This window comes from Kitasatospora sp. NPDC057965, assembly GCF_042887135.1.
In the GTDB taxonomy this organism is placed as follows: Bacteria; Actinomycetota; Actinomycetes; order Streptomycetales; family Streptomycetaceae; genus Kitasatospora.
In genome coordinates this window covers 53,859-110,499 of the sequence record NZ_JBHVPZ010000027.1, presented here as the reverse complement: position 1 = coordinate 110,499, position 56,641 = coordinate 53,859, and the positions used below count along the sequence as shown (strand labels likewise).

The 56,641-nt window shown below is 74.3% G+C and carries 47 protein-coding genes and 3 tRNA genes (1 of these 50 running past the window's edge); 26 read left to right on the top strand and 24 right to left on the bottom strand.

What is annotated here, in order from left to right; all coding sequences use genetic code 11:
• Positions 1-635, bottom strand: partial view of an MFS transporter gene (locus ACFVVU_RS29735; RefSeq protein WP_380715493.1) — the 5' portion only. 970 nt of this gene lie to the left of the window's left edge; only the first 635 of its 1,605 coding nucleotides appear in the window; the start codon lies at positions 633-635; its stop codon lies off the left edge, out of view.
• Positions 636-851: 216 nt separating this feature from the next.
• On the opposite strand from ACFVVU_RS29735, the gene ACFVVU_RS29730 reads away from it, so the two are divergent.
• The 8 genes from ACFVVU_RS29730 to ACFVVU_RS29695 all read left to right on the top strand — a co-directional run bounded on the left by ACFVVU_RS29730 (position 852) and on the right by ACFVVU_RS29695 (position 12,280).
• The gene (locus ACFVVU_RS29730; protein WP_380687240.1) at positions 852-1,517 is read left to right on the top strand and encodes a TetR family transcriptional regulator; all 666 of its coding nucleotides are present in this window, start codon (positions 852-854) and stop codon (positions 1,515-1,517) included.
• 77 nt (positions 1,518-1,594) lie between these two features.
• Positions 1,595-3,001 carry a sensor histidine kinase gene (locus ACFVVU_RS29725; protein WP_387793347.1) on the top strand — a complete coding sequence of 469 codons (1,407 nt, stop codon included), beginning with the start codon at positions 1,595-1,597 and terminating at the stop codon, positions 2,999-3,001.
• A complete protein-coding gene (locus tag ACFVVU_RS29720; RefSeq protein ID WP_355371213.1) occupies positions 2,998-3,672 on the top strand; it encodes a response regulator transcription factor in 675 nt (224 codons plus the stop codon). The genes ACFVVU_RS29725 and ACFVVU_RS29720 overlap by 4 nt, the downstream gene beginning before the upstream one ends.
• 156 nt (positions 3,673-3,828) lie before the next feature.
• Entirely contained in the window at positions 3,829-4,965 is a 1,137-nt protein-coding gene (locus ACFVVU_RS29715; RefSeq protein WP_387793345.1) for an alpha/beta hydrolase, read from the top strand.
• A gap of 51 nt (positions 4,966-5,016) precedes the next feature.
• Positions 5,017-6,255, top strand: coding sequence for an acyltransferase (locus tag ACFVVU_RS29710; RefSeq protein WP_387793343.1), 1,239 nt, complete (start codon positions 5,017-5,019; stop codon positions 6,253-6,255).
• Positions 6,256-6,520: 265 nt separating this feature from the next.
• Positions 6,521-8,452 (top strand): galactose oxidase-like domain-containing protein, encoded by a 1,932-nt coding sequence (locus tag ACFVVU_RS29705; RefSeq protein ID WP_380684294.1) that lies wholly within the window; start codon positions 6,521-6,523, stop codon positions 8,450-8,452.
• A 28-nt stretch (positions 8,453-8,480) separates the two neighbouring features.
• Entirely contained in the window at positions 8,481-10,829 is a 2,349-nt protein-coding gene (locus ACFVVU_RS29700) for a Dyp-type peroxidase (protein ID WP_387793340.1), read from the top strand.
• A 239-nt stretch (positions 10,830-11,068) separates the two neighbouring features.
• Positions 11,069-12,280 carry an alpha/beta hydrolase gene (locus tag ACFVVU_RS29695; protein ID WP_380684292.1) on the top strand — a complete coding sequence of 404 codons (1,212 nt, stop codon included), beginning with the start codon at positions 11,069-11,071 and terminating at the stop codon, positions 12,278-12,280.
• Between the two features lie 57 nt (positions 12,281-12,337).
• Here ACFVVU_RS29695 and ACFVVU_RS29690 read toward each other — a convergent pair whose 3' ends face one another.
• A complete protein-coding gene (locus ACFVVU_RS29690; RefSeq protein ID WP_380684291.1) occupies positions 12,338-13,315 on the bottom strand; it encodes a helix-turn-helix transcriptional regulator in 978 nt (325 codons plus the stop codon).
• 101 nt (positions 13,316-13,416) lie between these two features.
• Between ACFVVU_RS29690 and ACFVVU_RS29685 the strand changes: the two genes are divergently transcribed.
• Positions 13,417-13,995, top strand: coding sequence for a TIGR03086 family metal-binding protein (locus ACFVVU_RS29685; protein ID WP_380684290.1), 579 nt, complete (start codon positions 13,417-13,419; stop codon positions 13,993-13,995).
• A 10-nt stretch (positions 13,996-14,005) separates the two neighbouring features.
• Here the strand turns inward: ACFVVU_RS29685 and ACFVVU_RS29680 are convergent, their stop codons facing one another.
• Positions 14,006-14,467: a MerR family transcriptional regulator gene (locus tag ACFVVU_RS29680; RefSeq protein WP_380684289.1), complete on the bottom strand. Its 462-nt coding sequence runs from the start codon at positions 14,465-14,467 to the stop codon at positions 14,006-14,008.
• Between the two features lie 123 nt (positions 14,468-14,590).
• On the opposite strand from ACFVVU_RS29680, the gene ACFVVU_RS29675 reads away from it, so the two are divergent.
• Positions 14,591-15,418 carry a serine hydrolase domain-containing protein gene (locus ACFVVU_RS29675; protein WP_387793337.1) on the top strand — a complete coding sequence of 276 codons (828 nt, stop codon included), beginning with the start codon at positions 14,591-14,593 and terminating at the stop codon, positions 15,416-15,418.
• Between the two features lie 13 nt (positions 15,419-15,431).
• Here ACFVVU_RS29675 and ACFVVU_RS29670 read toward each other — a convergent pair whose 3' ends face one another.
• Positions 15,432-16,208: a pirin family protein gene (locus ACFVVU_RS29670; RefSeq protein ID WP_387793335.1), complete on the bottom strand. Its 777-nt coding sequence runs from the start codon at positions 16,206-16,208 to the stop codon at positions 15,432-15,434.
• A gap of 218 nt (positions 16,209-16,426) precedes the next feature.
• Between ACFVVU_RS29670 and ACFVVU_RS29665 the strand changes: the two genes are divergently transcribed.
• From ACFVVU_RS29665 to fabF, 5 genes are all read left to right on the top strand, one after another.
• Positions 16,427-17,623 carry a PucR family transcriptional regulator gene (locus tag ACFVVU_RS29665; RefSeq protein WP_380684295.1) on the top strand — a complete coding sequence of 399 codons (1,197 nt, stop codon included), beginning with the start codon at positions 16,427-16,429 and terminating at the stop codon, positions 17,621-17,623.
• 90 nt (positions 17,624-17,713) lie between these two features.
• On the top strand, positions 17,714-18,664 hold the full coding sequence (locus ACFVVU_RS29660) for an ACP S-malonyltransferase (protein WP_380684286.1): 951 nt from the start codon (positions 17,714-17,716) through the stop codon (positions 18,662-18,664).
• A complete protein-coding gene (locus ACFVVU_RS29655) occupies positions 18,661-19,695 on the top strand; it encodes a beta-ketoacyl-ACP synthase III (protein WP_380684285.1) in 1,035 nt (344 codons plus the stop codon). The genes ACFVVU_RS29660 and ACFVVU_RS29655 overlap by 4 nt, the downstream gene beginning before the upstream one ends.
• A 79-nt stretch (positions 19,696-19,774) precedes the next feature.
• Positions 19,775-20,017: an acyl carrier protein gene (locus ACFVVU_RS29650; RefSeq protein ID WP_344325330.1), complete on the top strand. Its 243-nt coding sequence runs from the start codon at positions 19,775-19,777 to the stop codon at positions 20,015-20,017.
• A gap of 150 nt (positions 20,018-20,167) precedes the next feature.
• Positions 20,168-21,433 (top strand): beta-ketoacyl-ACP synthase II, encoded by a 1,266-nt coding sequence (gene fabF / locus ACFVVU_RS29645; protein WP_380690334.1) that lies wholly within the window; start codon positions 20,168-20,170, stop codon positions 21,431-21,433.
• 104 nt (positions 21,434-21,537) lie between these two features.
• Here the strand turns inward: fabF and ACFVVU_RS29640 are convergent, their stop codons facing one another.
• Positions 21,538-22,032, bottom strand: coding sequence for a DUF3145 domain-containing protein (locus ACFVVU_RS29640; RefSeq protein WP_350566458.1), 495 nt, complete (start codon positions 22,030-22,032; stop codon positions 21,538-21,540).
• Positions 22,033-22,394: 362 nt separating this feature from the next.
• Positions 22,395-23,450, bottom strand: coding sequence for an NADP-dependent oxidoreductase (locus tag ACFVVU_RS29635; RefSeq protein WP_380685702.1), 1,056 nt, complete (start codon positions 23,448-23,450; stop codon positions 22,395-22,397).
• Positions 23,451-23,524: 74 nt separating this feature from the next.
• Here ACFVVU_RS29635 and ACFVVU_RS29630 point away from each other — a divergent pair, with 74 nt between their 5' ends.
• Together ACFVVU_RS29630 and ACFVVU_RS29625 are read left to right on the top strand one after the other, a co-directional pair.
• A complete protein-coding gene (locus ACFVVU_RS29630; RefSeq protein ID WP_380685704.1) occupies positions 23,525-23,989 on the top strand; it encodes a MarR family winged helix-turn-helix transcriptional regulator in 465 nt (154 codons plus the stop codon).
• Positions 23,990-24,139: 150 nt separating this feature from the next.
• Positions 24,140-25,669, top strand: coding sequence for an LCP family protein (locus ACFVVU_RS29625; protein WP_380685706.1), 1,530 nt, complete (start codon positions 24,140-24,142; stop codon positions 25,667-25,669).
• 20 nt (positions 25,670-25,689) lie between these two features.
• Here ACFVVU_RS29625 and ACFVVU_RS29620 read toward each other — a convergent pair whose 3' ends face one another.
• Complete coding sequence (locus ACFVVU_RS29620; RefSeq protein ID WP_387793331.1) at positions 25,690-26,559, bottom strand: 1-aminocyclopropane-1-carboxylate deaminase/D-cysteine desulfhydrase; 870 nt, start codon at positions 26,557-26,559, stop codon at positions 25,690-25,692.
• Positions 26,560-26,786: 227 nt separating this feature from the next.
• Positions 26,787-26,860: transfer RNA gene (locus ACFVVU_RS29615), tRNA-Ile, on the bottom strand.
• A 231-nt stretch (positions 26,861-27,091) separates the two neighbouring features.
• Here ACFVVU_RS29615 and ACFVVU_RS29610 point away from each other — a divergent pair.
• On the top strand, positions 27,092-27,841 hold the full coding sequence (locus tag ACFVVU_RS29610) for a trypsin-like serine peptidase (protein ID WP_387793329.1): 750 nt from the start codon (positions 27,092-27,094) through the stop codon (positions 27,839-27,841).
• 138 nt (positions 27,842-27,979) lie between these two features.
• On the opposite strand, the gene ACFVVU_RS29605 is transcribed toward ACFVVU_RS29610, so the two are convergent.
• Positions 27,980-28,052: transfer RNA gene (locus ACFVVU_RS29605), tRNA-Asn, on the bottom strand.
• Between the two features lie 60 nt (positions 28,053-28,112).
• Positions 28,113-28,185, bottom strand: a tRNA-Asn gene (locus ACFVVU_RS29600).
• Between the two features lie 248 nt (positions 28,186-28,433).
• On the opposite strand from ACFVVU_RS29600, the gene ACFVVU_RS29595 reads away from it, so the two are divergent.
• The 4 genes from ACFVVU_RS29595 (at position 28,434) to ACFVVU_RS29580 (ending at position 33,420) form a co-directional block, all read left to right on the top strand.
• Entirely contained in the window at positions 28,434-28,727 is a 294-nt protein-coding gene (locus ACFVVU_RS29595) for a hypothetical protein (protein WP_380685712.1), read from the top strand.
• A gap of 166 nt (positions 28,728-28,893) precedes the next feature.
• Positions 28,894-30,327 (top strand): FGGY family carbohydrate kinase, encoded by a 1,434-nt coding sequence (locus tag ACFVVU_RS29590; protein WP_380685714.1) that lies wholly within the window; start codon positions 28,894-28,896, stop codon positions 30,325-30,327.
• 134 nt (positions 30,328-30,461) lie between these two features.
• Positions 30,462-31,868 carry a glutamate decarboxylase gene (locus tag ACFVVU_RS29585; RefSeq protein WP_380685716.1) on the top strand — a complete coding sequence of 469 codons (1,407 nt, stop codon included), beginning with the start codon at positions 30,462-30,464 and terminating at the stop codon, positions 31,866-31,868.
• Between the two features lie 463 nt (positions 31,869-32,331).
• On the top strand, positions 32,332-33,420 hold the full coding sequence (locus tag ACFVVU_RS29580; RefSeq protein WP_387793326.1) for a DUF2690 domain-containing protein: 1,089 nt from the start codon (positions 32,332-32,334) through the stop codon (positions 33,418-33,420).
• Positions 33,421-33,433: 13 nt separating this feature from the next.
• Here the strand turns inward: ACFVVU_RS29580 and ACFVVU_RS29575 are convergent, their stop codons facing one another.
• The 5 genes from ACFVVU_RS29575 to ACFVVU_RS29555 form a co-directional block, all read right to left on the bottom strand.
• On the bottom strand, positions 33,434-34,603 hold the full coding sequence (locus ACFVVU_RS29575; protein WP_387793323.1) for an RNA polymerase sigma factor: 1,170 nt from the start codon (positions 34,601-34,603) through the stop codon (positions 33,434-33,436).
• 139 nt (positions 34,604-34,742) lie between these two features.
• Positions 34,743-36,650: a DNA primase gene (gene dnaG / locus ACFVVU_RS29570; RefSeq protein ID WP_387793321.1), complete on the bottom strand. Its 1,908-nt coding sequence runs from the start codon at positions 36,648-36,650 to the stop codon at positions 34,743-34,745.
• Between the two features lie 52 nt (positions 36,651-36,702).
• The gene (locus ACFVVU_RS29565) at positions 36,703-38,019 is read right to left on the bottom strand and encodes a deoxyguanosinetriphosphate triphosphohydrolase (RefSeq protein WP_380682428.1); all 1,317 of its coding nucleotides are present in this window, start codon (positions 38,017-38,019) and stop codon (positions 36,703-36,705) included.
• A 141-nt stretch (positions 38,020-38,160) separates the two neighbouring features.
• A complete protein-coding gene (locus ACFVVU_RS29560; RefSeq protein WP_380682429.1) occupies positions 38,161-39,198 on the bottom strand; it encodes an SGNH/GDSL hydrolase family protein in 1,038 nt (345 codons plus the stop codon).
• A gap of 164 nt (positions 39,199-39,362) precedes the next feature.
• Positions 39,363-40,307, bottom strand: a complete 945-nt coding sequence (locus ACFVVU_RS29555; RefSeq protein ID WP_387793319.1) for a PAC2 family protein — start codon at positions 40,305-40,307, stop codon at positions 39,363-39,365.
• A gap of 739 nt (positions 40,308-41,046) precedes the next feature.
• Between ACFVVU_RS29555 and ACFVVU_RS29550 the strand changes: the two genes are divergently transcribed.
• Complete coding sequence (locus ACFVVU_RS29550) at positions 41,047-41,775, top strand: GNAT family protein (RefSeq protein WP_344325279.1); 729 nt, start codon at positions 41,047-41,049, stop codon at positions 41,773-41,775.
• An 81-nt stretch (positions 41,776-41,856) separates the two neighbouring features.
• Here ACFVVU_RS29550 and ACFVVU_RS29545 read toward each other — a convergent pair whose 3' ends face one another.
• Positions 41,857-43,110, bottom strand: a complete 1,254-nt coding sequence (locus tag ACFVVU_RS29545) for an ADP-ribosylglycohydrolase family protein (protein WP_387793317.1) — start codon at positions 43,108-43,110, stop codon at positions 41,857-41,859.
• A gap of 109 nt (positions 43,111-43,219) precedes the next feature.
• Here ACFVVU_RS29545 and ACFVVU_RS29540 point away from each other — a divergent pair, with 109 nt between their 5' ends.
• Entirely contained in the window at positions 43,220-44,221 is a 1,002-nt protein-coding gene (locus tag ACFVVU_RS29540) for a hypothetical protein (RefSeq protein ID WP_387793315.1), read from the top strand.
• Positions 44,222-44,237: 16 nt separating this feature from the next.
• On the opposite strand, the gene ACFVVU_RS29535 is transcribed toward ACFVVU_RS29540, so the two are convergent.
• From ACFVVU_RS29535 to ACFVVU_RS29505, 7 genes are all read right to left on the bottom strand, one after another.
• Positions 44,238-44,405, bottom strand: a complete 168-nt coding sequence (locus ACFVVU_RS29535) for a hypothetical protein (protein WP_387793313.1) — start codon at positions 44,403-44,405, stop codon at positions 44,238-44,240.
• A gap of 43 nt (positions 44,406-44,448) precedes the next feature.
• Positions 44,449-44,991 carry a ribonuclease domain-containing protein gene (locus ACFVVU_RS29530; RefSeq protein WP_387793312.1) on the bottom strand — a complete coding sequence of 181 codons (543 nt, stop codon included), beginning with the start codon at positions 44,989-44,991 and terminating at the stop codon, positions 44,449-44,451.
• 244 nt (positions 44,992-45,235) lie between these two features.
• Positions 45,236-47,944 (bottom strand): pyruvate, phosphate dikinase, encoded by a 2,709-nt coding sequence (ppdK, locus tag ACFVVU_RS29525; RefSeq protein ID WP_387793310.1) that lies wholly within the window; start codon positions 47,942-47,944, stop codon positions 45,236-45,238.
• A 564-nt stretch (positions 47,945-48,508) separates the two neighbouring features.
• Positions 48,509-49,774: a tRNA dihydrouridine synthase DusB gene (dusB, locus tag ACFVVU_RS29520; RefSeq protein WP_387793308.1), complete on the bottom strand. Its 1,266-nt coding sequence runs from the start codon at positions 49,772-49,774 to the stop codon at positions 48,509-48,511.
• 191 nt (positions 49,775-49,965) lie between these two features.
• Entirely contained in the window at positions 49,966-50,904 is a 939-nt protein-coding gene (locus ACFVVU_RS29515; protein ID WP_387793306.1) for a DUF4097 family beta strand repeat-containing protein, read from the bottom strand.
• Complete coding sequence (locus ACFVVU_RS29510; protein ID WP_380682437.1) at positions 50,901-51,545, bottom strand: response regulator; 645 nt, start codon at positions 51,543-51,545, stop codon at positions 50,901-50,903. The genes ACFVVU_RS29515 and ACFVVU_RS29510 overlap by 4 nt, the downstream gene beginning before the upstream one ends.
• The gene (locus tag ACFVVU_RS29505; RefSeq protein WP_387793304.1) at positions 51,533-52,762 is read right to left on the bottom strand and encodes a histidine kinase; all 1,230 of its coding nucleotides are present in this window, start codon (positions 52,760-52,762) and stop codon (positions 51,533-51,535) included. Before ACFVVU_RS29505 ends, ACFVVU_RS29510 begins: the two co-directional genes overlap by 13 nt.
• Before the next feature lie 134 nt (positions 52,763-52,896).
• On the opposite strand from ACFVVU_RS29505, the gene ACFVVU_RS29500 reads away from it, so the two are divergent.
• On the top strand, positions 52,897-53,613 hold the full coding sequence (locus ACFVVU_RS29500) for a hypothetical protein (RefSeq protein ID WP_387793303.1): 717 nt from the start codon (positions 52,897-52,899) through the stop codon (positions 53,611-53,613).
• A 377-nt stretch (positions 53,614-53,990) separates the two neighbouring features.
• Here the strand turns inward: ACFVVU_RS29500 and ACFVVU_RS29495 are convergent, their stop codons facing one another.
• Positions 53,991-54,974 (bottom strand): helix-turn-helix transcriptional regulator, encoded by a 984-nt coding sequence (locus tag ACFVVU_RS29495; protein WP_387793301.1) that lies wholly within the window; start codon positions 54,972-54,974, stop codon positions 53,991-53,993.
• 100 nt (positions 54,975-55,074) lie between these two features.
• Between ACFVVU_RS29495 and ACFVVU_RS29490 the strand changes: the two genes are divergently transcribed.
• Complete coding sequence (locus tag ACFVVU_RS29490) at positions 55,075-56,532, top strand: MFS transporter (protein ID WP_387793299.1); 1,458 nt, start codon at positions 55,075-55,077, stop codon at positions 56,530-56,532.
• Positions 56,533-56,641: the final 109 nt, after the last annotated feature.

The window sequence follows — 56,641 nt, the reverse complement described above, 5'->3', positions numbered from 1 at the left end:
TCGGAGCGCACGTCCCGCAGGATCCACAGGCCGAGGGCCAGCGCGATCAGGCCGACCGGGATGTTGATGTAGAACACCGACTCCCAGTTGACGTGCTCGACCAGCAGGCCGCCGACGATCGGGCCGGCCGCGGTGGAGGCGCCGATCACGCCGCCCCAGATGCCGATCGCCATGTTGAGCTTCTCGGCCGGGAAGGCCCCGCGCAGCAGGCCGAGCGCGGCCGGCTGGAGCAGCGCGCCGAACAGGCCCTGCAGGACGCGGAAGAAGATCACCGTCTGGATGTTCCCGGCGAAGCCGATCGCCGCCGAGGTCGCGGCGAAGCCGACCGCGCCGACCAGGAAGGTGGTCTTGTGGCCGAACCGGTCACCGATCTTGCCGGCGGTGATCAGGAAGACCGCCAGGGCCAGCAGGTAGCCGCTGGTCACCCACTGGATCTCGGAGGGCGCGGCCTTGAGGTCGGCCTGGATGACCGGGTTGGCGATCGCGACGATCGTGCCGTCCAGGGCGACCATCATCACACCGACGGCGACGGTGAGCAGGGTCAGCCAGGGGTGTCCCTGGAGGCTCCTCCCGCCCGGTGGCGTGCCCGGCGGCGATGCGTCCGCCGTGGCGCTCTTGGTCAGGGACTGGCTCATCTGGGCCCTCCGGGGGGCTGGCTGCGAGCGGACGTGGAAGTGGCGCCCCGGCCCACCCGTCCCCACGAGTTGCCCGGCCTGAGGGCGCCACCCAGGGACATTATGTCAGTCACTGACATTCGGCAAACGCTGACTTCTGCATGCTTCTGCCATTTGTCAGATCGCTACAGTAGCCTCCACAGCACCCACCCGATCACCGTCCGGAAGGCCCCCGCCATGGCCGCTCAGCCCGCTCCCCCCGCCCCCGTCCAGGAGCCCGGTCTGCGCGCCCGGAAGAAGCAGCGCACCCGCGACGCCCTCATCGAGGCGGCCCACCGGCTCTTCCTCGGCCAGGGCTTCGCCCGCACCACCGTCGACGAGATCGCCGCCGCCGTCGACGTCTCGCAGCGCACCTTCTTCCGCTACTTCGCCAACAAGGACGAGGTCGCCCTCGCCGTCCTCGCCGAGGCCGAGGACCACTTCATCGAGCAACTGCGGGCCCGCCCCGCCGAGGAGACCCCGCTTCAGGCGCTGCGCGCCGCGATCGTCGGCTCCTGGCGCGAGCTCGGCGCCGACCGGGACACCGGGCCCTCCTCGGTGACGGCCGCGCTGGAGCTGATCCGGATGATCGAGAACACCCCCACTCTGTTCGCCGCCCATCTGCGCCGGTCCGCCGAGCAGGAGCGGCTGGTGGTCGGGATCATCGCCGAGCGCGAGGGCCTCGACCCGGCCGAGGACCTGCGCCCCGCCGTGCTCGCGGCGGCCTTCGGCGGCGTGCTGCGCGCCGCGCACCTGTCCTGGAGCGCCGACCAGGACGACACCGGGCCGGAGGGCATGATCACGCTGATCAACCGCCATCTGGACCTGCTCGCCCCGGCCCTCGCCGGCGGCTGGAGAGCCTGACCTCATACCCGGGTACTACACCGGGACCGGGACCCGAGGGGGACGCCGGCCGCACCGCACCTCCCTAGGCTGGCCGGATGCCCAAGCCACCCCCCGGGCCGGCCCCGGACGGTCCGGTGCGCGCGCTGCTCGCCCCGCTCACCCGCCCGTCCGCCGACCACACCCCGCTGCTCGCCCAGGCCACCCGCCGCTGGGTCCGCCTGCTGCCGTACGTCCTCGCCGCGGTCGCGGCCGTCGCGCTGCTGCCGACCGGCATCAACGTGCTGGTCAACGACTACGGGGTCGACGCGGGCCTGGCCGCCGCCCTCGCGATCACCCAGACCGCGCCGCTGCTGCTCGCCGTCACCCGGCCGCTGCCCGCCTGGTGGATGGCCGCCGGCGGCGCCCTGCTGACCTCGCTGCTGATCCTCGCCACCGGCCGCGGCGCCACCGCCTCCGGGGTCGACGGCCCCTGGCCGTGGCCGCCGCCCAGCATCGTCGGCCACCTCCTGCTGATGCTGCCGCTCGCCCTGCGCGAGGCCCGGCGCACCCTGGTCGCGGTCTGGCTGGTCACCGCCGCGGCGAGCCTGGCGCTGTCCGTCGTCGGCCTGGCCGGCGACTTCGGCGGCGACAACAGCCTGCTCGCCACCGCCCTCGCGGGCGTCGTCCTGGTGCTCGGCGGGGCGCTGCGCGAACGCGCCGAGGCCCGCCGGCTGCTCGCCGAACAGGAGCACATCAGCGAGGCCGAACGCGAGCGGCGCACCCTGCTGGAGGAACGCGCCCGGATCGCCCGCGAACTGCACGACGTGGTCGCCCACCACATGTCGGTGATCGCCGTGCAGGCGGCCAGCGCGCCCTACCGGATCACCGGCGTCCCGGCCGAGGCGGCCGAGGAGTTCACCGCGATCGCCGGCACCGCGCGCGAGTCACTGGCCGAGATGCGGCGGCTGCTCGGGGTGCTGCGCAGCGAGGAGTCGGGCGCCGAGAAGGCGCCGCAGCCGGGTGTCGGCCGGCTCGCCCAGCTGGTCGACACGGTCCGCCGGGCGGGTGTGTCCGCCGAGCTGACGCTCGCCCCGGAGCTGGCCGACGACCCGCTGCCGCCGGCCGTCGGCCTCTCCGTCTACCGGATCGTCCAGGAGGCGCTGGCCAACGTGGTCCGGCACGCCCCCGGCGCACCGACCTGGGTGTCGCTGGCCGTCGCCGACGGATCCCTGCTGGTCACCGTGGTCAACGCGGCCCCGCCGGTGCGCGGCGAGTCGCTGGAGGCGTCGGTCGAGGGCACCGGCCATGGGCTGGTCGGCATGCGCGAGCGGATCCGGCTGCTGAACGGCCGGCTGGACACCGGGCCGCTGCCGGACGGCGGCTTCAAGGTGGCCGCCGTCCTGCCGCTGGCCGGTCTGACGGATACTCGGTCGGACGACAGCCGGCCGGGCGGCCCCGCGTCCGAGGGAGCCGGACGGGCCGCCGGCCGCACCGCAGACGCCCCCGGGGAGAGCACCGTATGACCATCCGCGTGATCATCGTCGACGACCAGGCGATGGTGCGGGCCGGATTCGCCGCCCTGCTGAACGCGCAGAGCGACATCGACGTGGTGGGGGACGCCGCGGACGGCGCGCAGGGCCTGGAGGTGAGCGGCCGCACCCACCCGGACGTCGTGCTGATGGACGTCCGGATGCCCGTCATGGACGGCCTGGAGGCGGCCCGCCGGCTGCTGGACCCGGCCGTGCCCGGCGCGCACCGCCCCAAGGTGCTGATGCTCACCACCTTCGACGTGGACGACTACGTCTACGACGCGCTGCGGGCCGGCGCCAGCGGCTTCCTGCTCAAGGACGCTCCGCCGGACGACCTGATCGCCGCCGTCCGGGTGGTCGCGGCCGGCGAGGCGCTGCTCGCCCCCTCGGTGACCCGGCGGCTGATCGAGGACTTCGCCCGGACCAGGCCGGCCAAGCGGCGCGACCCCAAACTGCGGCTCAACGGGCTGACCCCGCGCGAGACCGAGGTCCTGGAGCTGATCGCCCGCGGCCTGTCCAACCAGGAGATCGCCGCCCGGCTGGTCCTCGCCGAGCAGACCGTGAAGACCCACATCGGCCGGATCCTGGCCAAGCTCGACCTGCGCGACCGCGCCCAGGCGGTGGTGCTCGCCTACGAGTCCGGCCTGGTGACCCCGGGCCAATGAGGCGCTCCCCCGGCCCCGGTGGGGCCCTCCCCCGGGGGCAGGCCCCCTGATACCCGGGTAGCACCCGGCAGTTGGCCCCGCGGTGTGATGTCCGCGGGGCCGTCCCGTTCCTACCGTCCTTCCCGTCAAGCCGAACCGGCCACGAAGGGAACGGACATGACGAGGAACCGGATCAGCCGCGCGGCGGCCGCCGCCGCGCTGGCCCTGGCCGCGGTGCTGGGGGCGGGCGGCTGGGCCGCCGGCGGCGAGCGCGCGGTGACCGGGCCACCGCCCGGGGCCGCCGCCTGGGTCGCCGACACCGCCCTCGGCCTGCCGCTGCCGGACCCCGCCACCGCCTCCCCCGCCGCGGTGGCCGCCTTCTTCGCCGGGCTGGCGCCCGCCGCCCGGGAGGACCTGGCCGTCCGCCACCCGCTGGTGGTCGGCAACCTGGACGGCGCGCCCGTCGAGCTGCGCTACCGGGCCAACGCCCGGGCCGTCGCCGAGGAGCGCGAGCGCGCCCTCGCCCGGGCCGTCGACCCGGCGCTCACCGCGCAGGACCACGCCGCCGCCCGGGAACGCGCCGAGCGCTACCGCACCCTGCTCGACCCGGCCGCGCCCGGCGGACCCCGCCGCCTCCTCGCCTTCGACCCGCGCGGCCGCGGCCAGGTCGCCGAGGTGTTCGGCGACCTCGCCGGCGCGCGGCGCACCGCTGTCGTCGTCCCCGGCTCCGACATCGACCTGCGCACCTTCGACCGCGCCGGCGACCCGTACGGCACCCCCGTCGGCATGGCCCGGGCGCTGTCCGACGCGACCGGCGGGCGCACCGCGGTGATCGCCTGGGCCGGCTACACCACCCCGCTCGGCCTCGGCCCGGACGCCGCCACCGAGACGCTGGCCGCGGCCGGCGCCGAGCGGCTGACCCGGCTGCTGGACGGACTCGCCGTCAGCACCCGGCCCGACGCCCCGGCCACGGTCTTCTGCCACAGCTACGGCTCGGTGGTCTGCGGGCTGGCCCGGCCCGGCCCGCGGCAGGCCTCCGGTGTGGTGGTGCTCGGCTCGCCGGGCCTGGGCGTCGAGTCGGCCGCCGACCTCGACCCGCGCGTCCCGCTCTGGGCCACCGCCCGCAACGGCTCCGACTGGATCGGCAACGTGCCGCACGTGCGCCTGTTCGGCCTCGGCCACGGCGCCGACCCGACCGACCCGGCCTTCGGCGCCCGCCCGCTGCCGTCCACCGGCTCGCACGGCCACACCGGCTACTTCGCCCCGGGCACCGCCTCGCTGGCCGCCTACGCCGGCATCGCCCTCGGCCGCTGACCCCCCCGCCGAGACCCCCCGCCCCCGTACCGCGCGAACGGAGACCCCGTCATGACCGGCTCCCTGCTCACCCCGCTGCACCGGGCCGCCCGCCAGGTGGATGCCCGCACCCCCGAGAGCCGTGACCGCGCCCTGGACGGCCTGCGCGCCCTCGCCCTGCTCGCCGTCCCGGTCGGCCACTGGCTGCTCGGCGGCTTCACCCGCTCCGCCGACGGCGCCCTGCACAACGCCAGTCCGCTCTCCTCGCCCGACCTCGGCTTCTTCGCCCCGCTCAGCTGGGGGCTGCAGCTGCTGGGCGTGTTCTTCCTGGTCGGCGGCCACTCGGCGGTCCGCTCGCTGGAACGCGCCCGGGCCCGGGGCGTCGGCCACGCCGGCTGGCTGCGCGGCCGGGTGGTGCGGCTGCTGCGCCCGGTGCTCGGGGTGGCCGCCGTCTGGGCGCTGCTGATCCCGCTGCTGCCGCGCCTCGGCGTCCCCGCCGACACCGTGCGCACCGGCTCGACGCTGGTGGTGCAGCCGCTCTGGTACATCGCGGTCTACCTGGGCCTGACCGCGCTCACCCCGCTCTGCGCGGCCCTCGCCCGCCGGCTGGGCGGCTGGTCGGCGGGCCTGCTGCTCGGCGCGGTCGCCGTCGTCGACCTGCTGCGGTACGGGCCGTGGGCGCCGTCGATGCCGTCCTGGCTCGGGCTGCTGAACATCCTGCCGGGCTGGCTGTTCGGCTACCAGCTGGGCGTGCTCTGGGCCGGGGGCCGGCTGGGCCGTCCGGCGGCGCGGCTGCTGCTGGCCGGCGGCGGAGCGCTGTTCGCCGTGCTGCTGCTGGTCTTCCACTACCCGGCGTCGATGGTCGGCGTGCCGGGCGCGGAGCGCACCAACTCGCACCCGCCGTCCCTGCTGGTGCTCGCGCTGGCCGCGGTGCAGTGCGGCGCCGCGGTGCTGCTGCGCGAGCGGCTCGGCCGGCTGCTGGCGCGCCGTCCGCTGCTCTGGCTGCCGGTGGTCGCGGTGAACCTCTCGGCGATGACGATCTTCTGCTGGCACCAGAGCGCGATGCTCGCGGTCGCCGTCCCGGGTGCGGCCGCCTTCGGCTCGGTGCCGGGGCTGACGGTGGCTCCGGACTCGCTCGGCTGGGTCGCGCTGCGGCTGGCGCTGCTGCCGCTGTTCGGCGCCGCGCTGGTCGCGATCGGGTGGTTCACCCGGCGCTTCGACGGCCCGTGGACGGGCTTGTCGCGACCGGCCAGGGCGGTGGCCGGCGCGGGGGCGGCGTTCTTCGCCGCCTACGCGCTGGGTGTCGTCTGACGCACCCGGGCGGGCGATGCAGCGGGCGACGTGGCGCGCGGGCGCGGACCGGCGGGTCCGCGCCCGCTTCCGCGCCTCCGGGCGCCCCCGCTCACCCGCTCTGCGGACCCGCCGACGCCGAACGCAGTGACTCCGCATGCGGACCGACACCCACCGTGATGGCCTGTGGCTGTCGGCGACCGGGCACCGCCCCGGCGGCCGTTCCCCCTTTCCCCGCCCGGAGTTCCGAGCCGGACGGCTCCCGTTCCCCCGTTCGAGGAGTTCCATGTCCCTGTCCCCGCCACGGCCCGGCCGGCGCCTTCCGACCGTGCTCGCCACCGCCGTGGTCTGTGCGCTGACCGCCGGCACCGCCCTGACCGCCGTCGCCCCGGCCGCCGCCCACGGCCCCGGCGGTCACGACACCCCCGACGGCCCGGCCGCCACCGCACCCAAGGTCGCCGATCCCCGGATGCTCGCCGAGCTGCGCGACGACGAGGTCGCCGCGCTCGGCCAGGAGCACGCCGAGGAGCACGCCCGGATGCGCGCGGCCGTCCGCGGCATCGGCGACTACCCGCAGACCACCCGCACCAACCGGCTGAACGCGCTGACGGAGTCCCAGGCCACCCACAACAAGGGCTTCGCCCCCGCCACCTTCGGGACCTTCAACGAGTACTTCCCCTCCCCCGACTTCGGCGACCACGTCGCGCTGCTGCCCACCGGCAAGGTGCTGCTGTTCTCCTTCGAGCGGATCGAGACCAACCCGGAGAAGGAACCCGCACCCACCCAGACCACCGGCCGGGAGAACGCCGGCCGGGCGTTCCTCTGGGACCCGGCCAAGGGCTACGGCAAGGACGCCTTCAAGCAGGTCACCCCGCCCACGGTCAACATGCCCGACGGCCTGGACCAGCCCCGCCCGGCACCGTTCTTCTGCGCCGGCCACTCCTTCCTGCCCAACGGCATGCTCGGCGTCTTCGGCGGCAACCTCGGCGGCAACGGCGGCACCGGCGCCAAGCTCTCGCTGATCTTCGACCCGTGGACCGAGACCTGGACCCGCAACCCCGACATGTCCGTCGGCCGCTGGTACCCCACGGTGGTGACCGGCGCGGACGGCCGGCAGCTGATCATGTCCGGCCAGTCCGAACTCGGCTGGGGCACCCCCACCCCGGTGGTCGAGCGCTTCCCCGCCAAGAACTACCCGGTGCCCTCGCTCAAGTCCCAGACCCCGGTGAACACCCCCGTCGACCGGCTCAAGGCCGACGCCCCGTTCACCCTGGACTACCCGCACCTGTTCTCGCTCAACGACGGCAACGTCTACGGCTTCGGCCGGCAGGCCGCCGAGCAGTGGAAGTTCGACCCGGTCGCGGAGTCCCGCAGCGACCTGACCGCCCGCCCGGACGGCCGCAAGCGCAACTACGGCTCGGCCGTCCTGCTGCCCGGCGGCGTCAACGGCCCGGACTCCGCGCTGATCCTCGGCGGCGACCGCGACAACCCCAGCACCCTGCGCTTCTCCAACGGCAGCTGGACCGCCGAGAAGTCCCGCGCCTTCGGCCGCACCCAGGACGACACCCTGCTGCTGCCCAACGGCCGGCTGATGACCGTCAACGGCGCCTACGACATCCGCGACTACGGCAACGGCCCGTACAACCCGAACGCCGACCTCAAGTACCGCCAGGTCGAACTCCGCGACGACCAGGGCAACTGGCAGCTCGGCCCGGTCCAGCGGCTGCCGCGCGGCTACCACTCCAACGCCGTGGTGCTGCCGGACGGACGCGTCATGGTCACCGGCGACGAGCTCCAGCAGCTCGCCAACAACCCGGACATCGACGGCACGGTGAGCGGCATCCCCGGCACCACGGGCCCGGTCACCATGAACGGGACCATCGAGATCTACGAGCCGGCCTACCTCCACCAGGGCGACCGTCCGGTCCTCACCGGAGCGCCGGCCACGCCCATCGGCTACGACCAGACCTTCCTGGTCAACACCTCCACCCCGGAGCGGGTCGCCAAGGCGGTGCTGCTCTCGCCCACCACCTCCACCCACTCGATCAACACCAGCCAGCGCCACCTCGACCTGCGGCTCAGCAGCCGGGCCGGCAGCCGGCTGGAGTTCCAGGCCCCGCCGGACGCCAAGGCCGCCCCGCCCGGCTGGTACCTGCTCTACCTGCTCAACGACCAGGGCGTGCCCTCCGTCGCCAAGTGGATCCAGCTCACCGCCTGACCCCGCACCCGAAAGGAACCCCACCCCCATGGCAACGGATCTGTTCCTCCGCGACAGCGAGGAGATCCAGGGCGACATCCTGGCCGGCTTCAAGAAGGACCACGTCAGCGTCCTGTTCCTCAAGTTCGAGGACGCGACGCTGGCCCGCGGGTGGGTGCGGCAGCTCACCCCGCAGATCGCCACCACCCGTGAGGTCGCCGCGTTCAACGAGGCCTTCAGCGAGGCCCGCAGGACCTCCGGCGGCGACGACCCCAAGACCCTCAAGGCGACCTGGCTGGGCGTCAGCTTCACCTACGAGGGCCTGCGGCTGCTCTCCGACACCGACCCGTTCGCACAGCCCCCGCCGGTCGGCACCGGTCTTGAGGCGTTCAAGGAGGGTTCGGCCAAGCGGGCCGGAGCACTCGGCGACACCGGTGAGAACTCCCCGGCGAACTGGCTGTTCGGCAACGGCAAGAGCCAGCCGGTGCACGCCGTGCTGAAGATCTCCGCGGACACCGAGGCGGACCTGCGGACGGCGATCGAGGAGCAGCGGATCGCCGCCGCCGAGTCCCGGGTGCTGATCGTCTACCAGCAGAACGCGCAGACCCTGCTCGGCAGCCGCCGCGGCAAGGAGCACTTCGGCTTCAAGGACGGCATCAGCGAGCCGGGCGTCCGGGGCTTCGACCCGCCCGACCCGGGCCGGCCCGAGGAGGTCGCGGGCCACCCGGGCACCCGGATCATCCCGGCCGGAGAGTTCGTCTGCGGCCAGGAGAACGCCCCGGGGAGCTTCGCCAAGGAGCAGTACCCGGGCTGGACGGTGGACGGCTCCTTCCAGGTGGTGCGCCGGCTCGCCCAGGACGTCCCCGGCTGGTGGTCGCAGGTCTCGGTCAAGCTGAAGGAGCTCCGGCTCGCCAAGGCCGTCCCGGACGCCGCGACCACCGAGTGGCTGGCGGCCCGGATGGTCGGCCGCTGGCGCTCCGGCGCCCCGGTCTGCCACTTCAAGGACCATGACGTCCCCAACAACCCCGTCGCCGCCTCGGACAACGACTTCGACTTCCGGGACGACCCGGAGGGCCTGGTCACCCCGCTCTGGTCGCACCTGCGCAAGACCAGCCCGCGGGCCGGCCTCCAGGTACCCGGCCCCACCGACCCGCCGCTCGACGCCAAGGAGCTCGACGGCCGCCGGATCATGCGCCGCGGCACACCGTACGGGGCGCCGTTCGACCCGGCTTCGGAGGGCCCCGGCGGGCCCGACGACCCGCGCGGCCTGCTGTTCGTCTGCTACCAGGCCGACATCGCCCGGCAGTTCGAGTTCATCCAGGCCGACTGGATGGACGAGCCGAACTTCCCTCCCGGCCGCACCCCGCAGCCCGGCAAGGACCCGGTCACCCAGCCGGCCGACGACGTCGACTTCGAGAGCGAGGAGCCGGACGGCACCGTCAAGCACACCCCGCTGAGCTTCGCCCAGTTCGTCCGCACCACCGGCTCGGTGTACGCCTTCATGCCCTCGCTCAGCACCCTGCGGGGGCTCGCCGACGGACGGCTGGTCGGCCCCGACCGGACCGCGACGGGCGGCCAGGGCAGCGGGCAGAGCGGCGGGCAGAGCCAGACGCAGGCCCAGCAGGGCGGCCAGGCCACGGCCCCGGGCGGTCCGGCCTACCCGTGCGACGAGATCCTGCCCGTCCCGGACCAGTGGCGGCGGGCCGGCCAGAGCCAGTTCTGGGTCTGCCACGGCGCCGACTACCGCAAGATCGCGGTGGCCGACGGCTCCGCCCACGGCGACCGGGTGGTCAAGGGCGACACCCCGCTGAGCGCCCACCCCTGCTTCCAGGGCATCGGCCGGATCGACTGCGTCCTGCCGATGGCCGACCTCCAGGACCCCGGCGGCAAGAGCTGGTACTGGGTGTTCCACAGCACCGGCGGCCGGCAGCAGTACCGGGCGGTCTCGATCAGCGCTGGCAGCCGGCACACCGGCACGCTGGAGCGCACCGACCGCGACCTCGGCCCCTGGGCCTCGCTGAACGGCATCGACCGGGTGGACTGCTTCCTCGCCGTACCCGACCAGCAGCGGGTGAACGGCCGGAGCTGGTACTGGGCCTTCCACACCACCGGCGGCCGGCAGCGCTACCGGCTGATCTCGGTCGCCGACGGCACCGGGCACCCCGACACGCTGGAGCGCACCGACCGGGAGCTCTCCCAGTGGAGTTCGCTGAACGGCGTCGCCGCGGTGGACTGCTTCCTGCCCGTCCCCGACGCCCAGCGGATCGGCGGCCGGAGCGAGTACTGGGTGTTCCACGGTGACAGCTACCGGCGGATCTCGGTCGCCGACGGCAGCGGCCACCCGGACCGCCTGGTCAGCGGATCGCGCTCGGCCTCGGCCTGGAACTCGCTGCTCTGAGCCGGGCCCCGGGCCCACCGTCCGCGCTCCCGCGACCACCCGGCCGCGGGAGCGCGGCGGTGCTCGCGCGAACGATCAGGACGCATCCCGGACACTCCCGGTTCATGTGATCCATCCCACAGTTTGAGCCGCGCTCAGCGCGCCTCCTGGCCCCTAGGCTTGCGCTGGGAAATTGGCAGTCGTACCGCCCTCCGGGCCCCGTCCGGGATCGGTGACGGGACTCTCGGGGAGTTGAGGCGATGCGCCGTCGGCGGTGGAAGCACGTCCTGATCGGCGCCTTCGCGGGTGCCGCCGTCCTCGCCGACGCCGGCGCGGCGGCCGCCCAGGCCGCGGCCGCGACCGAGCAGTTGGCCATCTCCACCCCGCCGGCCGGCAGTGCCGCCTGGGTCGAGGACCACTCCTACGGGCACGACCTGCCCGACCCGGCCACCACCGCCCCGGCCGCCGCGGCCGAGTTCTTCGCCCAGCTCCCCCCCGCCGAACTGAACCGGCTGGTCGAGGCCTACCCGCTGGTCGTCGGCAACTTCGACGGCGCCCCGCTCGCCGTGCGCTACCGGGCCAACCGGATCGCGCTCGCCGCCGAGCGCGACCACGCCCGGGCCCGCGCCACCGACCGCACTCTCACCCCCGAGCAGCACGCGCTCGCGATCTCCCGGGCCAACGACGTGCAGAGCCTGCTCGCGCCCGGCCGGCAGATCCTCGCCTTCGACCCGCGCGGCCGAGGACTGCTCACCGAGGTCTGGGGCGACCTCGGCAGCGCCGACCGGGTCGCGGTGCTCGTCCCCGGCTCCGACGCCGACCTCGGCCACTTCGACCAGGCCGTCGAACCGCTGCGCTCCCCCGCCGGCATGGCCCGGGCGCTGTACCAGGAGGAGCGGCGGCAGGCCCCCGGCACCCGCACCGCGGTGGTCGCCTGGACCGGCTACGTCACCCCCTCCGGCCTCGGCCCCGACGCGGTGACCTCCCGGCTCGCCGACGTCGGCGCCCCCCGGCTGCGCCGGCTGCTCGCCGGGCTCAAGGAGACCACCCGGCCGCAGGCGCCGCCCGCGCTGTTCTGCCACTCCTACGGCTCGGTGGTCTGCGGCACCGCCGCACCGGACATCCCGCGGGCCGCCGCCTCGCCGGCCGACACCAGCGGGATCACCGACCTCGTGGTGTTCGGCTCCCCCGGCATGGGCGTGGAGAGCACCTCGGAGCTGGGCGCGGGCGTGCACGTCTGGGCCACCCGCAACGAGACCGACTGGATCGGCAACGTGCCGTACCTGGAGGTCGGCGGGCTCGGCCACGGCGCCGACCCGACCTCGCTGGACTTCGGCGCCGAGCGGATCTCGTCGGCCCGCTCCGCCGGTCACAACGGCTACTTCGCCACCGGCACCGACAGCCTGCACAACTTCGCGGCCGTCGCCCTCGGCGCCTATGGGGCCGTGGTCCGGCCCGCCCCGGAGGCCTGACGCCGGACGGCCGGCACGGGACGGCCCCGGGCGCCGCACGGCCCGGGGCGCCGCACGCTAGCGCGGGTCCCCGTAGAGCCGCAGGGCCTCGGCGGCGGTGCGGCCCATCTCCCGGCGCGCGGCCGGCGGGGAGAGCACCTCGGCGTCCGCGCCGAACGCGAGCAGCGCCCGGACGGCCGGCAACGACTGGAAGCCGAGCGTGAGTTCGACCCAGTCCTCGGGCGCCCCGCCCCCGCTCTCCGGCGGCGGGGCGGCCAGCCGGGTGCCGTGGATCCGGACGAACATGTCCAGCCGCCCGCGCCGCACCCGCACCTTCACCAGCAGCTCCCTGGGCAGCCGCTCCACCTGCTCGCGCAGCACCGTCCAGACGTCGCCCAGCCCCACCCCGGGCCGCCGGCGCACCGGCTCCTCCGAGGTCTCCGCGTACAGCACCCGGTCGGCCCGGAACAGCCGCGGCTCGCCGTGCAGATCGGCCACCAGGTACCAGACCGCGGCCTTGCTGACCAGGCCGTACGGGTCCACGGTGTACTCCACCGGCGCCGGCGTGCCGCTGTGCCGGTAGCGCAGCCGCAGCCGGCGGTCGGCGAACACCGCGTACTGCAGCTCGCCCAGATCCGGTCCCGGCGGCGCACCCGCCTGCAGCCAGCGCGCCGGGTCGACCAGGACCCGCTCGCTGATCCGCTCGGCGCCCGGCCGGTGCGGGGCGGGCAGCGCGGCCATCACCTTGCGCAGCGCCGAGCCGAGCGCGCCGTCCAGCCCGAGGTCGCTGTGCGCGCCCTGGGCGGAGAGCACGAACAGGGCCCGCGCCTCGTCGGCCGTCAGACCGCTGACGTCGGTGCGGTAGCCGGGCAGCAGACTGATGCCGCCGTGCCGGCCGCGTTCGGTGTAGACGGGCACGCCGGCCGCCGAGAGCGCCTCGACGTCGCGGTAGATGGTGCGGACCGACACCTCCAGCCGTTCGGCCAGTTCGGTGGCGGGCACCCGGCCGCGGGTCTGGAGCAGCAGCAGGATCGAGAGCAGGCGGTCGGCCTTCATGGCACGAGGATCCCAAGAATCATGACGACGGTTGTCAGGTTTTACCGGGAGATTGCCTGCCGACAGGAAAACCCTTCCGCACCTTGGAGCCGATACACCTCATGGACACCACCCAGGACCCGCGCCCGCTGTACCTGCTCGCCCTCGACCAGCTGGAGAAGCTGCTCGCCGAGGTCCGGCCGGAGGACCTGGACCGGTCCACCCCGTGCGCCGAGTACGACCTGCGGGCCCTGCTCGGCCACGTGGTCGGCGGGATCCACCGGTTCGCCTACACCGGCGAGGGCGGGCTCTCCCTGGACGTCGCCGCCGCGACCGGCGGGGTTCCCGACGACGGCTGGCCGGCCGCGCTCGGCCGGGCCCGCGCCCGGGTGACCGCCGCCTGGGCGGAGGACACCAAGCTGGACCGCCCGACCTCGGTGCCCTGGGGCGAGGTGAGCGGCCGCGACGCGGTGGGCGGCTACCTCCTGGAGACCGTCATCCACTCCTGGGACATCGCCCGCGCGCTCGGCACCGGCCTCCCGCTGGACGAGCGGCTGGGCGAGACGGCGCTGGCGATCGCCCGGGTCGCGCTGCCGGCCGAACGGCGCGGCGGCGGCGTCCCGTTCGCCCCGGTCCAGCCCGCCCCGGACGACGCCGACGTCTACACCCGGCTCGCCGCCCACTCCGGCCGCGCGGTCTGACACACCGCCCTCAGTGGCTCGGCGCGCACCGCTCCAGCCGCCCGGTGTACACGTCGATCTTGTGGTCGAGCACGGCCAGCGTCGCGTGCAGGTCCGCGATCTGCTGCCGCACCGCCTCCCGGTGGGCGAGCAGCAGGTCGCGGCGGTCCGCGGAGGTGCGCTCACCCTGCCGGGCCAGCTCCACGTACCGCAGCATGTCGGCCACCGGCATCCCGGTCAGCCGCAGCCGCCCCAGGAAGGCCAGCCGGTGCAGGTCGCCGTCGCTGTACCGGCGCTGGCCCGAGGCCGAGCGGTCCACCGGATCGAGCAGGCCGATCCGCTCGTACCAGCGCAGGGTGTGCGCGGTCAGCCCGCTGGCCTCCGACACCTCGCCGATGGTGTGCCGCGGCCTCCGGTCGGGCGCGCCGGCCGGATCCCGGAACACCTCCCAGCAGGAACGCAGTTCGGTCTCGAACGATGCGAGTTCGGTCATGGTCGGTCCCCCGGTGATGAACGTGACAACAGAACCAGCGCCTGGGCGCGCGCTCGAAGCGAGCGTGCCGCCGTCAAGCCTGCCATCCCGCCGGGCCCGCCGGCCCGGTTAGAGTCGGGCCCCATGGAGAGCTTGCGGAAGATCGAGACCTGGCCGGTGCCGCACGCGGCGGCGGCCGTCGTACGGGGCGCGGACGGCGCGGTGCTGGGCGCGCACGGGCCGCAGGACCACCTGTTCCCGCTGGCGTCGGTGACCAAGCTGCTGACCTCCTACGCCGTGCTGGTCGCGGTCGAGGAGGGCGTCTTCGAACTCGACGACCCGGCCGGGCCGGAGGGCTCGACCGTGCGGCACCTGCTGGCCCACACTTCGGGCCTGGCCTTCGACGAGCACAAGGTGATGGCCGCGCCCGGCAACCGCCGGCTCTACTCCAACGCCGGCTTCGACGTGCTCGCGCAGACCCTGGAGCGGGCCGCCGGCATCGAGTTCGGCCGGTACGCCGCCGAGGCCGTGTTCCAGCCGCTCGGCATGCACGCCACCCTGATCAACACCGCGCACCGCTCCCCCGCCGGCGCCGGCGGCCTGTCCACCCTCGCCGACCTCACCCGGTTCGCCGCCGAACTCCAAGCGCCCAAGCTGCTCGACCCGGGCACCCTGCGCGTCGCCACCCGCGAGGTCGCCTTCCCGGGCACCAGCGGGGTGCTGCCCGGCTTCGGCCACCGCCGGCCGAACGACTGGGGCCTCGGCTTCGAGATCCGCGACAGCAAGGCGCCGCACTGGACCGGCACCGCCAACTCCCCGGCCACCTTCGGCCACTTCGGCCAGTCCGGCACCTTCCTCTGGGTGGACCCGCAGGCCGGCGCGGCCTGCGTCGCGCTCACCGACCGGGACTTCGGCCCGTGGGCCGCCGAGGTCTGGCCGGCCCTCAGCGACGCCGTCCTCGCCGAGCTCTAGCCGCCGGGCGCCGTCAGCCGTACGAGACCGGCGAGTGCATCTCCCACAGGAGCAGCTCCGCGCCGCCCTCGCCGGCCGTCGGCGCCGCGAAGGCGTCCCCGGTGATCCGCACGCTGTCGCCGGGGACCATCGAGCGGCCCCCGCCCTGCGGCCCGGGCACCGTCCGGTAGCCGAGCGAGCCGGCCGTCAGGTGCGCGTAGCGGTAGGCGGCGGCCGGCAGCTCGGGCAGCGGCTGCCACGGCCCGGCGGTCACCAGCCACAGCGCGGCGTCACCGCGCCGCAGCCGCAGCGCCTGGCTGCCGGCGTCCCGTTCCAGCCCGGAGGCGAGCAGCGTCAACCCGTCGGCGGCGCGCTCCACCCCGCGCAGCCCGTACGCGGGGGGCGCGTCGAAGACGTCGGGCTGGAGCCACATCTGGACGAAGCGGACCGGGCCGTCGGCGCCGCCGACGTTGCGCTCGGTGTGGGTGACGCCGGAGCCGGCGCTCAGGTGCTGGACCATGCCGGGGCGCACCACCCCGCCGTGCCCCTGGGAGTCCCGGTGGGCGAGCGCGCCCTCCAGCACCCAGGTGAGGATCTCGGTGTCCCGGTGCCGGTGCTCGTCGAACCCGGCGCCGGGGGCGAGGAGTTCCTCGTTGCACGCGAGCAGCGCGCCGAAGTGGGTGTTCTTCGGGTCGTAGTGCCCGGAGAAGGAGAACGCGTGCCGGGTCTCGACGCCCTCGGCGGGCGTCGAGCGGTAGCGCTCGGCGGTACGGCGCAGATCGGCGCGGGGGCGGGCGGGGGCATCGGTCACGGGACCACCGTAGTGGCAGTCCTGACGGGTGTGACCGTCACCACCCGGCCCGTCCGCCGGGCCCTGTGCACGAGCAGTCACTCCGGTGAGGCAGTCTTGTCCCTGTGCCAGCCGCTTCCGCGAACTCCAAGAGCGATCCGACCGCCGATCCCGACAAGAACGGGAAGAGCCCGACCCCGGGCGCCGGGAGAGACCGGCCCGGACGGGCGGCGCCGCGCCTGACCGCGCAGGAGCGCCGGCTCGCCGCCGAGCGCGCCGAGCGCCGGGCGGCGACCCTCAAGCGACTGGAGAAGTCCTCCGGCAAGCTCGCCTCGGCCGCCATCGCCCGGATGGACGACCAGCTCGGCTGGTACCGGCGGATGCCGCCGGAGCACCGCTCCTGGATCGGCCTGGTCGCCCAGGCCGGCATCGCCGCGTTCACCGAGTGGTACCGCAAGCCGGACGCCCCGCAGGCGATCTCCACGGACGTCTTCGGCACCGCGCCGCGCGAGCTGACCCGGGCGATCACCCTGCGCCAGACCGTCGAGCTGATCCGCACCACCATCGAGGTGATGGAGGAGGCCATCGAGGAGGTGGCCGCCCCGGGCGACGAGGCCGACATGCGCGAGTCGGTGCTGGTCTACGCCCGCGAGATCGCCTTCGCCACCGCCCAGGTGTACGCCCAGGCCGCCGAGGCCCGGGGCGCCTGGGACGCCCGGCTGGAGGCGCTGGTGGTCAACTCGCTGCTCTCCGGCGACGCCGACGAGGGCGTGCTGTCCCGGGCCGCCGCGCTCGGCTGGGGCCAGCCGAGCCAGGTCCGGGTGGTGATGGGCTCGGCTCCGGACGGTGACAGCGAGCTGGTGGTCGAGGCGATCCGCCGGGCCGCCCGGTACGCCAAGCTGCACGTGCTGACCGGGGTGCTGGGCAAGCGCCTGGTGGTCGTGGTGGGCGGCGAGAAGGAGCCGGTGCACGCGGCCCGGGCGCTGATCGGCCAGTTCGCGCCGGGCCCGGTGGTGGTCGGCCCGACGGTGCCGGACCTGCTCTCGGCGACCCGCTCGGCGCACGCCGCCGCGGCCGGCCTGCGGGCCTGCGCGGCCTGGCCGGACGCGCCGCGGCCGGTGCTGGCCGACGACCTACTGCCGGAACGGGCGCTGGCCGGCGACCAGGCGGCCCGGCAGCAGCTGGTGGAGGAGATCTACACACCGCTGGACGAGGCGGGCTCGGCACTCCTGGAGACCCTGAGCGTCTACCTGGAGCAGGCCTCCTCGTTGGAGGGTGCCGCCCGGATGCTCTTCGTCCACCCAAACACGGTGCGCTACCGGCTCCGACGTGTGACCGACGTCACGGGCTACGCGCCTTCCGACGTACGTTCGGCGTTCACCCTGCGTATCGCACTGGCGCTGGGCCGGCTCATGGCCGCCGGAGAGTCAAGCTGACCACGCTGTAGGGACCTTACAATCCCGGATGCTTTTCTTCGTTACCGTCGCCTACCCGCCCCCGGGCGCCTGGCGAGAGAGGGTTGAACCGTGCTCGTAATCGTCGCCCCTGGACAGGGTGCCCAGACCCCCGGTTTCCTCAGCCCTTGGCTGGAGCTCGACGGTGTCGCCGACCGCCTGCAGGGCTGGTCGGAGGTCGCCGGGCTCGACCTTGTGCGCGCGGGAACGGAGGCGGACGCCGAGGAGATCAAGGACACCGCCGTCGCCCAGCCGCTGCTGGTGGCGGCCGGCCTGATGACCGCACGTGCGCTGTTCCCGGACGAGGACGCGGCCCGTGCGCTGGTCGGCGCCGTCGCCGGCCACAGCGTCGGTGAGATCACCGCCGCGGCCGGTGCCGGCGTGCTCAGCGCACGCGACGCGCTCACCTTCGTGCGTGAGCGCGGCCTCGCCATGGCCGAGGCCGCCGCCGCCACCGAGACCGGCATGAGCGCCGTGCTCGGCGGCGACCCGGAGGTCGTCGCGGCGAAGCTCGCCGAGCACGGCCTGACCCCGGCCAACAACAACGGCGGCGGCCAGATCGTCGCGGCCGGCACCCTGCCGCAGCTGGACGCGCTGCGCGCGGACCCGCCGGCCGGCGCCCGGCTGATCGCGCTGAAGGTCGCGGGCGCGTTCCACACCTCCCACATGGCTCCCGGTGTCGAGCGGCTGGCCAAGCTGGCCCCGACCCTGCCGGTCGCCGACCCCAAGGTCGCCTACGTCTCCAACCAGGACGGCGAGGTCGTCGCCTCCGGCGCCGAGGTGCTGAGCCGGCTGGTGTCGCAGGTCTCCAACCCGGTCCGCTGGGACCTCTGCATGGAGACCCTGCAGCGGCTCGGCGCGACCGCCGTCATCGAGCTCGCCCCGGCGGGCACCCTCACCGGACTGGTCAAGCGCAACCTCAAGGGCGTGGCGACGCTTGCCCTCAAGACCCCCGCCGACCTGGACAAGGCCCGCGAGCTCGTCGCGGAGCACGGCGGGCAGGAGCAGGAGCAGCAGGCATGAGCGACACCCCCCAGATCACACCGGTGACCGGTGCGCAGTACTCGCGCATCCACGGCGTGGGCGGCTACCGCCCGGTCCGGGTGATCCCGAACGCCGAGGTGCTGACCTGGATCGACTCCTCGGACGAGTGGATCCGCACCCGCAGCGGGATCGCCGAGCGCCGCTGGGCCGGCCCGGAGGAGTCGGTCGCCGAGATGTCGGTGCAGGCCGCCGGCAAGGCGATCGCCCAGGCGGGGATCGACCCGGCGCGGATCGGCGGCGTGATCGTCGCCACCGTCTCGCACCTCAAGCAGACCCCGGCGATCGCCACCGAGATCGCCGAGCGGCTCGGCTGCGGCACCGCCCCGGCCTTCGACATCTCGGCCGCCTGCGCCGGCTTCGGCTACGGCCTGAGCCTGGCCGACGGCATGGTCCGCGGCGGCAGCGCCGAGTACGTGCTGGTGATCGGCGTGGAGCGGCTCAGCGACCTCACCGACACCTCGGACCGCTCGACCGCGTTCATCTTCGGCGACGGCGCCGGTGCGGCGATCGTCGGCCCGTCCGACACCCCCGGCATCGGCCGGGTCATCTGGGGCTCGGACGGCTCGCAGAAGGACGTCATCTCGCAGACCGAGGCCTGGGACACCGCCTTCGCCAAGGAGGACGCCGTCAACGGCGCCGGCGAGGAGATCAAGTGGCCCGCGCTGCGCATGGAGGGCCAGACGGTCTTCCGCTGGGCGGTCTGGGAGATGGCCAAGGTGGCGCAGCAGGCGCTGGACGCCGCCGGGATCACCGCCGACCAGCTCGGCGCGTTCATCCCGCACCAGGCCAACATGCGGATCACCGACGCCATGATCAAGGCCCTCAAGCTGCCCGCCACGGTGCCGGTCGCCCGTGACATCACGGAGACCGGGAACACCTCGGCGGCGTCCATCCCGCTGGCGATGGAGCGCATGCTGGAGAGCGGCGAGGCCCGCAGCGGCGACCTCGCCCTGATCATCGGGTTCGGGGCGGGTCTCGTGTACGCCGCCGCAGTCGTTACGCTCCCCTAGGCGTTTTCGCCCGATCCACCCGCAAACCTGCGTCCGTCCGCCGGGCGGCCGCATTCAACACCGAAGAGGAGCAGCCAGTATGGCTACCAAGGACGAGGTTCTGGAAGGTCTCGCCGAGATCGTCAACGAGATCGCCGGCATCCCGACCGAGGACGTCGAGCTCGACAAGTCCTTCACCGACGACCTGGACGTCGACTCGCTGTCCATGGTCGAGGTCGTCGTGGCCGCCGAGGAGCGCTTCGACGTCAAGATCCCGGACGACGAGGTCAAGAACCTGAAGACCGTCGGCGACGCCGTGGACTACATCCTCAGCCACGCCTGAGCGGTCGGCGCGCTCGACGCGTTCGACGCCTGACATCGGCCGGCTCCTGGGAGTCGGCCGACCCGCCGGCCGGGACGCCCCACCGGGCGCCCGGCCGGGCTCACCTTCGGCCGCCGCCGACCCCCGCACAACGTGAGAGAAGAAGATCCAGTGACTGTTGAGAACCGTACCGTGGTCGTCACGGGTATCGGCGCCTTCACGCCGCTGGGCGGCGACGCCGCCACCACCTGGGAGAACCTGGTCGCCGGGCGCTCCGGGGTGGCTGCCCTGACCGAGGAGTGGGCCGCCGAGCTTCCCGTGCGGATCGCGGCGCGCACCGCCGTCGAGCCGGGCGAGATCCTGCCCCGTCCGCTCGCCCGCAAGCTGGACCGCTCGGCCCAGTTCGCGCTGATCGCCGCCCGTGAGGCCTGGGCCGACGCCGGCTTCGAGACCCCGGCCACCGACGAGTCGTCCAAGCTCGCCCCGGAGCGCCTGGGCGCCGTGATCGCCTCCGGCATCGGCGGCGTGACCACCCTGCTCGACCAGTACGACGTGCTGAAGGAGAAGGGCGCCCGCAAGGTCTCCCCGCACACCGTCCCGATGCTGATGCCCAACTCCCCGGCGGCCAACGTCGGCCTGGAGGTCGGTGCCCGCGCGGGTGTGCACACCCCCGTCTCCGCCTGCGCCTCCGGCGCCGAGGCGATCGGCTACGCGATCGAGATGATCCGCAGCGGCCGCGCCGACGTCGTGGTGGCGGGCGGCACCGAGGCGGCGGTCCACCCGCTGCCGATCGCCGCGTTCGCCAACATGATGGCGATGTCCAAGAACAACGACGAGCCCGAGCGCGCCTCCCGCCCGTACGACAAGGGCCGGGACGGCTTCGTGCTGGGTGAGGGCGCCGGCGTGGTCGTGCTGGAGTCGGTGGAGCACGCCGAGGCCCGCGGCGCCCGGATCTACTGCGAGGCGGTGGGCCAGGGCCTGTCCTCGGACGCCCACCACATCGCCCAGCCGGAGCCGACCGGCGCCGGCGTGGCCCGCGCGCTGGCCGACCTGTTCGACCGCAACGAGCTGGACAAGGCCGAGATCGTGCACGTCAACGCGCACGCCACCTCGACCCCGCAGGGTGACACCGCCGAGCTGAAGGCGCTGCGCAAGGAGCTGGGCGAGGACCTCGACCACATCGCCATCTCGGCCACCAAGTCGATGACCGGTCACCTGCTGGGCGGCGCCGGCGGCATCGAGACGGTCGCCACCGTGCAGGCGCTGTACCACCGCCTCGCCCCGCCGACCATCAACGTCGACGAGCTGGACGACGACGTGGAGGCGGACATCGTCCGCGACGAGGCCCGCAAGCTGCCCGAGGGCCGGATCGCCGCGCTGAACAACTCGTTCGGTTTCGGCGGCCACAACGTGGTGCTGGCCTTCCGCACCCGCTGACCCCGGGCCCGGCTCCCGGGCCCAGGACGACGGCCCAGGACGACGGAGAGGGGGCCCGGCGCTCGCGATGAGCGCCGGGCCCCCTCTCCCGTTCGTCCGTCCGGTCAGACCACCTGGTGCAGCCAGCGCACCGGGGCGCCCTCGCCGGCGTACCGGAAGGGCTCCAGCTCGTCGTCCCAGGGCTTGCCCAGCAGCATGGCGATCTCCGCCTCCAGGTCCGCCCCCTCGCTGCGGGCGCGCAGCAGCACGGCCCGCAGCCGGTCCTCGGGGATCAGGATGTCCCCGTGGATGCCGGTGACGGCATGGAAGATGCCGAGGCCGGGGGTGCTGCTGTACCGCTCGCCCTCGGCCGCGGCGCAGGGCTCGCTGGTGACCTCGTAGCGCATCAGCTGCCAGCCGCGCAGCGCGGAGGCGAGCTTCGAGGCGGTACCGGGCTCGCCCTGCCAGGACAGCTCGGCACGCCAGTGCCCGGGCGCGGCCGGCTGGCGGATCCAGTCCAGGCTCACCCGCACGCCGAGCACCCCCGCGACGGCCCACTCGACGTGCGGGCACAGCGCGCGGGGCGCGGAGTGGATGTACAGGACTCCACGTGTCGTCACCGGGACCTCCAGGCTGTGGACGAGGGTCGCCTTCCCCAGCTGCCTCGTGTTCGAGCCCGTAGTTGATCCGCAGTTACCCACGTCGGCTGACATTAAGCCACTAAATTGAGCAAAACGGACAGGCTTTCGCTCAATGCTAGTCGAAACCGCAACGAGGTCCACCCCCCGGTCGGATCTCTCCCCCGAACGGCCCCATCGCCGGGCGGGACCACCGTACCGCGCGGCCCCGCAGCGGGGATGACGCACTTTCGGATCCGGCCGGAATGCGGTAGTGCGGCCCGGGCCTCTCCGCCGGGTACGCAAACCGCTCCGCCCCGCACCGGGCGGGCCGGGTGCGGGGCGGAGCGGGCGCCGATGGGACGTCAGCCGTCCAGACGGACCACCATCTTGCCGGTGTTGGCGCCGCGCAGCATGTCCAGGAAGGCCTGCGGCACGTTCTCGAAGCCGTCCACCACGGTCTCCTCGAAGCGAAGCCTCCCGTCCTTCAGCCAGCCGCCGACCTCGGCGAGGAACTGCGGCTTCAGCGCGCCGTGGTCGCCGACCAGCACGCCCTCCAGGCGCAGCCGCTTGCCGATGACCTGTGCCAGGTTGCGCGGGCCGGGCGCCGCGGAGGTGTCGTTGTACTGGGCGACGGCGCCGCACAGCACGGCCCGGCCGTGCACGCCCAGCGCGTTGATCGCGGCCTCCAGGTGCTCGCCTCCGACGTTGTCGAAGTAGAGGTCGATGCCCTCCGGGGCGGCCTTGGCGAGCTGCTCGCCGACCGGGCCGTCCTTGTAGTCGAAGGCGGCGTCGAAGCCGTACTCCCCGGTCAGCCGGGCGACCTTCTCCGCCGAACCGGCCGAGCCGACCACCAGCGAGGCGCCCTTGAGCCGGGCGATCTGGCCGACGATCGAGCCGACCGCGCCGGCCGCGCCGGACACGAACACCCGGTCGCCCTCCTTGAGCGCGCCGACCGCCAGCAGGCCCGCGTACGCGGTCAGGCCGGGCATGCCGAGCACCCCGAGGTAGGCGGAGAGCGGCACGCCCTCGATCGAGGGCACCTTGACCGCGCGCGAGGCCGGGACGGTGGCGTACTCGCGCCAGCCCAGCCCGTGCAGCACCGCGTCGCCCGGGGCGAAGCCCTCGGCGCCGGAGGCGACCACGTACCCGACGGCGCCGCCGTCCATCACCTCGCCGAGCCGGAACGGCGGGACGTAGGACTTCACGTCGTTCATCCGGCCGCGCATGTAGGGGTCGACCGACAGGTGGGTGTTGCGGACCAGGACCTCGCCCGGGCCCGGGGTGCGGACCGGCGCCTCGACGAGGGCGAAGTCGGCCGGGGCGGGCCAGCCCCGCGGACGGGCGGCGAGGTGCCACTCACGAGCGGTGGCGGGCGCTTCCGGCGCGGTCGGCTCGGCGGCCATGATGATCTCCCACATGAAAGGTTGAGCAGGTGAAGTAAGAATGGGCATGAAAAGTTCATGTCGTCAAATATTCAGGTAGACTGGTGGCCATGAACGCCCAGCAGAACAGGGACACGCCGCCGCAGGCCGATGAGATCACCCGCGAGGTCGTCGATCTCATGGCCAACCTGGTCGCGCTCTTCCACCGCGAGTACGAGGAGGCCGCCGCCGCCCGCTCGCTCACCGGAGCGCAGGCCAAGGTCCTCGCCCTGCTGCGACGCGGCCCCATGCCCATGCGCCAGATCGCCCAGACGCTCAGCTGCGAGCCCTCCAACATCACCGGCATCGTCGACCGGCTGGAGACCCGCGGCTTCGTCACCCGCCAGCCCGACCGGCAGGACCGCCGGGTCAAGCTGGTCGCCGCCACCGACACCGGCCGCACCGCCTCCACGGAGCTGCGCGAGTCGCTGAACTTCGCCCGCGAGCCGCTGGCCGCGCTCGGCCCGGAGGAGCGCACGCAGCTGCGCGACCTGCTCCGGCGGATGCTCGCCGGCGCCACCGGACCGGGGGCGTGAGAAGCGTCACAGCGCCGGCCGCCGAATTGGCCGCCGATCGGAGGTAACCGAACACTCCCCCGAAACGTCTAACGTTCGGATGACCGGCACCCGCCCGCGACCAGGCGGTACGGGTGGGGAAACTGAGCGGAAGACGGGGGGACGGGAAGGATGAGCAGCAGCTCGCGCCGTCGGCGTGTCATACGGACCGTCATAGGACTCGCCGCCGTGCTGGTGCTGTCCGTGGTCGGTGCCGGGGCCTGGTTCTACCACCGGCTCGACACCAACATCACCACCTTCGACGCCGGCGGCGTCGCCACCGAGCGACCGCCGGCGCCGACACCGACCGCGCGGGGCGCCTCGGTGCCGGTCAACGTCCTGCTGCTCGGCTCGGACACCCGCAACGACGGCAACGCCGACCTCGGCGGCGGCGAGGAGGGCGTCGGCCACTCCGACACCGCGATCCTGCTGCACGTCTACGCCGACCGCAAGCACGCCGTCGGCGTCTCCATACCCCGCGACGCCCTGGTGACCATCCCCTCCTGCCGGCTGCCCAGCGGTGACTGGACCAAGCCGCGGACCGGCCAGATGTTCAACGAGGCCTTCACCGTCGGCGAGGCCGAGAAGGGCAACCCGGCCTGCACCCAGAACACCGTCGAGGCGCTCACCGGTCTGCGCATCGACCACACCATCGTGGTCGACTTCAAGGGCGTCGCCGCGATGACCGAGGCCATCAACGGCGTGGACGTCTGCGTGCCCAACGACGTCAACTCGCACAACATCAAGCTCAAGAAGGGCCCGCAGAAGATATCCGGCCCGCCGGCCGTCGACTACCTGCGCGCCCGCTACGGCTTCGGCGACAACTCCGACATAGGCCGGATGAAGCGCCAGCAGGCCTTCCTCTCCTCGATGATCCGCAAGGTCCAGTCCCAGGGCTTCTCCCTGCCCACCCTGCTCCCGCTGGCCGACGCCGCGACCCGCTCGCTCACCGTCGACGAGGGCCTGGGCACCGCGATGAAGCTGGTCGACTTCGCCCAGTCGCTGCAGCAGATCAACCTCTCCGACATCACCTTCGTCACCGCCCCCTGGCGGTTCTCCACCGTGCAGAACGGTCGGGTCGACCTCGTCCACCCCGACGTGGACACCCTGTGGCGGCTGCTGCGCGAGGACCGCACCCTGGACGGCCAGGCCACCGGCGAGGTCGCCGACGCCGCGAGCGCGACCCCCACCGCCCCCGCCGAGTCCTCCCCCTCGCCCTCCCCGACCGCCACCCCGCTCACCGCCGAGCAGCTCGCCACCCCGGTCACCGTGGTCAACGGCGTCGGCACCGACGGACTGGCCGGCCGCGGCTCCGCGGCGATCCGCGCCCAGGGCTACCGGAACGTCGCGCTCGGCCAGACCACCGGCGGGCGGCTGCTCACCGAGATCGCCTACGACCCGCCGTTCAAGGCCGTCGCCGAGCAGCTCGCCGCGCTCTTCCCGGGCTCCCGGATGACCGAGGAGCCGGGCTCGGAGGGCATCACCGTCACCCTCGGCCGCGACTACCACCCGGCCGCCACCGGCGCGCCCACGCCCGGCGTCCCGTCCGGCGTCCCGTCCGCCGCCGCCACCGGCCCGCTGCCGACCACCGTCCCCAGCGGCATAGCCGAGAACAGCCGCTCCGCCGACACCGACCCCTGCGCCAACCTCACCTTCGGCTGAGCCGGCGCGGGCCGCGCGGCTCAGACCGGGTCGGGCAGCCCGGTGACGACGGCGGTGAGCCGGGTGCCGGGCGGGAAGGCACCGGCCGCGGTGAGGCCGTACAGGGCCGCCAGCGCCTTCGCCACGTAGCGGCGCTCCAGCGCGATGCCGTGCCGCCGCTCGAAGCCGGCCGCGAACTCCTCCAGCGCGGCCGGCACCCGCCCGTACCCGCCGCCGTGGTGGCCGTGCTCGATCCGCCAGCCGTCGAACTCCCGCCCGTACGCCTCCCGGTGCAGCCGCGTCACCTCGCCCTCCAGGTAGCCCTCGCCGCCGCGCAGCACCGCCACGCCCAGCGCCCGCGCCCCGGGCGGCAGGCCCGCCGCGATCCCGGCCAGCGTGCCGCCGGTGCCGACCGGGCAGCAGACCACGTCCCGCTCCCCGAGCCCACCCGCCTCCAGCAGCTCCGCCACCACCGCCTGGGCACCGCGCGCGGCGAGCGCGTTGGACCCGCCCTCGGGCAGCACCAGGCACGGCCCGAAGCGCCGTCGCAGCTCCGCCTCTCCGCCGCCCCCGGCGACCCGCCCGGCCGCCTCCCGGTACTCGGCCCGGGACAGGAACACCAGCTCCATCCCGGCCTCCTCGGCGGCCCGCAACGACCAGTTCCGCGGCGCCCCCGCCAGCTCCTCGCCCCGCACCAGCCCCACGCTCGACAGCCCCAGCGCCCCCGCCGCCAGCGCCACCGCCCGCAGATGCGTCGAGTACGCCCCGCCGAAGGTCAGCAGCCGCCGGTGCCCGTCCCGCACCGCGGACTCCAGATTGGGCCCCAGTTTGCGCCACTTGTTCCCCGGCACCAGCGGATGCACCAGATCGTCCCGCTTCAGCCGCAGCCCCACCCCGGCCCGTTCGAACACCTCGTCAACACAGGGGACCAGCGGGGTCGGTACACACGGAGCCTGGAGCACCCGCCCAGAATACGGAGCCGCCCGCACCGGCCCGCCGTCCGGCCGGGGCCGACGGGGTGCCGACGCGGGCCGGGGGCCTCATCGTCCGGGTGAATCCTGGCGCGTCGCAGCGTGGCAGCAGGCCCGATCCCCTAGGGTTTTCCCAGCCAGGGGGCCGCTCGCGCGGGTACGGAAGGTGGGGCGGGTGGGACTCGAACCCACGACCAAGGGATTATGAGTCCCCTGCTCTAACCGGCTGAGCTACCGCCCCGGTTCGCAGCACGCGACGGCAGGCCGGTCGCGGCAGCAGCAGACGGCCCCGGAAGGCCGTCCCGGGCAGCATAGCCGGTCGATCACCCGTGGTGCGCGCCGGGGGCGCGCACGGGTGCGCGGGCGGGCGGACGACGGTGGCGCCGGCCGCGCCGGACTGGTAGATCTTGGTCCCGAACGGCGGAGAAGCGTGGACGGTCGCGCCCGCCCCGAGGAGGAGACGGAGCCCCGGATGCCCTCCCGCCCGGTCCGCACCGCGCACGCCGCGAGGACGGTCGCGGTGGCGGCCCTGCTGCTGGCCACCGCGATGGCGTGCGGCGGGGGCCAGGGCGACGGACGGACGGCGGCGGTGGCCCCGCAGAACCCGGTCTGGGACCGGGTCGGCACGCTGTCGGTGCACACCGCGCAGGGGCCCCGGGCGTGCACGGCGAGCGTGGTGCAGAGCCCGCGGCGCAATCTGCTGGTGACCGCCGCGCACTGCGTGCAGAACCACCGGATCGGCCTGCTGGACGGCCTGGTGTTCACCCCCGGCTACCGCAACGGGTACTCGCCGTACGGGAGTTGGCCGGTGAGGTCGGTCACCGTCGATCCCCGCTGGTCCGCCGACGCCGACCCCGAGTACGACGTGGCGTTCGTCACCGTGGACCCGGTGGGCGGCCGGCAGGTCGAGGACGCGGTCGGCGGCAACCCGCTCGGCACCGACCAGGGCTTCGGCCTGGCGGTCTCGGTCACCGGCTACCCCAACGAGCGCGACGAGCCGATCACCTGCTCGGGCCTGACCGCCTCGCAGAGCCCCACCCAGGAGCGGTTCGACTGCGCCGGCTACACCGACGGCACCAGCGGCAGCCCCTGGCTCACCACCAACGGCCGGGTGATCGGGGTGATCGGCGGCTACCAGGAGGGCGGCGAGACGCCGGGCACCTCGTACAGCGTGACCTTCGACGAGCGGGTCACCGAGCTCTTCCAGCAGGCGGTGACCTGAGGCGGTGACGTGCGTCGCCGGCGTCCGGCAGCGACGTGAGGCGGCTCACAGCAGCCGGTCCGCCCGGGACAACACGAAGGCCCCCCGGTCTACCGAGGGGCCTTCGCTCTGAGCAGTCACCGGGCGGACCCGGCGCAGCTCCCGCATTTGGACTCGAACCAAAAACCTGCCGGTTAACAGCCGGCTGCTCTGCCAATTGAGCTATGCGGGATCGCGGTACACAACTCCCGTACCACGTGTGGGCGTCAGCACCAGATGGGCATCCACCGCGCTCCCCCAATTGGACTCGAACCAATAACCTGCCGATTAACAGTCGGCTGCTCTGCCAATTGAGCTATGGGGGATCGAGCTTCGCGCCCCGGCTCCCGGTCTCCCGGGCTCCTCGGCGCTCGCTGCGGGACATACATTAGCGCACTCGGGGGGGTGGTCCGCCAATCGCTTTCCCCGGCCCCCGGCCGGACGCCCCCGCCCGGCGCGTTCCCCGCGCGCCCGGGGCGCCGTCCGTGGATGCTGGGGTCGCCGACGGTTCACCGTCCCGGCAGACGGGTAGGGCAATGCGGCAATGGCCGCCAGGAGAGGGTGGAATCCGACCATGTGGAAGCTGTCGTTCGGTGTCGGACTCGCGACGGGCTACGTCCTGGGCACGCGGGCGGGGCGCCAGCGGTACGAGCAGATCGCCAGGATGACCCGGCAGGTCGCCCAGAACCCGAAGGTCCAGGGTGCCGCCGGCAAGGCCCGGCAGCAGGCCGGCGCGGTCGCCGGGAAGGCCGCCGGCGCCGTCGCCGGCAAGGTCGGCGACCGGCTGCCCGACTCGGTCACCGACCGGGTGCCGTACTTCAACCGGGCCAGGAGCGAGGACGACAGCTGGGGCACCTACCGCCCCTGACCGACGTCCCCGACCGGCCCGCCGTACCGCCTAGCACCCGTCCGTGACGGACTGGTGACCGGGCGGTGACGGCCGGCCGGACGCGGGCTCCCGGGCGCGGTACCGAACGGGCAACACTTGCCCGGGCGGGCCGCGCCCGGACGCCCGCTGAGGCATGATCTCGACCATGGCCATCGTCGCGGGGATAGACAGCTCGACCGGTCGCACCCGGATCGTCGCGTGCGACTCCGCAACAGGGGCCGTCCTGCGCTCCGGCAAGGCACCGCACCCCGCGCCCGAGGACCCCGACACCCGGCCCGGCGAGACCGACCCGCAGCTCTGGCTGCACTCGCTCGGCGACGCGGCGGCCGGCGGCCTGCTGGAGAGCGTCCGGGCGATCGGCGTCAGCGCGCAGCAGCACGGCATGATCGGCCTGGACGCCGGCGGCGTGCAGGTCCGCCCGGCGATCCTGTGGAACGACCCGCGCTCCAGCGGCGCGGCGGCCGCCCTGCTGGACGAACTGGGCGGCCCGGCGGCCTGGACGGCCGCGATCGGCGCCGTCCCCAGCCCCGCGTACACCATCGCCAAGCTGCGCTGGCTCGCCGAGTTCGAACCGGCCAGCGCCCGGCGGATCGCCGAGGTGCTGCTGCCGCACGACTGGCTGGTCTGGCAGTTGCTCGGCCACCCCAAGCGCCGCACCACCGACCGCGGCGACGCCTCCGGCACCGGCTACTGGTCCCCGATCACCGGCGAGTACCGGCAGGACCTGGTCGAGCTGGCGCTCGGACACGAGCTGAAGCTGCCGGACGTGCTCGGCCCCGCCGAACCCGCCGGCCACACCCCCGAGGGACTGCTCATCTCGGCCGGCACCGGCGACAACATGGCCGCCGCGCTCGGCCTCGGCCTCGGCCCCGGCGACGCGGTGGTCTCGCTCGGCAGCTCCGGGACGATCTTCGCGGTCCACGAGCAGGCCGTGGTGGACGCCACCGGCCTGGTCTCCTCCTTCGCCGACGCCACCGGGCGCCATCTGCCGATGGTCGCCACCCTGAACGCCGCCCAGGTGCTGCGCTCCACCGCCGCGCTGCTCGGCCGCGACCTGGAGGGCCTCAGCGACCTCGCCCTGCAGTCCTCCCCCGGCGCCTACGGACTGGTGCTGCTCCCCTACCTGGACGGCGAGCGGACGCCCGCGCTGCCGCACGCGGCCGGCACGCTGACCGGGATGCGGGCCGAGTCGATGACCCCTCAGCACCTGGCCCGGGCCGCCGTCGAGGGCATGCTCTGCAACAGCGCGGACGCGCTGGACGTGCTGCGCGCCCGCGGCGTCGAGGTGAAGCGGGTGTTCCTGCTGGGCGCCGCCGGGCGGCTGGCGGCGGTGCGGCACGTCGCCCCGCAGCTGTTCGGCGTCCCGGTGGTCGTGCCGCCGCCCGGCGCGCACGCGGCCCGCGGCGCGGCCCGGCAGGCGGCCTGGGCACTGGCCGGCACGCCCGAGCCGCCGCGGTGGGACCTGCCGGAGGCCGTCACCGTGGCCCCGGACGCCGAGCACGACCTGCCGGTCGGCTCGGCGGTCCGCCAGCAGTACCGGGCCGCCCGCGAGCAGATCCACCCGGAGACGGCCGGCTGAGACGGCCCGCCCCGGGGCGTTCCGGGGCGCACGGAGGGTGTACGGACGGCCCGAGCGGTGAAGATGCGTCACCCGGCGACCGGTGGGAGCGTGGGAGACGACGCGGCCACCGTTCGGAAGGGCGGCAGAATGCCATGGCACTGCACAAGGGGACCGGAGACGACCGCCGGCTGACCGTCGGCCCGTTCGTCGGCACCGCCGCCGACCCGCTCGGCGCGATGGAAGTGGCGCCCCCGCTGCACCGGCTCGCCGACGGCCCCGTACCGGCCGACACGGCGTACCAGCTGATCCACGACGAACTGCTGCTGGACGGCAACGCGCGGCTCAACCTGGCGACCTTCGTCAGCACCTCGATGGAGGTGCAGGCCACCCGGCTGATGACCGAGTGCCTCGACAAGAACATGATCGACAAGGACGAGTACCCGCAGACCGCCGAACTGGAGCGACGCTGCGTGTCCATCCTCGCCCACCTGTGGCACGCCCCCGACCCGGACGCCGCCGTGGGCTGCTCCACCACCGGCTCCAGCGAGGCCTGCATGCTGGCCGGCCTGGCGCTCAAACGGCGCTGGATCCGCCGCAACGCCGACCGCTACGCGGCGGGGGCCCGGCCCAACCTGGTGATGGGCGTCAATGTGCAGGTCTGCTGGGAGAAGTTCTGCAACTTCTGGGAGGTCGAGGCCCGCACCGCGCCGATGGACGGCGAGCGGTTCCACCTCGGCCCCGAACAGGCGGTGGAGCTCTGCGACGAGAACACCATCGGCGTGGTCGGGGTGCTCGGCTCGACCTTCGACGGCTCCTACGAGCCGGTGGCGGAGATCTGCGCAGCGCTCGACGACCTGCAGCGGCGCACCGGCCTGGACGTCCCGGTGCACGTGGACGGCGCCTCCGGCGCCATGATCGCGCCGTTCCTGGACGAGGACCTGCCCTGGGACTTCCGGCTGCCCCGGGTCGCCTCCATCAACACCTCCGGCCACAAGTACGGGCTGGTCTACCCCGGCGTCGGCTGGGCGCTGTGGCGGGACCACGAGGCGCTGCCCGAGGAGCTGGTGTTCAAGGTCAACTACCTGGGCGGCGACATGCCGACCTTCGCGCTGAACTTCTCCCGGCCCGGCGCCGAGGTGATCGCCCAGTACTACGTCTTCCTGCGGCTCGGCCGGGCCGGCTTCCGGGCCGTCCAGGGCGCCTGCCGGGAGGTGGCCGGGTACCTGGCCGACGGGATCGCGGGGCTGGGCGGCTTCCGGCTGCTGACCCGGGGCGACGAGCTGCCGGTGTTCGCGTTCACCACGACGGACGACGTGCCGTTCGACGTCTTCGACGTGTCGCGCCGGCTGCGCGAGCGCGGCTGGCAGGTGCCCGCGTACACCTTCCCGGCGAACCGGGAGGACCTCGCGGTGCTCCGGGTGGTCTGCCGCAACGGCTTCTCCCGCGACCTCGGGGACCTGCTGCTGGGCGATCTGGAACGGCTGCTGCCGGAGCTGCGCCGCCAGCCGGGCCCGCTCAAGGATCTCGGGGTGCCGGTCCGGACGGGCTTCCACCACTGACCCCCGGCACCGCCCGCCGCCGCACCCGCCGCACCCGCGGATGTAGGTGCGGCGGGGGCTCGCGGCGGGCGTGATCGCGGCCGGGCGGACGCGCTGAACGCGTCGGCCCGGCCGCGTGTCCCTGCGGTCCGGGGCAGCCTCCCCCCGTGGAGGCTGTCACGTACCGGTGGGGGTCAGGGCACGGCCGTCGCCGGGCCGTCGAAACGGTCCCCGGACGAAGGACCGGGGCGGCGAACCGCTCCGGCCGGAAGAAACAATGCCCGACGACCACATGAATGTTCGAGCCTTCCCCGGTGTTGTGAGACACTTCCGTCCGTCTCAGCGCCAGGACCTGGGTTTTGGGACGCCGGGCCGCTGAGGTTTGAGACGCGGACACGCCCGCCCGGGCCCGGAGCGGCGCCCCGCGGGGCATCGCCCGTTCCAGCCCGCCGCCCCGCCCGCCTCGATGTTTGGAAGAGACCGCATGGGTTCCGCCTGGAAGCAGTTGCCGGACGACCTCTCCGCCCCCGCCAGACGTCTGACGGAGGAACTGCGCGCTGTCAAGGACGCGACCGGGCTCTCGCTCTCCGAGCTCGCCGCCCGGACCCACTACAGCCGGGCCTCCTGGGAGCGCTGGCTGAACGGCAAGCGGATCGTCACCGAGCAGGCGCTCGACGCGCTGATCGGGACGGTGGAGTGCGACGGCCCGGCGCTGCGGGCGCTGTGGGACCTGACGGCGGCGGAGGTGGCGGCGGCGCCGGGCGAGGCCTCGGCGGAGGCCGAGGCGGGCGCCTCGGTGGAGCCGGAAGCGGAGCCGGAGGCCGTGCCGGACACCACGCCTGACGCCGCGACAGGCCCGGTGGGTGCGGCCGACGCGGAACCGGCGGAGGGCGCCGGACCGGAGACCCGTCCGGCGCGCCGCCGCCCTCTGCTGGCCCTGGTCTCGGCCGCGGTGGTGGTGGCGCTGCTGCTGGCCCTCGCCGGCCTGCAGGCGTTCTCCGGCGACGGCGCCGACGACGGCGCCGCGCCGACCGCCGCCACCGTGCCGGCGTCCGCCCCGGCCTCCTCCCCTCCCGCGGCCTCCACGCCGCCCCCGGTGCCCGCCAACCCCGCCCCGGACGTCCCGACCTGTCAGGCGCTCGGCTGCGTCCACAAGGACCCCAGGCCGACCGGCTGCGGCGGGGACGCCCGGACCCTGCTGACCACCAACGTCGGCAAGGTCGTCGTCTACCTCCGGTACAGCCAGAAGTGCCAGGCGGCCTGGGCCGGCATCAGCGAGGGCCAGCCCGGCGACCAGGCGACCATCACCACCAGCGCCGGCGAGTCGGAGACCGCGCTGATCCACTGGGGGTACGACAACTACTCGTGGATGGTGAACGCGGCCGATCCGACGGTCACCCTGCAGGTCTGCGGGCAGCGCAAGGACCCGGAGGGCTCCGCCTGTTCGTCCCAGGTGTCCGACCTGGCCCGGGTGGTCGCCTCCACCCCGATCCCGGTCGGCCCGGCCACCCCGCCGGCCACCGCGACCGCCACCGAGCCGGCCCAGCCCGCGCCGCCGGGCCAGTCCGGCTAGGGCGTCTCCCGGCTCAGTCGAGGTAGCCCCGGAGCTGGGCGGCGAAGGCGTGGTCGCGGAGCTTGACCAGGGTCTTGGACTCGATCTGGCGGATCCGCTCCCGGGTCACCCCGAAGAGCACCCCGATCTCCTCCAGCGTGCGCGTCCGTCCGTCGTCCAGGCCGTAGCGGAGCTGCACCACCTGCCGCTCGCGCTCGCCGAGGGTGGCCAGCACCGCGTCCAGGTGCTGACGCAGCAGCAGGAAGGCGGCGGACTCGGCGGGTGATGCCGCGTCGGCGTCCTCGATGAGGTCGCCGAGCGCGACGTCGTCCTCCTCGCCGACCGGGGTGTGAAGCGAGATCGGCTCCTGGGCGAGCCGGAGCAGCTCCCGCACCCGGACCTCGGTCAGCTCCAGGACGGCCCCGATGTCGGCCGGGCCGGGCTCGGTCCCGCGTTCCTGGAGCAGCGAGCGCTGCACCCGCACCACCCGGTTGATCAGCTCGACCACGTGCACCGGCACCCGGATCGTGCGGGCCTGGTCGGCCAGCGCGCGGCTCATCGCCTGGCGGATCCACCAGGTCGCGTAGGTGGAGAACTTGTAGCCGCGGGTGTAGTCGAACTTCTCCACCGCCCGGATCAGGCCGAGGTTGCCCTCCTGGACCAGGTCGAGCAGGGTCAGCCCGCGGCCGACGTAGCGCTTGGCGACGGAGACCACCAGGCGCAGGTTGGCCTCGATCAGCCGGCGTTTGGCGAGCCGGCCGCCCGCCACCAGGGCGGCCAGTTCGCCGGCCAGTTCGCCGGCGGGCGGGGGTTCACCGTCCAGCCGTTCCTCGGCGAACAGGCCGGCCTCGATCCGGCGGGCCAGGTCGACCTCCTCGGCCGCGGTGAGCAGCCGGATCCGGCCGATCTCGCGGAGGTACTGGCGGAGCAGGTCGGCCGCCGGGCCGCCGGGCTCGGTGCCGGAGCGCTCCGGCACCTCCTCGGCCTCCTCCGCCTCCTCCGCCTCCTCCGCCCGCTCGGCCTCGGCGGCGTCGTCACCGGGCTCGGGGGGCTCGGCGTCGGGGTGCCCGGCCGGCAGGCCCTGGGCGGGCACCCGGGCGCCGTCCGGGAGCGGCGCCCCCGCCCGGCCGTGGTCCTCGGGCGGGGCGGGCGGGTCGGTGGTGGTGGGCTGGGCGGTCGTGGCAAGGCCTCGGTCCACGGGCATCCCCTCGGGGCTGGCGCGACTCTGGCGGACCCGCGCTGAACGGAGACAGGACGTCCTCCAGTGTGGGGCACGCCACACTCCGTGGCCGATACTCGTGCGCGGACTTTCTGAACGCGCTCCTGCAAGCGCCCGCGAGCCCCTACAAGGCGGCGGCGCCACCGCTGCGCAGCGACTGCCCGTACTGCTGGAGCTGCCACAGCTCGGTCTGCACCGCGTGCAGTTCCTCGGGGGCGGCCCGGTTGCCCAGCCGCTGGAGGTGGGCGCGGACCTCGTCGACCCGCCGGTCCACGGCCAGCAGCCGCAGCTTGACCAGGAACTCGCCCGCGTAGACGGCGTCCGCCTTGCGGCGCGAGCGCACCGGCTCCACGGTCAGCTCGGTGACCAGCGAGCGCACCCGGTCGTCCGGGCAGGCCTCGCGCACCACGGTGGTGAAGTCGGCCAGCGCGGCCCCGTACGCGGCGCCGCCGGCCTGGCCGATCGCACGGCGCACGGCGGTGTACGGCGGCGTCGGGAACTCGTCCTCGCCGTAGTTGTCGAAGGCCGGCGCGACCAGGTCCGGGTGTTGCAGGGCCAGCTTGAGCAGCTCGCGCTCGACGAACTGCGCCGGGTCGCGCGGGTTGAGCACGAAGGCGGGCCGGGCCGGGCGGGCCTGCTGGGCCGGCTCGGGCCGGCGCTGCTGGCCGTTGGTGCGCGGGTTCTGCCGGCGCTCGCGGTCCCAGCGGGCCAGCTGGGAGACCCGGCGGACCACGAACGGCTCGTCCAGGATGCCGAGCATGCCGGCCAGCCGGACGGCGTACTCGTGCTGGATCGAGCGGTCCTTGATCTTGGCGACGATCGGCGCCGCCTCCTCCAGCGCCGCCGACCGGCCCTCCGGGGTGTCCACCCGGTGCTTGGCGACGACCGAGTTCAGCGCGAACTCGAAGAGCGGGACGGGGTTGTCGATCAGCTCGCGGACCGCGTCGTCGCCCTTGGCCAGGCGCAGGTCGCAGGGGTCCATGCCGCCGGGGCTGACCGCGATGGAGGTCTTGGCGGCGAACTTCTGGTCGTCCTCGAAGGCGCGCAGCGCGGCCTTCTGACCGGCCGCGTCGCCGTCGAAGGTGAAGACGGTCTCGCCGCGGTACTGGGAGGTGTCCATCAGCAGCCGGCGGATGATCTTGATGTGGTCCTCGGCGAAGGCCGTGCCGCAGGTGGCCACCGCGGTGGTGACCCCGGCCAGGTGGCAGGCCATCACATCGGTGTAGCCCTCGACCACGACCGCCCGGCCCGACTTGGCGATCTCCTTCTTCGCCAGGTCGATGCCGTAGAGCACGTGCGACTTCTTGTAGATCGGCGTCTCGGGGGTGTTGAGGTACTTCGGTCCGTTGTCGTCCTCGCGCAGCCGCCGGGCGCCGAAGCCGATCACCTCACCCGCGATGTCCCGGATCGGCCAGACCAGCCGACCCCGGAACCGGTCGATCAGACCGCCGCGCTGGCCCTGCGAGGCCAGGCCGCCGAGCAGGATCTCCTTGTCGCTGAACCCCTTGCCGCGCAGGTAGCGGACCAGGTGCTCCCAGCCGGCCGGGGCGTAGCCGACGCCGAAGGTCTTCGCGGCCTCCTCGTCGAAGCCGCGCTCGGCCAGGAAGCGGCGGCCGATCTCGGCCTCGGGCGAGGCGAGCTGCTCCTGGTACCAGGCGGCGGCCACCTTGTGCGCCTCGACCAGGCGGGTGCGCTCGCCCTGCTGGTGGCGGGGGCTGTAGCCGCCCTCCTCGTAGCGCAGGGTGATGCCCGCCTGGGCGGCCATCCGCTCGACGGCCTCGGCGAAGGTGAAGTGCTCGATCTTCATCAGGAAGGCGATGGTGTCGCCGTTCTCCTGGCAGCCGAAGCAGTGGAAGACGCCCTTGGACGGGTTGACGTAGAAGGAGGCGGACTTCTCGTCGTGGAAGGGACAGACGCCCTTGTACTCGCCACCGCCACCGTTGGTCAGCTGTACGTAGTCGCCGACCACGGCGTCGATCGGCAGTGCGCTCCGCACCGCCTGCACGTCTTCGTCCCTGATCCGCCCGGCCACCCCGGAAGTCTACTGGGGCGACCGGGCCGGACGGCGGGGCGAGCGACCCGGGTCAGGTCCGGGCCGGGCCGACCAGCCGGGAGTGCAGGGCCAGCGCCGAGGCGTCGGTGAGGGTGGCGATCTGGTCGATCACGGTGCGCAGCGCGGCCCCGTCGTCCTCCGCCTCGCGGTACATCGCGGCGAAGACCGGGTCCAGCGCCTCGGGGGCGCGCCGGCCCAGGACCTCGGCCAGCTCGGCGATCACGATCCGCTGCCGGGCCCTCAGCTGGGCCTGCTCGTCGCGCTGCATCACGTACCGGACGGCGACCGCCTTGAGCACCGCGCACTCCAGCCGGACCTCGCGCGGCACCACCAGCTCGGCCGCGTACCGGGTGAGCCGGCCGGGGCCGTAGCGGGCCCGGGTGGCCTGCTCGGCGGCCAGGCAGAACCGGCCGATCAGCTGGCTGGTGAGGTCCTTGAGCCCGGAGCGGGCGCGGGCCGTGCCGTCGTAGGACTCGGGCCACCACTCCTGGGCGAGCAGCCGGTCCAGGGCGGCGGCCAGCTCCTCGGGCCCGGCGTCCCGGGCGTAGCGCTCGGCGACCTTGAACAGCTCGGCGCGCTCGCCCGGGGCGCGCAGCGCGGCCGGGTCGATGTGGCCGGCCTGGAGGCCGTCCTCGACGTCGTGGGTCGAGTAGGCGACGTCGTCGGACCAGTCCATGACGGTGGCCTCGAAGCACTTGCGCCCGGGCGGGGACCCGGCCCGCATCCAGCGGAAGACCGCCAGGTCGTCGGCGTAGACGCCGTACTTGGGCGAGGCCGGGTCGGTGGGGTGGGCGCCGTGCGTCCAGGGGTACTTGGTGGCGGCGTCCAGGGCGGCGCGGGTCAGGTTGAGGCCCACGCTGCGGCCCGGCCAGGGGGCCAGCCGGGCCGGCGCCTCGTCCTGCGGGGCGAAGCGCTTGGGCTCCAGGCGGGTCAGGATGCGCAGCGACTGCGCGTTGCCCTCGAAGCCGCCGCAGGCCTCGGCGGCCTGGTCGAGCGCCTCCTCACCGGTGTGGCCGAACGGCGGGTGGCCGATGTCGTGGGCCAGGCAGGCGGTCTCGACGAGGTCCGGGTCGCAGCCGAGGGCGGCGCCCAGCTCGCGGCCGACCTGGGCGCACTCCAGCGAGTGGGTCAGCCGGGTGCGCGGGAAGTCGCTGCGCATCGGGGCGACCACCTGGGTGGTGCCGGCGAGCCGGCGCAGGGCGGCGGAGTGGAGCACGCGGGCGCGGTCGCGCTGGAACGCCGTACGGCCGGGGCGCTTGTCCGGTTCGGGTACCCAGCGGGCCTCGGCGGCGTGATCGTACGGCGTCGGGGCCGGGGCTGCGGTGAGGCGGTGCGCGGTGTCGTCCATATGACCCTCACCGTACGCCGCGGCGGTGACAGCGGAAGTGTGCCGCGCGCTACGGCGCGCGGGCCGGGGCGTGAACCCTTGGCCGCGCGCCGTAGGCCCCCAGCGTGGGCCCGGAGGGGCTGTCTCCGGCTCCGGCCGGGGTCAGCCCCGGACCGCCTTGAGGACGGCCTCGGCGGCGCCCTCCTGGCCCTTGGCGTTCGGGTGGATGGCCGCCAGGCCGTGTGCCGGGAACGGCGGCTCCACCCAGCGGGCGCTCTCCCCGGCGCACATGTCGTGGCCGGCCGAGGGCGCCGCGAGGTCCACGAAGACCGCCCCGGCCGCCTCCGCCCGCCGTTTGAGCATGGTGTTGAGCTGCTGCTCCTTCTCCACCAGGAAGCCCAGGTCCCCACCCGCCACGGTGGAGCCCAGCACCGGCACGCAGCTCGCCGGGTCGGCGGGCAGCAGCGCCGGGTAGCCGACCACGTAGACCCGGGCCTGCGGGGCGCGGCGCTTGATCTCCTTCAACTGCTGGCCGAGCCGCTCGCCGGCGGCGTCGACCTTGCGCTGGACCTGGTCGCCGCCGCCGTCCGCGGCGGCGTAGGAGTCGCGGCACGGGGCGGCGGCGCGGTCCGAGCCGACCAGACCCCTGAGCGCGTCCACCAGGTTCTCCTTGGCGCACTGGCCGACGACGTCCATGAAGCCGGCGTCGTTGCCGCCGATCCCGATGGTCACCAGGCGGGTGGCCGGGGTGAGCGCGTCCAGCTGCGGCGGGTTGCTGCCGTCGTCGGTGCTCTGGGCGCCGGTCAGGTCGCCGGTGCGGGCGCCGCTGCAGCTGACGTCGCGGAACCGGTCTCCGGAGAGGCCGAGCCCCTTGGCCACCAGGGACGGGTAGTTGACCGCCGACCGGGAGCAGCCCTTCGGCTCCGCCTCCTGCTGCGGGCTGATCTTCAGGCCGGAGGTGTAGGAGTCGCCGAGTGCCACGTACGGCCCGGTGGGTGTGGGCGTGGGCGTCGGCGTGGGTGTCGAGGTGGCCGCGGCGGCGGCCCGCGCCGGCGCGGAGCCGTCCGGAGCGGCCGCGGCGACGGTTGCGGAACCGGCCGCGGAGCCGGCGGAACCGGAGCAGCCGGCCACCAGCACGGCGGCGAGGCCGGCGCTCACCGCACCGGTGAGCGCGGCGGTCGGGCGTACGGACAGTGGCACGGGATCCCCCCGGGTAGGAGCCGGTAGCGCTTCTTCCTACGACGGCCCGTCCCCCGGGCACCGCAGGGCCCAACGGACGGGCGCGCGCTATCGATCCCGCCCGGAGCCGCGAATTTCCGCTCCGCCCGCCGCTCCGGCCTCCGCCGCGCTCCCCGCGCCGGTCGCTACTCCGGGCCTCGCTCGTGCTCGGCCAGGAACTGCTCGAAGCGCCGGCCCAGCTCGTCCGCCGACGGCAGGTCCACCGGCTCGGCCAGCAGGCTCTCCCGGTCCTCGGCGCCGGCCACCGCGTCGTACTGGCCCTCCATGCCGCGGATCGCCGAGCGCAGCTCGCCGTCCCCCTGCGCCAGCTGCTCCTCGATGTCGGCGTACACCACGTCGACCCGCTCGCGCAGCGGGGTGCCGGGCAGCACCAGCCCGGTCGCGGACTGCACCGCCTCCAGGATCATCACCGCGGCCGCCGGGTACGCCGAGCGCGCCACGTAGTGCGGCACGTGCACGGCGAAGCCCAGCACGTCGTGCCCGGCCTCGGCGAGGCGGTACTCCAGCAGCGCCTGGGCGCTGCCCGGCACCTGGGCCTGCTCGAACCACTGCGGGTAGCCGGCCGCGAGGTCCAGCCGGTTGCCGTGCGGCGTCAGGCCGACCGGGCGGGTGTGCGGCACGCCCATCGGGATGCCGTGGAAGTCGAGGGCCAGCCGCACGTCGAAGCGCTCGACCAGCTCGCGGACGGCCGCGGCGAAGCGCTCCCACTCGACGTCCGGCTCGGGCCCGCTGAGCAGCAGGAACGGCGAGCCGGCCGTGTCGTGGACGAGCTGGAGCAGGATCTCCGGCGGCTCGTAGGACGCCCAGTGCTCGCGGTCGAAGACCATCGCGGGGCGACGGGCCCGGTAGTCCACCAGACGGTCGTGGTCGAAGCGGGCCACCACCTGCGGGTCCCCCGTCTCCAGCAGGTGGGCGACCACCTGGGCGCCCGCCTCGCCGGCGTCCATGAAGCCCTCGAAGTGGTGGAGCAGCACCAGGCCGGCGCCGGTGTCCGCCAGCGCGGCCCTCGCCGTGGCCACCGCGGCCACCCCCTGCTGGTCCAGCTCGTACAGCGCCTGGGGATCACGCACCGCTCACCCACACCCCGTTTCTCTCCTCGTCGCGGTTCGCCGCGGCCGCTCCCCCGTGCGTCGGCGCGCGCGGGGGCTCGTGCCCGGCTCTCCTCGTCCAGCGTGCGGGGCGCCGCCGGAATTCCCGGCGGGGCGGGCCCGTTTGCCCGGACCGCCCGCGGCGGGCCGCCCGGCGGGCTGCTCGCGGACCGTCCGGCCGACTGCTCGGCGGGCCGGCCGGACCATGATCGCACTCACCGGAAAAGTCCCTGGTCAAGGGGGTGCGAACGGCCTCGGCGGCCCGTCCGGGCGCCGCCCCGGGGGCCATTCGTGTGCCGCGAAGTGACGCACCGACTTCTTACGGGTATCGTCCTCTCGCTGCCTCGCATCGTCGCGTCGTCGTCACGTCGTCCGTAACGCCGTCGACCACGTCCCGGACCGGTGCTCGGCCAGCCACCCACGACGCATCTTGCCTTCACCTGGCCGCCTGCTTCCCTTCGCGCTCTCGTTTCCTCTTCGGCCATCTCGCGGACGCACACTGTCCCCTCGCTCATCCCGCCGGACCGGTCCGTGGACCCGTGTCCGTTCCGGCACCGCGCTGCCCGTCTCCGGGCCGTCGCTCCCCGCCCCGCTCGACCGGCCTCCGGCGTGCGCGGGCACCGGTGGGCGCACTCGGGGCGGGGCGAACCAGTCATCGCTCGCCCGCGCCGCACCCCGGCACGGGCCAGCACCCTCCGACCGATGAAGGACCGAAGGTTCCGTGCCCGTACCTGTCATCCTCACCGGCCGCACCGTGCGGCTGGAGCCCCTCGCCGCGCACCACGCCGAGGCCATCGCCAAGGCCGGCGCCGAGGACCGTACGACCTACGCCTTCACCCCCGTCCCGCACGGCCTGGAAGCGGCCCGGGAGTACATCGCGCGCGCGCTGGCCGACCAGGCCGCCGGCCGGTCGCTGCCGTTCGCCACGGTGAACCAGGCCGACGGCCGGGTGGTGGGCTCCACCCGGTTCCTGGAACTCGACTACTGGCAGGGACCGCTGGTCTGGCCGCCGGTGCCGGGTGTGCCGTTCGGCGACCCGGACACCGCCGTCCCGGACGCCGCCGAGATCGGCAACACCTGGCTGTCCCCGCGGGCCCAGGGCACCGGCATCAACACCGAGGCCAAGCTGCTGATGCTCCGGCACGCCTTCGAGGCGTGGGGCGTGCAGCGGATCTCACTGCGCGCCGACGCCCGCAACCTGCGCTCGCGCACCGCCATCGAGCGGCTCGGGGCGACCTCCGAGGGCGTCCGCCGGGCGCACTCGCGCGGGCTGGACGGGGTGGTCCGGTCGACCGCGTTCTACTCGATCCTGGACAGCGAGTGGCCGGCCGTCCGGGACATCATCGAGCTGCGGATCGCCGCCGCCACCTCGCCGAGCGCCCCGGATCCGGCGATCAACCAGGAGTGCCTTAGACACGGCGGCGGCGCCGGGCACCTGATCACCGCCTGAGACCCGCCACCCGCTGCCCGCTGCCCGCCGTCCACCGCGGGCGGCGGGCGCGGCGGACGGCGGCCGCTGCGGGCGCGGCGGTCAGGAGGAGTAGCCCATGGCGGCCAGGCCGAGGACGTCACGGAGGTAGTCCGCTCCGAGCGGAGCCCCGACGTACCCGGGGTGTGTCTCCTCCACGGCCGACACCGGGCGCCAGCCGCCTCCCGGCACGGGTGCCACCCGGACCGCCCACGCCTCGTAGCCGGTCCAGCTGCGGTGCAGGTGGAGCACACCCTCGGCGGTGCAGGACTCCCACTTCTGCTCCATCTCCTTCGCCCGCAGGCCGTACCGGATCCGCTGCCACTGCTGCTCGCTCCAGATCACGTCCGGGACGGGGCAGGGGCGCGGCAACCGGACCGGCTTCAGGAATTCGCGGTCCGTCGCCCTCGCGACGCCGCCCGGCTCGGGGAACGCCCAGCCGGGCAGCGGCTCGCGGGCGGCCGCCCAGGCGGCCGGGATGCCGGCCGTCCCGGTGTGCGCGGCGACCACGCCGCCGGTGATCGCGGCGACGGTGTCGGCGTCCCCGCCGGCGGACACGGCTTCCCAGATCGCCGCCGGGTAGTCGGTGAGCCGGCGGGCCGCGCACCACAGCGCGTACGGGACGGTGTCGGCGGCGCTGGTCCGGCTGCCGTTGCCGAGGATCCGGGCCGCGACCACGAGGTCCGGCTCGGCGAGCAGGTCGGCCGCCTCGGTCAGGCCGTCGCGCACCGCCCCGAACGGGGTGAGGTCCCGCACCGACTCCAGGAAGCCCAACGGCGTCATGCTCTCGCTACGGGCGCGCACGGCGTACGCCGCGGCCACGGCGACGGCGATCGCGCCGTCCACGGCCTGCGGGTGGGTGTGCGTGACCAGCGCGGTGTCGGCGGCCGGCCCGACCACCGCGCCCGGGTCGTCCGCGTACGCCGCCCCGAGCGGGGCGACCCGCATCGCGGCGCCGTTGCCGTACGAGCCCCGGCCGTCGAACTGCCCGGCGGCCAGCGCCTTCGCGTCACCGCCCTCCCTGATCAACCGCAGCAGGCGGTTGGCGGACGGGCCGTAGCCGCGGTCGAAGTCGTGCCGCCGGGCGAACGCGTGGGTGAGGTCGAACACGTCGATCTCGCCGCGCTCGGTGTGCGCGGCGTACACCGAGCACGCCATCTCGGTGTCGTCGGTCCACGGCCAGGGACCGGGCGGGAGGGTGCGGGCGGCGAGGTGGGTGCGGGCGGTGGCGGGAACGAAGAACTGGGCGCCGAGAGCGTCGCCCACGGAAAGGCCGTTGAGCGCGTCGAACGCCGGGCCGGTGTGAGGAGTTGTCATCGGGGGCAAGCCCACCCCGCCCGCCGTCCCGCGTCAACCTGGTTTGACCGGGCAGCCCCCAGCGGGCGATGTTCCGCATACCCCCGACCCGGGTGGGAACCACCCGGGCATGACCAGCGCCGGCTCCCTCCTCGACCCGCTGCTGCTGCTCGGCGCCGACCAGCAGCACATCGTCACCCGCGCCCAGCTGCGCGGGCTCGGCGTGCCGTCAGGAACCATCGCGCACCGGCTGCGGGCCGGCGGGCCGTGGCAGCGGGTGCTGCCGCGGGTGATCTGCCTGCAGACCGGGCGGCTGACGGCCCACCAGCGGCTGCGGGCCGCCCTCGCCTACGCGGGGCCCAAGGGGCCGGCCGTGCCGTCCGGCGGGCAGGTGCTGCTCACCGGGGCGGCCGTGCTCGCCGACGCCGGGCTGCCCTCGGCCGGGCACCCGGCCGACCTCGCTGAGGTGGACGTGCTGATCCCCGCTCGGCGCCGGGTCGCCGACCGGGGGTTCGTGCGCATCCACCGGGCCGGCGGGGCGATGCCCGGCGGCTTCCAGCGCGACGACGGGCTCTGGAGCACCTCGGTCGCCCGGGCGCTGGCCGACCTCGCGCCCAGGGAGAGCGGACGGCACCGGTTCCGCGCCCTGTGCGCCGAGGCCGTCCAGCGCCGGCACTGCGAACTCGGCGAGCTGCTCGACCAGTTGCTCGCCCGGCCGGACGCCCGCGCGCTGCCCCGGCTGGCCGCGGTGGTGGAGGAGCTGACGGCCGGGGTGCGCTCGGTGGTCGAGGGCGAGGCACGGGACGCGGTGCACGGCGCCGGACTGCCCGAGCCGCTCTGGAACCCGCCGCTCTACCTGGACGGACGGTTCCTGGCCGTCCCGGACGCCTACTGGCCGCAGGCCTGCGTCGCGCTGGAGATCGACTCCCGGGCCTGGCACCTGCGCCCGGCCGACCACGAGCGGAGCCTGACCCGCGCCAACCGGCTGACCGCCGCCGGCCTGCCGGTCGTCCGCACCACGCCCGTCCAGCTGCGCCGCGACCCGGGCCCGGTACTGCACGAGCTGGCGGTGCTCCTCGCGGGCGGCCCGCACGGACCGCACGCCCGGATCACCTGGCGCCGGGCCCGCTGACCGGCGCGGTCCTCCCTCACCACCCCTGGCCGAGCAGCTTCCGGGCCGCCGCGACGCGCTGCGCCGACCTCTCCTTGACCGCCTGCAGGCCGGCCTCGTTCCGGCCGATGAGCTGCTCCTGGTAGGCCGTCTGGACGGTGTACCAGGTGCCGAGCGACGTCCGCGCCCCCGCGCGGCGCTTCACGGTAACCCCCGCCGACGGGGACGGCTGTCCGCACCCCGGGGGTTCAGCAGCGGGCGTCGATCTCCTGGAAGGTGCCGTAGTGGTCGGCGGTCCAGTACTGCTCGCCGGAGTCGCCGGTCACCACGCGGCGTGCGCCGCGGTCCCCGGAACCGGGGGTGACGACGGTGAACTCGTGGTAGTAGCCGGAGGCCTTGCGCGGGAGGCGGTTCTCCCGGTTCTCGAAGACGATGCCGTCCGAGCGGTAGGGGTACGGTCCGCCCTTGGCGATCAGGCCCAGGGTGTCGAGGGCCTGGCCGGGCAGCGTGGTGCGGCAGACGTCGGCCATCGCCGGGTCGGTCGGCACCCAGCCGGTGGCCGCGGCGCTCGGGGGCGGGGTGGCCGGGGCGGAGGGCTTGGGCGTGCCGGACTTGGGCGCGGTCGGCTTGGGGGCCGACGGGCCGCTCGACGCGGAGGCCGGGCCGGTGGAGGTCGCGGCGGCCTTGGAGGTGCCGTCGCCGGTGTCGTCGGACACCACGTAGCCGACTGCGGCGGCGATCGCGCAGAGCAGGACGGCGAGGACGGTCCACAGGCGGTTCTTGCTGGTCATGCGCTCCAGCTTGGCAGTCGGCGGCCCCGCCCGCGGCCAGCCACACATGTGGCCGCCGCCACATCCGGGCGCCGGGCGGGGGAACGCGCACGGCCGGGGCGGGTACGGACGCCGTTGTCCGTTCCCACCCCGGCCGCTTCACGTACGCCGGTTCTCCTGCGCCGAGCTCCGGTGTACGCCCCTCCCCGATGGAGGGGACGCGGTCAGCGATTCCGGCCGCGCCGGGGGCTCAGAGCCCCCGGCGTCAGCGCGAGTCGCTGCCCGCCGACTCGATGGCGGCGCGGCCGGCCTCAAGGCGCGCCACCGGGATCCGGAAGGGGGAGCAGGAGACGTAGTCCAGCCCCACCTGGTGGAAGAAGTGGACCGAGTCCGGGTCGCCGCCGTGCTCGCCGCAGACGCCGAGCTTGAGGTCGGGGCGGGTGGCCCGGCCGGCCTCGACGGCGTGCTTGACGAGCGAGCCGACGCCATCGCGGTCGATGGTCTCGAAGGGCGAGACCCCGAAGATGCCCTTCTCCAGGTAGGCGGTGAAGAAGGAGGCCTCGACGTCGTCGCGGGAGAAGCCCCAGACCGTCTGGGTGAGGTCGTTGGTGCCGAAGGAGAAGAACTCGGCGGCCTCGGCGATCTGGCCGGCCGTGACGGCGGCGCGCGGCAGCTCGATCATGGTGCCCAGCTTGATGTCCAGCTGGACGCCGGTGGACTGGGCGACCTCGGCGAGCACGCGCTCGCACTCGTCGCGGACCAGCTCCAGCTCCTGGACGGTGCCGACCAGCGGGATCATGACCTCGGGGCGCGGGTCCCCGCCGGCCAGCTTGCGCTCGGCGGCGGCCTCGGCGATGGCGCGCACCTGCATGCCGAACAGGCCGGGGATGACCAGGCCCAGCCGCACGCCGCGCAGGCCGAGCATCGGGTTCTGCTCGTGCAGCTTGTGCACCGCCTGGAGCAGCCGCAGGTCGTTCTCGTTGGGGTCCTTGCGGGCCTCGGCGAGGGCGACGCGCACCGACAGCTCGGTGATGTCCGGGAGGAACTCGTGCAGCGGCGGGTCGAGCAGGCGGACGGTGACGGGCAGGCCGTCCAGCGCCTGGAAGAGCTCGACGAAGTCGCCCTTCTGCATCGGCAGCAGGGTGGAGAGCGCCTGCTCGCGGTCCTTGTCGTTGTCCGCGAGGATCAGGTGCTCGACCTCCTTGCGGCGCTCCTCGCCGAGGAACATGTGCTCGGTGCGGCACAGGCCGATGCCCTGGGCGCCGTAGCGGCGGGCGCGCGAGCCGTCCTCGGCGTTGTCGGCGTTGGCCCGCACGGCGAGCCGGCGGCGGACGTCGGCGTGCGACATCAGCCGGTGCACGGCCTGGACCAGGCCGCCCTGGACGTCGGCACCGGCGTGCAGGGTGCCCTCGAAGTACTCGACCACCGGGGAGGGCAGCACGGGGACCTCACCGAGGTAGACCTTGCCGGTCGCGCCGTCGATGGAGACGACGTCGCCCTCCTCCAGTACCAGGCCGTCGGCGGTGGTCATCCGGCGGCGCTTGGTGTCGACCTCCAGCTCCTCGGCGCCGCAGACACAGGTCTTGCCCATGCCGCGGGCGACGACGGCGGCGTGCGAGGTCTTGCCGCCGCGCGAGGTGAGGATGCCCTCGGCGGCGATCATGCCGTCCAGGTCGTCCGGGTTGGTCTCCCGGCGGACCAGGATGACCTTCTCGCCGGAGCGCGACCACTTCACGGCGGTGTAGGAGTCGAAGACGATCTTGCCGATCGCGGCGCCGGGCGAGGCGGCGAGGCCCCAGGCGATCTGCTTGGACTCGGTGTTCGGGGCGAAGCGCGGGAACATCAGCTGGGAGAGCTGACCGCCGGTGACCCGCATCAGGGCCTCGTCCAGGTCGATCAGACCCTGGTCGACCAGCTGGACGGCGATCCGGAAGGCGGCCGCGGCGGTGCGCTTGCCGACCCGGGTCTGGAGCATCCAGAGCTTGCCGCGCTCGATGGTGAACTCGATGTCGCAGAGGTCGCGGTAGTGGTTCTCGAGCGTCTGCATGATGGTCATCAGCTCGTCGTACGACTTCTTGTCGAGCTTCTCCAGCTCCGACAGCGGCAGGGTGTTGCGGATGCCGGCGACGACGTCCTCGCCCTGGGCGTTGGACAGGTAGTCGCCGTAGACGCCCTGGGTGCCGGTGGAGGGGTCGCGGGTGAAGGCGACACCGGTGCCGGAGTCCTCGCCGAGGTTGCCGAAGACCATGGTGCAGATGTTGACCGCGGTGCCCAGGTCGTTCGGGATGCGCTCCTGGCGGCGGTAGAGCCGGGCCCGGTCGCCGTTCCAGGAGTGGAAGACGGCGTGGACGGCGAGGTCCATCTGCTCGCGCGGCTCCTGCGGGAAGGCCCGGCCGGTCTCGCGCTCGACGATGCCCTTGAACACCTCGACCAGACGCTTCAGGTCGCCGGCGTCCAGGTCCAGGTCGTTGACGGTGCCCTTGGCGTGCTTGGCCTCGTCCAGGGCCTCCTCGAACAGCTCGCCGTCGACGCCCAGCACGGTCTTGCCGAACATCTGGACCAGGCGGCGGTAGGAGTCCCAGGCGAAGCGCTCGTTGCCGGACTGCGCGGCCAGGCCGGCCACCGAGGCGTCGGAGAGGCCGATGTTCAGGACCGTGTCCATCATGCCGGGCATGGAGAACTTGGCGCCCGAACGCACCGAGACGAGCAGCGGGTCGTCGGCCTGGCCGAGCTTCTTGCCCATCGTCTGCTCGAGGGCGTCCAGGTGGGCGCTGATCTCCTCGTGCAGGGAGGTGGGCTCGCTGCCGGTCTCCAGGAAGACCTTGCAGGCCTCGGTGGTGATGGTGAACCCCGGAGGGACCGGGAGGCCCAGGTTGGTCATCTCGGCCAGGTTCGCGCCCTTACCGCCAAGAAGATCCTTGAGGTCCTTGTTTCCTTCAGTGAAGGAGTAAACAAACTTCTGCTGGGACGCCACGGGTCGGTCTCCTCGCACACGGTTGCCCTGACGCCGGAGAACATACCCATTTCGAAGGCGCTTCCGCGCCGCCAATAGGGCGTACGTCGCCAGGATCGGCAAGTAACCCGCTAGATCGAATGCACTGAATGGCGTTCACCTCTGGTGGTGAAATCGTCCGGCTGACGCTAGCGAGTGTTCAAGTCTTGAAGGCGGCGAAACCGGAAGATCACATCACGGGGACGCACCGTAGCCACGGACCCACCGGCCTGACGGACCGGCTTGATTTCCTGCACCCTCAGCGCCCGATCCGCCGCTACTCCCCTTCGGGAAGCGATCCGCCCCCGACTTGTTCATTTCGTCCTGTCGGCCACCTCCGACCGCCAGGGTATGTGGCCAGCGTCACGGGCGCATCTCAGCGTTCGAACGTAGAGCCGCTCCGCCCATCGTCGCACTGCGTCCAGAAATGAGTCCGCTCCGTAATATCCGACTGCCAAAAAGGAGCCCTCTTGGCCAGATTGGCAAAGAGGGCTGGGCCGTAGTGGCAGTCGACCCCAAGGGGCCATTTCTGCCGAAGCGTATAGGTCAGCCGCCAGAGGTATCCGATTCGGCATCCTCGCCCGGTCGGGCACAGTCGTACGGATCGTCCAACCAGCCTTCCGGCAGGACGACCCGGTTGTTGCCGCTGGTCCGCCCGCGCGGACCGTCCGCACCGGCCGGCCAGGACTGCGACTGCTCCACCAGGGCGAGGGTTTCGGCCAGTTCGGCGAGCGAGGAGGAGTTGGCCAGCTTCACCCGCAGTTCCGAGCCCACCGAGAAGCCCTTGGTGTACCAGGCGACGTGCTTGCGGAAGTCGATCACGCCGCGGGCCTCGTCGCCCAGCCACTCGCCGAGCAGCTGCGCGTGCCGGACCATCGCCCGCGCCACGTCGGCGAAGGTCGGGCGGGCGTAGTCCACCTCGCCCTCGAAGATCGCCACCAGGTCCTTGAACAGCCACGGCCGGCCCAGGCAGCCGCGGCCGACCACCACGCCGTCGCAGCCGGTCTCGCGCATCATCCGCAGCGCGTCGTCCGCCGACCAGATGTCCCCGTTGCCGAGCACCGGGATCCCGGCCGGGACGGCCTCGCGCAGCCGGGCGATCGCCGACCAGTCGGCGGTGCCGCCGTAGTGCTGGGCGGCGGTGCGGCCGTGCAGGGCGATCGCCGAGACGCCCTCCTCGGCGCCGATCCGGCCGGCGTCCAGGAAGGTGAGGTGGTCGTCGTCGATGCCCTTGCGCATCTTCATGGTGACCGGCAGGTCACCGGCGTTGGCCACCGCCTCGCGCAGGATCTCGCGCAGCAGGTTGCGCTTGTACGGCAGCGCGGAGCCGCCGCCCTTGCGGGTCACCTTGGGGACGGGGCAGCCGAAGTTGAGGTCGATGTGGTCGGCCAGGCCCTCGTCGGCGATCATCCGGGCCGCCTTGCCGACGGTCACCGGGTCCACCCCGTACAGCTGGATCGAGCGCGGCTTCTCGCTCGGGTCGAACTTGATCAGCTGCATCGTCTTGGCGTTGCGCTCGACCAGGGCCCGGGTGGTGATCATCTCGGAGACGTAGAGGCCCTTGCCGCCGCTCTGCTCACGGCACAGGGTGCGGAACGGCGCGTTGGTGATGCCGGCCATCGGGGCCAGCACCACGGGCGGCCAGACCTCCAGCGGGCCGATGGACAGCGGCGCGAACTCGGCGCCGGCGGCGGGGGCGGCGGCCGTCGCCGTGGCCGACGCGGTGGTGCCGCCGTCGGCCGGGCCGGTTCCGGTGACCGTCGCGGTGGCCGTCGCGGTGCTCGGCTCGATGGGTGCGGGCGGGACTGTCATGCGCGGCTGACCTCGGGGACGGCGGGTGGGGGACTCTTCATTGTCCCCCACCCGGCCGAGCCGCCCGGGGCCCTCGTTCCCGGGCCGCCCGGCGGCGGACCGGCCCTCGCGGGCTCACCCCTCGGGCCACCCCTCGGGGTCACTGCTCGGGGTCACCCCTCGGGGTCACTGCTCGGGGTCACCCCTCGGGGTCACTGCTCGGGGGGACTCATCGGGGGTATCCATCGGGGCCACTCGTCGTCGTCGGCGTCCTTTGCGAAGACCGACACCGAGCCGGAGCTGACCGAGACCCGGATCTTGTTCGGGCTGGAGCGGTCGGCCAGCGCCGGGTCGATGTTGCCGCGCGCCAGCGGGGACGCCCCGCCGTCGAAGTCGTAGCGGGATCCCTTGGGCAGGCCCAGCGCCACCGACCCGGAGGTCACCCCGATGTCCACGATCCTCGGGACGGCGGCGAAGCCCAGTTCCATCGAACCCGAGGTCGCGGCGACGTTGACGTCCGAGGAGGTGAGGTGGCTGCCGCGTACCGAACCGGAGGTGGTGCGCACGGTCACCGGGCCGGACACGTCGCTCAGCAGGATCTCGCCCGAGGTGGAGAGCAGACTGATCTCACCCGCCACCCCCGCGACGTGGACGCTTCCACTGGACAGCTTGCCGGTCACCGCGACCCCGGGGGGCACGTCCAGCTCGATCACCGCACCGCAGCCGAAGTCCCCGACCGCCGACAGCACCTGGTCGCAGCGCATCCGGACGTCGAGCAGGTCCTGGTCGAGCTGCGTCGTGACCACCGGCATCCGGATCTTCCAGTTCAGGTACTCGCGCACCACCACCCGGCCCTCCTGCCCGTGGCGGATCCGGACCGTGGCGTTGCCCGTGTCCAGCCGCACCTTGGTCACCGCGACCGGGTAGGACCGCTCCGAGCGGGTGCGCTGCTGCACGGCCATCGCCCAGGTCTGCACGAAGCCGACGACCAGCACCACGAGGAGCGCGAGTGTGCCGAGCAGCCGCCAGATCCGGCGGCCGCGGGTGCGGCGGGCCGGCTCCGGCGCCCGCCCCCGCGCGTCGGCCGACGCCCCGCCCGGCGCCGCCCCCGCCGGCCCGGTGGCCGTCGTCCCCGCCGTCGTCATCGTCATCCCACCTCCAGGAAGCGCAGCACCGCAAGCACCCGCCGGTGGCTCTCGTCGGCGGGCGGAAGGTCGAGCTTGGCGAAGATCGAGTTGATGTGCTTGGCCACCGCGCTGTCGCTGACCACCAGGGCGGCGGCGATGGCGGCGTTCGAGCGGCCCTCGGCCATCAGCGCGAGCACGTCCCGCTCGCGCGGGGTCAGCCGCTCCAGCGGATCGCGGTGACGGCGCACCAGCAGCTGGGCGACCACCTCCGGGTCCAGCGCGGTACCGCCCTCGGCGACCCGCTGCAGCGCGTCCACGAAGTCGTCGACGTTGGCCACCCGCTGCTTGAGCAGGTAGCCGACGCCGCTGGTGTTGCTGGTCAGCAGGTCCGCGGCGTACCGCTCCTCCACGAACTGGGAGAGCAGCAGCACCGCCACCTCCGGCCACTGCCGGCGGATCAGCAGTGCGGCCCGCACCCCCTCGTCCGTGTAGCCGGGCGGCATCCGGACGTCGGCCACCACCACCTGCGGGCGGTGCTCCTGCACCGCGGCGAGCAGTTCCTCGGCGTCCCCGACGGCGGCGGCCACCTCGTAGCCCACCGCCTCCAGGACCTTGACCAGGCCGACCCTGAGCAGGACGGAATCCTCGGCGATCACAGCACGCACGGCAACTCCACGGTGATGGTGGTCGGGCCCCCGACGGGGCTGAGCACGGACAGGGACCCGTCGACCGAGGCGGTGCGCTGGCGCAGACCGGTCAGTCCGGTGCCGCGCGAGGAGTCCGCGCCGCCCACGCCGTCGTCGCTGACGACCAGGCGCAGCCTGCCGCCGGCCGTCCGCACCGAGACGTCCGCCCGGGTGGCCCGGGCGTGCTTGGCGACGTTGGTCAGCGCCTCGGAGACGGTGAAGTAGGCGACCGCCTCGACGGTCGGTGCTATCCGCTCGGCCAGCTCGACGTCCAGCCGGACCGGCAGCGGGGCCCGGGCGGCGATCCCGGAGAGCGCCGCGTCCAGCCCGCGGTCCTCCAGGACGGCCGGGTGCAGCCCGCGGACCAGGTCGCGCAGCTCGTCGATGGCCGCCTGGGCCTCCTGGTGCGCCTCGACGATCACCTGCATCGCCTCGGGCGGGACGTCCTTGAGGGTGCGGCGGGCCAGACCGAGGTTCATGGCGAGCGAGGTGAGCCGCTGCTGGGTGCCGTCGTGCAGGTCCCGCTCGATCCGGCGGCGCTCGGCGTCGACCGCGTCGACCAGTCCGGCCCGGCTCTCGACCACTTCCTCGATCCGGTGCTCCAGCTCGGCGGTGCGTCCCGGGCCGAGCATCCGCACCGCGATCGCCTCGTCCAGCCAGGCCAGCAGGCCGGCCGCCGCGGGCAGCACCACGAGCAGCAGCAGGCCGACGACGGTGAGCGTGACGTCCAGCTTGGCCCACTGCCCGTGGACCGGTGAGCCGGCCGGCATCAGCCAGGCCCAGCCGAAGACCGTCGAGGCCGCCAGGGCCGCGCCCCAGCCGTACACGACGGTGGTCCCGGCGAGCGCGACCAACGGGCCGACCACCAGGTGGTAGCCCACCTGCCGCCAACTGACGGCGGTCCTCAGCCTGGTGAGCAGGCCGGCCGGCATCCCGGCGTGCCGCAGCAGCGGCGGGATCTCCACCCCGCGCAGCGCGCGCAGCCGGCCGCGCTGCGCGGTGGTGAGCGGGCGGATGGAGAGCAGGATCACGCCCAGGGCGATCAGCTGCACCTTCGGGGTGACGACCAGCATCCAGGCGGGCAGGGCGAGCGGGATCCCGGCGGCGAGGAACCGGGTGTCCCGCCAGACCGCCGCCGACCACGGGGGCCTGACGGCGCTCCTGGCGAACGCGCGGCGCGGCTTCGTGGAGGACATGGCGGACAGCCTAGAGCGAAGTGATCAAGCGTCACCATGAAGGGGGCTGCCGAGAAATGGTGAAGCTAGGTACACCCCCGATTCGGATCGGCGCACTACCGACAACACGGCCGCCGAAGACGAGTCTTGACGGCATGATGAGCAGCGCATCGAACTCCGCCACCCCGCCGCACGGACGGCGTCCGGCCCACGGCACCGCCTCGGCCGCCGTCGCCGCCGCCGTCGTCCAGGCCGAGGGCCGGCTGCCGGTCGGGCCGGGCGGCTTCTTCGACGGGTTCGGCGGGTTCGGCGGGTTCGGCGGGCCCGACCTGCTCGACTTCGACGGGTTCGAGCCGCCGGTCGGCCCGGTCGCGCCGGTCGGGCCGTGGTCGGTGCGCAGCGTTCCGGCCGGGCGTGGGCGGGCGGCGCTGGAGGTGTACGAGCACGGCGAGCTGGTGGACGTGGTGGTCGCCGCCCGGCTCGGCCGCGGGCTGCTGCGCGGCGCCCGCGCCTGGACCGCTGCCGGTACCGGTGCCGGTGCGCGGACGGGCGGGCGGCGGCGCACCCGGCACGGGCTCGCCTGGGGGCGGCTGCCCAGCGGTGCCGCCGCCCCGGCCGTCGGGTTCACCGGCGGGCGGCTGCTCCGGCTGCCGGGGCGGCCCGCGCCGGTGGTCGTGGCGGGCGAGGTGGTCACCGTCGCCGGGGAGTTCTGGCTCGCCTGGGCCGAGGGCGTCTTCGACGGCGTGCTCGTCGAGCCGGCCGGCGGGGCCGGGTCCGAGCGGTCCCCGCTGACCCGGGTGCGCGCCGTCCGCGCCGTCCGCGCGACCCACGACGCCCGCGCCCTCGTGACGGAGCCGGAGGACGTCCGATGAGCACCGCCGTCATGTCCGCCCGCCCCGCCCTCCCGTCGCTCGCCCCGGTCGCCGCACGGGTGCCCGTCTTCGCCGCCTTCGCGCTGCTGCCCTGGGTCGCGGTGCTCGCGGCCGCCGGCGAGACGGCGTGGGTCGTCCTCGACCTCTGTCAGTTCGCCGCCCTGCTCCGGCTGGACGCCGTGCTGCGCCACCGCCGGCCGGGCGCCGTCGTGCCCGCCGCCGTGGTCGCCCTGCTGCTCGCCGGCGACGCCCTGGTCGACATCGCCACGGCCGCCCCGGGCGCCGAGGCGCTCGCCGCGCTGATGATGGCGAGCTGCGTCGAACTCCCGCTCGCCGCACTCTGCCTGGCGCTCGGGCTGGCCCGCCCCCGGCGGCCGTCAGCGGGCCGGCACCGCCGGGGCCGGCGTCGCGGCGCCGGCCGACGGCAGCCCGGTGGGCAGTCGGGTCACCAGCGCGGCGGTCTCCTCGTCCTTCGGGGTGTAGACGACCATCCGCGGGCCCTGCAACGGCCCCAGCCAGAAGCTCGTGTAGTCGAAGCGCAGCAGGCCCACCTCCGGGAGCAGGAAGCGCTTCAGGCCGTTCCCCGGCCGCAGCACGTCGTGCCGCTGCCAGGCCTCGTCGAACGCCGGGGAGGCCTGGCGCAGCCGGCCGAGCAGCGTCCGCCAGGCGGGCTCGCCCCCGTGGTCGCCCATCCCGGAGCGGAACCGGGCCACCATGACCTCGCGCTCGTCCTCGTGGTCCACCAGCACGTCACGGAAGCGCGAGGGGGTGAACGCCAGCCACATCAGGTTGCGGTCCTCCGGGGGCAGCGCCTCCAGGTCGCCGACGATCCCGGTGTACTGGGCGTTGCAGGCCAGCACGTCGTAGCGGGAGTTGATCACCGCGGCCGGGTAGGGCGCCATCCGGTCCAGGGTCAGCCGGATGCTCGGGGTCACGGTCAGACACTCCCGCACCGGCACCGGGTCCTCCGCCCCGGCCAGCGTGAACAGATGGGCCCGCTCGCTCGGGTCGAGCAGCAGGGCGCGCGCCACGGCGTCCAGCACCTGGATGGACACCTGGATCTCGCGCCCCTGCTCCAGCCATGTGTACCAGGTGACGCCGACGGCGGCGAGCTGCGCCACCTCCTCGCGGCGCAGCCCCGGCGTGCGCCGCCGGCCGGTCAGCGGCAGCCCCACCTGCTCGGGGGTGATCCGCTCCCGGCGGTTGCGGAGGAACGCCGCCAGCTGCTGCCGCCGCGGATCGGCGGGCGCCTTGCCGGTGGTTTCCACGACGGTGGTTTCCACGACGGTGGATCCGGCGATGGTGGATCCGGCGACGGTGTTGGCCGCGGCCGCGCTTGCCGTGACGGTGGTCAGACTCATTCCACCAGGATGCGCCACTCGCCATCCTGTTTCCAGGTACTTCTTATACCCGGATAAGCACACTCTGGTACCAGGGTGTGACGCGGCGGATCGTAGGACCGTGCCCCAGCAACTGACCGCCGCCAGGCCCCTCGCGCCCGCTCCCTCAGCCACTTCCTCCGCCCACTCCGCCTCCGGCCCCTCCCTCGGCACCGCCGGACTGGTCACCGTCCTGCTCGGGGCGTTCCTCCCGATGCTGGACTTCTTCATCGTCAACGTCGCGCTGCCGACCATCGACCACGACCTCGCCGCCGGCCCCGCCGTGCTGGAGCTGGTCGCCGCCGGGTACGGCATCGCCTTTGCCGTCCTGCTGGTCCTCGGCGGCCGGCTGGGCGACATCTTCGGCCGCCGCCGCCTCTTCTTCGCCGGGGCCGCCGCCTTCGCCGTGACCTCGCTCGCCTGCGGACTCGCCCCCGACGCCTGGTCCCTGGTCGCCGCCCGGGCCACCCAGGGCGCGTCGGCCGCCCTGCTCATCCCGCAGGTGCTCGGCACCATCACCGCCGCCACCCACGGTGCCCGGCGCGGCCGGGCGCTCTCGGTCTACGGCGCGGTCGGCGGCATCTCGGTGGTCATCGGCCAGGTGCTCGGCGGCATGCTGGTCGCCGCCGACCTCTTCGGCAGCGGCTGGCGCTCGGTCTTCCTGCTGAACGTCCCCTTCGCCCTGCTGGCCCTCGTGCTCGCCCTGCGCTTCGTCCCGGAGAGCCGCGCCGAGCAGGCCGTCAGGATCGACATCGCGGGCACCCTCCTGCTCACCGCCGCCCTGCTCTCCCTGCTCGTCCCGCTGATGGAGGGCCGCGCCGCCGGCTGGCCGCTCTGGTCCTGGGTGCTGCTCGCGCTGTTCCCCGTGCTCGCCACCGCCTTCGCCCTGGTCGAACGCCGGGCCGAGCGCCGCGGTGACACCCCGCTGGTGCCGCCCACCCTGCTGCGCATCCCCGAGATGCGGCGCGGCCTCGGCATCGCGCTGCCCTACTTCGGCGGGTTCGGCGGCTTCATGTTCGTCATCGCGGTCTCCCTCCAGCAGGGCCTGCACCTCGGCCCGGTCGCGGCCGGGTGGGCACTGGTCCCGATGGCGGTCGGCTACTTCACCGCCTCCCTCTCCGGCCCCCGGCTGATCGGCCGCTTCGGCAGCCGGGTGCTGACCGCCGGCGCCGCTGTCCAGGCCACCGGCCTCGCCACCCTGGCCCTCACCGTGCTCGCCGACCCGGACGGCTTCTCCCCGCTGCGGATGGCCCCGGGCGTCGCCCTCGCCGGCATCGGCCAGGGGCTGATCGGCACCCCGCTGTTCCGCGTCGTCCTCTCCAAGGTCCCCGCCGACCGGGCGGGCGTCGGCAGCGGGGTCCTCGCCACCAGCCAGCAGTCCAGCCTCGCCCTGGGCGTCGCCACCCTGGGCTCCCTCTACCTGGCCCTCTCCCCCACCCTCGGCATGGCCCACGCGCTCGCGCTCTGCCTGGGCATCCAGCTCCTGGGCTCGTTCACCATCTTCTACCTGACCACCCGGCTGCCCCGTTCCATCGGCTGACGGCCGGGCCGCCTGGGTCCCCGGTTCCGTCGTGGGCGCCCCCCCCCCCCCCGGGGGGCCCCCCCCCCCCCCCCCCCCCCCCCCCCCCCCCCGGGGGGTATTAAAAAAA

Bases quoted from the DNA above. Each gene is read 5' to 3' on its own strand.
- ACFVVU_RS29700 (WP_387793340.1), top strand. From the start codon at position 8,481: ATGGCAACGGATCTGTTCCTCCGCGACAGCGAGGAGATCCAGGGCGAC.
- ACFVVU_RS29655 (WP_380684285.1), top strand. From the start codon at position 18,661: ATGAGCGACACCCCCCAGATCACACCGGTGACCGGTGCGCAGTACTCG.
- ACFVVU_RS29685 (WP_380684290.1), top strand. From the start codon at position 13,417: ATGGACACCACCCAGGACCCGCGCCCGCTGTACCTGCTCGCCCTCGAC.
- ACFVVU_RS29680 (WP_380684289.1), bottom strand. From the start codon at position 14,467: ATGACCGAACTCGCATCGTTCGAGACCGAACTGCGTTCCTGCTGGGAG.
- ACFVVU_RS29590 (WP_380685714.1), top strand. From the start codon at position 28,894: ATGGCCATCGTCGCGGGGATAGACAGCTCGACCGGTCGCACCCGGATC.
- dusB (WP_387793308.1), bottom strand. From the start codon at position 49,774: ATGACAGTCCCGCCCGCACCCATCGAGCCGAGCACCGCGACGGCCACC.
- ACFVVU_RS29715 (WP_387793345.1), top strand. From the start codon at position 3,829: ATGACGAGGAACCGGATCAGCCGCGCGGCGGCCGCCGCCGCGCTGGCC.
- ACFVVU_RS29545 (WP_387793317.1), bottom strand. From the start codon at position 43,110: ATGACAACTCCTCACACCGGCCCGGCGTTCGACGCGCTCAACGGCCTT.
- ACFVVU_RS29580 (WP_387793326.1), top strand. From the start codon at position 32,332: ATGGGTTCCGCCTGGAAGCAGTTGCCGGACGACCTCTCCGCCCCCGCC.
- ACFVVU_RS29515 (WP_387793306.1), bottom strand. From the start codon at position 50,904: ATGACGATGACGACGGCGGGGACGACGGCCACCGGGCCGGCGGGGGCG.
- ACFVVU_RS29505 (WP_387793304.1), bottom strand. From the start codon at position 52,762: ATGTCCTCCACGAAGCCGCGCCGCGCGTTCGCCAGGAGCGCCGTCAGG.
- ACFVVU_RS29500 (WP_387793303.1), top strand. From the start codon at position 52,897: ATGATGAGCAGCGCATCGAACTCCGCCACCCCGCCGCACGGACGGCGT.
- ACFVVU_RS29725 (WP_387793347.1), top strand. From the start codon at position 1,595: ATGCCCAAGCCACCCCCCGGGCCGGCCCCGGACGGTCCGGTGCGCGCG.
- ACFVVU_RS29730 (WP_380687240.1), top strand. From the start codon at position 852: ATGGCCGCTCAGCCCGCTCCCCCCGCCCCCGTCCAGGAGCCCGGTCTG.
- ACFVVU_RS29690 (WP_380684291.1), bottom strand. From the start codon at position 13,315: ATGAAGGCCGACCGCCTGCTCTCGATCCTGCTGCTGCTCCAGACCCGC.
- ACFVVU_RS29575 (WP_387793323.1), bottom strand. From the start codon at position 34,603: ATGCCCGTGGACCGAGGCCTTGCCACGACCGCCCAGCCCACCACCACC.
- ACFVVU_RS29530 (WP_387793312.1), bottom strand. From the start codon at position 44,991: ATGACCAGCAAGAACCGCCTGTGGACCGTCCTCGCCGTCCTGCTCTGC.
- ACFVVU_RS29625 (WP_380685706.1), top strand. From the start codon at position 24,140: ATGAGCAGCAGCTCGCGCCGTCGGCGTGTCATACGGACCGTCATAGGA.
- ACFVVU_RS29695 (WP_380684292.1), top strand. From the start codon at position 11,069: ATGCGCCGTCGGCGGTGGAAGCACGTCCTGATCGGCGCCTTCGCGGGT.
- ACFVVU_RS29705 (WP_380684294.1), top strand. From the start codon at position 6,521: ATGTCCCTGTCCCCGCCACGGCCCGGCCGGCGCCTTCCGACCGTGCTC.
- ACFVVU_RS29495 (WP_387793301.1), bottom strand. From the start codon at position 54,974: ATGAGTCTGACCACCGTCACGGCAAGCGCGGCCGCGGCCAACACCGTC.
- ACFVVU_RS29720 (WP_355371213.1), top strand. From the start codon at position 2,998: ATGACCATCCGCGTGATCATCGTCGACGACCAGGCGATGGTGCGGGCC.
- ACFVVU_RS29635 (WP_380685702.1), bottom strand. From the start codon at position 23,450: ATGTGGGAGATCATCATGGCCGCCGAGCCGACCGCGCCGGAAGCGCCC.
- ACFVVU_RS29675 (WP_387793337.1), top strand. From the start codon at position 14,591: ATGGAGAGCTTGCGGAAGATCGAGACCTGGCCGGTGCCGCACGCGGCG.
- ACFVVU_RS29565 (WP_380682428.1), bottom strand. From the start codon at position 38,019: ATGGACGACACCGCGCACCGCCTCACCGCAGCCCCGGCCCCGACGCCG.
- ACFVVU_RS29630 (WP_380685704.1), top strand. From the start codon at position 23,525: ATGAACGCCCAGCAGAACAGGGACACGCCGCCGCAGGCCGATGAGATC.
- ACFVVU_RS29595 (WP_380685712.1), top strand. From the start codon at position 28,434: ATGTGGAAGCTGTCGTTCGGTGTCGGACTCGCGACGGGCTACGTCCTG.
- ACFVVU_RS29650 (WP_344325330.1), top strand. From the start codon at position 19,775: ATGGCTACCAAGGACGAGGTTCTGGAAGGTCTCGCCGAGATCGTCAAC.
- ACFVVU_RS29585 (WP_380685716.1), top strand. From the start codon at position 30,462: ATGGCACTGCACAAGGGGACCGGAGACGACCGCCGGCTGACCGTCGGC.
- ACFVVU_RS29710 (WP_387793343.1), top strand. From the start codon at position 5,017: ATGACCGGCTCCCTGCTCACCCCGCTGCACCGGGCCGCCCGCCAGGTG.
- ACFVVU_RS29610 (WP_387793329.1), top strand. From the start codon at position 27,092: ATGCCCTCCCGCCCGGTCCGCACCGCGCACGCCGCGAGGACGGTCGCG.
- ACFVVU_RS29540 (WP_387793315.1), top strand. From the start codon at position 43,220: ATGACCAGCGCCGGCTCCCTCCTCGACCCGCTGCTGCTGCTCGGCGCC.